Source organism: Mesorhizobium sp. P3_A9 (assembly GCF_056402975.1).
In genome coordinates this window covers 1-55,419 of sequence record NZ_JBFUGJ010000002.1, presented here as the reverse complement: position 1 = coordinate 55,419, position 55,419 = coordinate 1, and the positions used below count along the sequence as shown (strand labels likewise).

General features: G+C 63.3%; 54 protein-coding genes and 1 pseudogene. 29 read left to right on the top strand and 26 right to left on the bottom strand.

The features are described 5' to 3' along the window. Nucleotides 1-85: 85 nt before the first annotated feature. Nucleotides 86-1,003, bottom strand: coding sequence for an AraC family transcriptional regulator (locus AC1DX0_RS01090; RefSeq protein ID WP_477218789.1), 918 nt, complete (start codon nucleotides 1,001-1,003; stop codon nucleotides 86-88). Between the two features lie 308 nt (nucleotides 1,004-1,311). Between AC1DX0_RS01090 and AC1DX0_RS01085 the strand changes: the two genes are divergently transcribed. The 3 genes from AC1DX0_RS01085 to AC1DX0_RS01075 all read left to right on the top strand — a co-directional run bounded on the left by AC1DX0_RS01085 (nucleotide 1,312) and on the right by AC1DX0_RS01075 (nucleotide 7,370). Continuing rightward, a complete protein-coding gene (locus AC1DX0_RS01085; RefSeq protein WP_477218790.1) occupies nucleotides 1,312-2,715 on the top strand; it encodes an MATE family efflux transporter in 1,404 nt (467 codons plus the stop codon). Nucleotides 2,716-3,260: 545 nt separating this feature from the next. Then, nucleotides 3,261-6,635, top strand: a complete 3,375-nt coding sequence (locus AC1DX0_RS01080; RefSeq protein WP_477218791.1) for an HsdM family class I SAM-dependent methyltransferase — start codon at nucleotides 3,261-3,263, stop codon at nucleotides 6,633-6,635. Between the two features lie 6 nt (nucleotides 6,636-6,641). After that, entirely contained in the window at nucleotides 6,642-7,370 is a 729-nt protein-coding gene (locus AC1DX0_RS01075) for a hypothetical protein (protein WP_477218792.1), read from the top strand. Between the two features lie 181 nt (nucleotides 7,371-7,551). Here AC1DX0_RS01075 and AC1DX0_RS01070 read toward each other — a convergent pair. From AC1DX0_RS01070 to speB, 8 genes and pseudogenes are all read right to left on the bottom strand, one after another. Beyond that, nucleotides 7,552-7,794 (bottom strand): annotated as a pseudogene (locus AC1DX0_RS01070) (amino acid ABC transporter permease); the annotation flags it as partial. Nucleotides 7,795-7,842: 48 nt separating this feature from the next. After that, complete coding sequence (locus AC1DX0_RS01065) at nucleotides 7,843-8,706, bottom strand: dienelactone hydrolase family protein (protein ID WP_477218793.1); 864 nt, start codon at nucleotides 8,704-8,706, stop codon at nucleotides 7,843-7,845. Nucleotides 8,707-8,868: 162 nt separating this feature from the next. Continuing rightward, nucleotides 8,869-9,471, bottom strand: coding sequence for a sulfotransferase family protein (locus AC1DX0_RS01060; RefSeq protein WP_477218794.1), 603 nt, complete (start codon nucleotides 9,469-9,471; stop codon nucleotides 8,869-8,871). Between the two features lie 34 nt (nucleotides 9,472-9,505). Further along, the gene (locus AC1DX0_RS01055) at nucleotides 9,506-10,408 is read right to left on the bottom strand and encodes a VOC family protein (protein ID WP_477218795.1); all 903 of its coding nucleotides are present in this window, start codon (nucleotides 10,406-10,408) and stop codon (nucleotides 9,506-9,508) included. A gap of 188 nt (nucleotides 10,409-10,596) precedes the next feature. Beyond that, nucleotides 10,597-11,244 carry an amino acid ABC transporter permease gene (locus AC1DX0_RS01050; RefSeq protein ID WP_477218796.1) on the bottom strand — a complete coding sequence of 216 codons (648 nt, stop codon included), beginning with the start codon at nucleotides 11,242-11,244 and terminating at the stop codon, nucleotides 10,597-10,599. After that, nucleotides 11,241-11,897 carry an amino acid ABC transporter permease gene (locus tag AC1DX0_RS01045; protein ID WP_477218797.1) on the bottom strand — a complete coding sequence of 219 codons (657 nt, stop codon included), beginning with the start codon at nucleotides 11,895-11,897 and terminating at the stop codon, nucleotides 11,241-11,243. Before AC1DX0_RS01045 ends, AC1DX0_RS01050 begins: the two co-directional genes overlap by 4 nt. Nucleotides 11,898-11,903: 6 nt before the next feature. Then, nucleotides 11,904-12,713, bottom strand: a complete 810-nt coding sequence (locus AC1DX0_RS01040) for a transporter substrate-binding domain-containing protein (protein ID WP_477218798.1) — start codon at nucleotides 12,711-12,713, stop codon at nucleotides 11,904-11,906. An 80-nt stretch (nucleotides 12,714-12,793) separates the two neighbouring features. Then, entirely contained in the window at nucleotides 12,794-13,855 is a 1,062-nt protein-coding gene (gene speB, locus AC1DX0_RS01035; protein ID WP_477218799.1) for an agmatinase, read from the bottom strand. A gap of 208 nt (nucleotides 13,856-14,063) precedes the next feature. Between speB and gcvA the strand changes: the two genes are divergently transcribed. The 8 genes from gcvA to AC1DX0_RS00995 all read left to right on the top strand — a co-directional run bounded on the left by gcvA (nucleotide 14,064) and on the right by AC1DX0_RS00995 (nucleotide 23,058). Then, nucleotides 14,064-15,038: a transcriptional regulator GcvA gene (gene gcvA, locus AC1DX0_RS01030; RefSeq protein WP_477218800.1), complete on the top strand. Its 975-nt coding sequence runs from the start codon at nucleotides 14,064-14,066 to the stop codon at nucleotides 15,036-15,038. Nucleotides 15,039-15,174: 136 nt separating this feature from the next. After that, entirely contained in the window at nucleotides 15,175-16,479 is a 1,305-nt protein-coding gene (gene pncB / locus AC1DX0_RS01025; protein WP_477218801.1) for a nicotinate phosphoribosyltransferase, read from the top strand. A gap of 199 nt (nucleotides 16,480-16,678) precedes the next feature. Continuing rightward, nucleotides 16,679-18,118 carry a hypothetical protein gene (locus AC1DX0_RS01020; RefSeq protein WP_477218802.1) on the top strand — a complete coding sequence of 480 codons (1,440 nt, stop codon included), beginning with the start codon at nucleotides 16,679-16,681 and terminating at the stop codon, nucleotides 18,116-18,118. Nucleotides 18,119-18,272: 154 nt separating this feature from the next. Continuing rightward, complete coding sequence (locus tag AC1DX0_RS01015) at nucleotides 18,273-19,595, top strand: ABC transporter substrate-binding protein (protein WP_477218803.1); 1,323 nt, start codon at nucleotides 18,273-18,275, stop codon at nucleotides 19,593-19,595. A gap of 181 nt (nucleotides 19,596-19,776) precedes the next feature. Continuing rightward, entirely contained in the window at nucleotides 19,777-20,658 is an 882-nt protein-coding gene (locus AC1DX0_RS01010; RefSeq protein WP_477218804.1) for a branched-chain amino acid ABC transporter permease, read from the top strand. Beyond that, nucleotides 20,655-21,617, top strand: coding sequence for a branched-chain amino acid ABC transporter permease (locus tag AC1DX0_RS01005; RefSeq protein ID WP_477218805.1), 963 nt, complete (start codon nucleotides 20,655-20,657; stop codon nucleotides 21,615-21,617). The genes AC1DX0_RS01010 and AC1DX0_RS01005 overlap by 4 nt, the downstream gene beginning before the upstream one ends. Then, the gene (locus AC1DX0_RS01000; RefSeq protein ID WP_477218806.1) at nucleotides 21,614-22,339 is read left to right on the top strand and encodes an ABC transporter ATP-binding protein; all 726 of its coding nucleotides are present in this window, start codon (nucleotides 21,614-21,616) and stop codon (nucleotides 22,337-22,339) included. The genes AC1DX0_RS01005 and AC1DX0_RS01000 overlap by 4 nt, the downstream gene beginning before the upstream one ends. Continuing rightward, complete coding sequence (locus AC1DX0_RS00995) at nucleotides 22,336-23,058, top strand: ABC transporter ATP-binding protein (protein WP_477218807.1); 723 nt, start codon at nucleotides 22,336-22,338, stop codon at nucleotides 23,056-23,058. The genes AC1DX0_RS01000 and AC1DX0_RS00995 overlap by 4 nt, the downstream gene beginning before the upstream one ends. Here AC1DX0_RS00995 and AC1DX0_RS00990 read toward each other — a convergent pair whose 3' ends face one another. Then, nucleotides 23,059-24,501, bottom strand: coding sequence for a sodium:proton antiporter (locus AC1DX0_RS00990; RefSeq protein ID WP_477218808.1), 1,443 nt, complete (start codon nucleotides 24,499-24,501; stop codon nucleotides 23,059-23,061). A gap of 157 nt (nucleotides 24,502-24,658) precedes the next feature. Next, nucleotides 24,659-25,273: a bifunctional nicotinamidase/pyrazinamidase gene (gene pncA, locus AC1DX0_RS00985; RefSeq protein ID WP_477218809.1), complete on the bottom strand. Its 615-nt coding sequence runs from the start codon at nucleotides 25,271-25,273 to the stop codon at nucleotides 24,659-24,661. Between the two features lie 178 nt (nucleotides 25,274-25,451). On the opposite strand from pncA, the gene AC1DX0_RS00980 reads away from it, so the two are divergent. Genes AC1DX0_RS00980 through AC1DX0_RS00955 form a run of 6 tightly spaced genes read left to right on the top strand, consistent with a single transcriptional unit; the run spans nucleotide 25,452 to nucleotide 32,696 of the window. Beyond that, on the top strand, nucleotides 25,452-26,408 hold the full coding sequence (locus tag AC1DX0_RS00980) for an FAD binding domain-containing protein (RefSeq protein ID WP_477218810.1): 957 nt from the start codon (nucleotides 25,452-25,454) through the stop codon (nucleotides 26,406-26,408). Then, nucleotides 26,405-29,239 (top strand): molybdopterin-dependent oxidoreductase, encoded by a 2,835-nt coding sequence (locus tag AC1DX0_RS00975; protein ID WP_477218811.1) that lies wholly within the window; start codon nucleotides 26,405-26,407, stop codon nucleotides 29,237-29,239. The genes AC1DX0_RS00980 and AC1DX0_RS00975 overlap by 4 nt, the downstream gene beginning before the upstream one ends. Next, nucleotides 29,236-30,777 (top strand): 6-hydroxynicotinate reductase, encoded by a 1,542-nt coding sequence (locus AC1DX0_RS00970; RefSeq protein ID WP_477218812.1) that lies wholly within the window; start codon nucleotides 29,236-29,238, stop codon nucleotides 30,775-30,777. Before AC1DX0_RS00975 ends, AC1DX0_RS00970 begins: the two co-directional genes overlap by 4 nt. Further along, complete coding sequence (locus AC1DX0_RS00965) at nucleotides 30,777-31,661, top strand: UPF0280 family protein (RefSeq protein ID WP_477218813.1); 885 nt, start codon at nucleotides 30,777-30,779, stop codon at nucleotides 31,659-31,661. Before AC1DX0_RS00970 ends, AC1DX0_RS00965 begins: the two co-directional genes overlap by 1 nt. Beyond that, entirely contained in the window at nucleotides 31,654-32,238 is a 585-nt protein-coding gene (locus AC1DX0_RS00960; protein ID WP_477218814.1) for an amino acid synthesis family protein, read from the top strand. Before AC1DX0_RS00965 ends, AC1DX0_RS00960 begins: the two co-directional genes overlap by 8 nt. Continuing rightward, entirely contained in the window at nucleotides 32,235-32,696 is a 462-nt protein-coding gene (locus tag AC1DX0_RS00955; RefSeq protein WP_477218815.1) for a MarR family winged helix-turn-helix transcriptional regulator, read from the top strand. The genes AC1DX0_RS00960 and AC1DX0_RS00955 overlap by 4 nt, the downstream gene beginning before the upstream one ends. A gap of 32 nt (nucleotides 32,697-32,728) precedes the next feature. Here AC1DX0_RS00955 and AC1DX0_RS00950 read toward each other — a convergent pair whose 3' ends face one another. The 5 genes from AC1DX0_RS00950 to AC1DX0_RS00930 form a co-directional block, all read right to left on the bottom strand. Then, nucleotides 32,729-33,523: an inositol monophosphatase family protein gene (locus tag AC1DX0_RS00950; RefSeq protein ID WP_477218816.1), complete on the bottom strand. Its 795-nt coding sequence runs from the start codon at nucleotides 33,521-33,523 to the stop codon at nucleotides 32,729-32,731. An 83-nt stretch (nucleotides 33,524-33,606) separates the two neighbouring features. Continuing rightward, nucleotides 33,607-34,608, bottom strand: coding sequence for an LLM class flavin-dependent oxidoreductase (locus tag AC1DX0_RS00945; RefSeq protein WP_477218817.1), 1,002 nt, complete (start codon nucleotides 34,606-34,608; stop codon nucleotides 33,607-33,609). Then, nucleotides 34,605-35,438 carry an arylamine N-acetyltransferase family protein gene (locus AC1DX0_RS00940; protein ID WP_477218818.1) on the bottom strand — a complete coding sequence of 278 codons (834 nt, stop codon included), beginning with the start codon at nucleotides 35,436-35,438 and terminating at the stop codon, nucleotides 34,605-34,607. Before AC1DX0_RS00940 ends, AC1DX0_RS00945 begins: the two co-directional genes overlap by 4 nt. 73 nt (nucleotides 35,439-35,511) lie before the next feature. Continuing rightward, entirely contained in the window at nucleotides 35,512-36,681 is a 1,170-nt protein-coding gene (locus tag AC1DX0_RS00935; RefSeq protein ID WP_477218819.1) for an AI-2E family transporter, read from the bottom strand. A gap of 121 nt (nucleotides 36,682-36,802) precedes the next feature. Continuing rightward, nucleotides 36,803-37,864, bottom strand: a complete 1,062-nt coding sequence (locus AC1DX0_RS00930) for an LLM class flavin-dependent oxidoreductase (protein WP_477218820.1) — start codon at nucleotides 37,862-37,864, stop codon at nucleotides 36,803-36,805. Between the two features lie 219 nt (nucleotides 37,865-38,083). Between AC1DX0_RS00930 and AC1DX0_RS00925 the strand changes: the two genes are divergently transcribed. Then, the gene (locus AC1DX0_RS00925) at nucleotides 38,084-38,512 is read left to right on the top strand and encodes a DUF6481 family protein (protein WP_477218821.1); all 429 of its coding nucleotides are present in this window, start codon (nucleotides 38,084-38,086) and stop codon (nucleotides 38,510-38,512) included. Between the two features lie 158 nt (nucleotides 38,513-38,670). Here AC1DX0_RS00925 and sugE read toward each other — a convergent pair whose 3' ends face one another. Further along, nucleotides 38,671-38,985, bottom strand: a complete 315-nt coding sequence (sugE, locus tag AC1DX0_RS00920; protein WP_064990686.1) for a quaternary ammonium compound efflux SMR transporter SugE — start codon at nucleotides 38,983-38,985, stop codon at nucleotides 38,671-38,673. Nucleotides 38,986-39,188: 203 nt separating this feature from the next. Then, nucleotides 39,189-39,314, bottom strand: a complete 126-nt coding sequence (locus AC1DX0_RS00915; protein WP_023772267.1) for a hypothetical protein — start codon at nucleotides 39,312-39,314, stop codon at nucleotides 39,189-39,191. Between the two features lie 214 nt (nucleotides 39,315-39,528). Here AC1DX0_RS00915 and AC1DX0_RS00910 point away from each other — a divergent pair, with 214 nt between their 5' ends. The 4 genes from AC1DX0_RS00910 (at nucleotide 39,529) to AC1DX0_RS00895 (ending at nucleotide 42,790) form a co-directional block, all read left to right on the top strand. Beyond that, nucleotides 39,529-40,338: a transglutaminase-like domain-containing protein gene (locus AC1DX0_RS00910; protein ID WP_477218822.1), complete on the top strand. Its 810-nt coding sequence runs from the start codon at nucleotides 39,529-39,531 to the stop codon at nucleotides 40,336-40,338. A 122-nt stretch (nucleotides 40,339-40,460) separates the two neighbouring features. Further along, nucleotides 40,461-41,414, top strand: coding sequence for a cation diffusion facilitator family transporter (locus tag AC1DX0_RS00905; protein WP_477218823.1), 954 nt, complete (start codon nucleotides 40,461-40,463; stop codon nucleotides 41,412-41,414). A gap of 78 nt (nucleotides 41,415-41,492) precedes the next feature. Next, a complete protein-coding gene (locus AC1DX0_RS00900; RefSeq protein ID WP_477218824.1) occupies nucleotides 41,493-41,897 on the top strand; it encodes a GFA family protein in 405 nt (134 codons plus the stop codon). 80 nt (nucleotides 41,898-41,977) lie between these two features. Further along, nucleotides 41,978-42,790, top strand: coding sequence for a class I SAM-dependent methyltransferase (locus AC1DX0_RS00895; RefSeq protein WP_477219106.1), 813 nt, complete (start codon nucleotides 41,978-41,980; stop codon nucleotides 42,788-42,790). A 22-nt stretch (nucleotides 42,791-42,812) separates the two neighbouring features. Here the strand turns inward: AC1DX0_RS00895 and AC1DX0_RS00890 are convergent, their stop codons facing one another. Then, entirely contained in the window at nucleotides 42,813-44,081 is a 1,269-nt protein-coding gene (locus AC1DX0_RS00890; protein ID WP_477218825.1) for a DNA recombination protein RmuC, read from the bottom strand. 103 nt (nucleotides 44,082-44,184) lie between these two features. On the opposite strand from AC1DX0_RS00890, the gene def reads away from it, so the two are divergent. The 4 genes from def to truA are packed head-to-tail and all read left to right on the top strand — an operon-like array spanning nucleotide 44,185 to nucleotide 46,948. Beyond that, nucleotides 44,185-44,715: a peptide deformylase gene (gene def / locus AC1DX0_RS00885; protein ID WP_477218826.1), complete on the top strand. Its 531-nt coding sequence runs from the start codon at nucleotides 44,185-44,187 to the stop codon at nucleotides 44,713-44,715. 6 nt (nucleotides 44,716-44,721) lie between these two features. Further along, nucleotides 44,722-45,675, top strand: a complete 954-nt coding sequence (fmt, locus tag AC1DX0_RS00880; RefSeq protein ID WP_477218827.1) for a methionyl-tRNA formyltransferase — start codon at nucleotides 44,722-44,724, stop codon at nucleotides 45,673-45,675. Continuing rightward, the gene (locus tag AC1DX0_RS00875; RefSeq protein WP_477218828.1) at nucleotides 45,672-46,178 is read left to right on the top strand and encodes a GNAT family N-acetyltransferase; all 507 of its coding nucleotides are present in this window, start codon (nucleotides 45,672-45,674) and stop codon (nucleotides 46,176-46,178) included. Before fmt ends, AC1DX0_RS00875 begins: the two co-directional genes overlap by 4 nt. Before the next feature lie 23 nt (nucleotides 46,179-46,201). Next, on the top strand, nucleotides 46,202-46,948 hold the full coding sequence (gene truA / locus AC1DX0_RS00870; protein ID WP_477218829.1) for a tRNA pseudouridine(38-40) synthase TruA: 747 nt from the start codon (nucleotides 46,202-46,204) through the stop codon (nucleotides 46,946-46,948). A 67-nt stretch (nucleotides 46,949-47,015) separates the two neighbouring features. On the opposite strand, the gene AC1DX0_RS00865 is transcribed toward truA, so the two are convergent. Together AC1DX0_RS00865 and dapE are read right to left on the bottom strand one after the other, a co-directional pair. Continuing rightward, nucleotides 47,016-47,648: a transporter gene (locus AC1DX0_RS00865; protein WP_477218830.1), complete on the bottom strand. Its 633-nt coding sequence runs from the start codon at nucleotides 47,646-47,648 to the stop codon at nucleotides 47,016-47,018. Between the two features lie 5 nt (nucleotides 47,649-47,653). After that, nucleotides 47,654-48,847, bottom strand: a complete 1,194-nt coding sequence (gene dapE, locus AC1DX0_RS00860; protein WP_477218831.1) for a succinyl-diaminopimelate desuccinylase — start codon at nucleotides 48,845-48,847, stop codon at nucleotides 47,654-47,656. Between the two features lie 127 nt (nucleotides 48,848-48,974). Here dapE and AC1DX0_RS00855 point away from each other — a divergent pair, with 127 nt between their 5' ends. Further along, nucleotides 48,975-50,033 carry a 2-dehydropantoate 2-reductase gene (locus AC1DX0_RS00855; protein ID WP_477218832.1) on the top strand — a complete coding sequence of 353 codons (1,059 nt, stop codon included), beginning with the start codon at nucleotides 48,975-48,977 and terminating at the stop codon, nucleotides 50,031-50,033. Here AC1DX0_RS00855 and AC1DX0_RS00850 read toward each other — a convergent pair. From AC1DX0_RS00850 to dapD, 4 genes are all read right to left on the bottom strand, one after another. After that, a complete protein-coding gene (locus AC1DX0_RS00850) occupies nucleotides 49,936-50,709 on the bottom strand; it encodes a hypothetical protein (protein WP_477218833.1) in 774 nt (257 codons plus the stop codon). The two genes, AC1DX0_RS00855 and AC1DX0_RS00850, sit on opposite strands and share 98 nt — an antisense overlap. A 13-nt stretch (nucleotides 50,710-50,722) precedes the next feature. Then, entirely contained in the window at nucleotides 50,723-51,100 is a 378-nt protein-coding gene (locus AC1DX0_RS00845; protein WP_477218834.1) for a DUF805 domain-containing protein, read from the bottom strand. Continuing rightward, the gene (locus AC1DX0_RS00840; RefSeq protein WP_477218835.1) at nucleotides 51,093-51,446 is read right to left on the bottom strand and encodes a DUF805 domain-containing protein; all 354 of its coding nucleotides are present in this window, start codon (nucleotides 51,444-51,446) and stop codon (nucleotides 51,093-51,095) included. The genes AC1DX0_RS00845 and AC1DX0_RS00840 overlap by 8 nt, the downstream gene beginning before the upstream one ends. A gap of 71 nt (nucleotides 51,447-51,517) precedes the next feature. Further along, nucleotides 51,518-52,372, bottom strand: coding sequence for a 2,3,4,5-tetrahydropyridine-2,6-dicarboxylate N-succinyltransferase (gene dapD / locus AC1DX0_RS00835; protein ID WP_027040861.1), 855 nt, complete (start codon nucleotides 52,370-52,372; stop codon nucleotides 51,518-51,520). Between the two features lie 223 nt (nucleotides 52,373-52,595). Between dapD and AC1DX0_RS00830 the strand changes: the two genes are divergently transcribed. Next, complete coding sequence (locus AC1DX0_RS00830; protein WP_476096023.1) at nucleotides 52,596-53,441, top strand: LOG family protein; 846 nt, start codon at nucleotides 52,596-52,598, stop codon at nucleotides 53,439-53,441. 72 nt (nucleotides 53,442-53,513) lie between these two features. Here AC1DX0_RS00830 and AC1DX0_RS00825 read toward each other — a convergent pair whose 3' ends face one another. Continuing rightward, nucleotides 53,514-54,227 (bottom strand): pyrimidine 5'-nucleotidase, encoded by a 714-nt coding sequence (locus AC1DX0_RS00825; protein WP_477218836.1) that lies wholly within the window; start codon nucleotides 54,225-54,227, stop codon nucleotides 53,514-53,516. A 162-nt stretch (nucleotides 54,228-54,389) separates the two neighbouring features. On the opposite strand from AC1DX0_RS00825, the gene AC1DX0_RS00820 reads away from it, so the two are divergent. Continuing rightward, nucleotides 54,390-55,151, top strand: coding sequence for a GGDEF domain-containing protein (locus AC1DX0_RS00820; protein ID WP_477218837.1), 762 nt, complete (start codon nucleotides 54,390-54,392; stop codon nucleotides 55,149-55,151). Nucleotides 55,152-55,419 lie beyond the last annotated feature (268 nt).

Sequence of the window (55,419 nt, the reverse complement as noted above, 5' to 3'; positions counted from 1 at the left end):
TTGTGCAGCGCAAAATGCGGCGCCTCGCGGCGAAGTCCTTCACACGAGTATCGATCCCGCCTAAGCCGTTGATTTTAGGGCGCGCTTATGCGCGTAGCGTCAGCCGCTGGCGCGACAGTTTGCGATAGGAGGACGGCGTCATCTTGTGCTTGCGCAAAAAGGCGCGGTTGAAGTTCGAGATGTTCATGTAGCCGACCTGGAAACAGATGTCGGTGATCGCAACATCGGTGTCGGCAAGCAGCTTGCAGGCCTGCCAGAGCCGGAGCTTGGCGAGGTGGTCGCTGAAGGCGTTGCCGGTGTTCTTCTGGAAGAAGCGCGAGAATGTGCTCTCGGTCATTCCGGCCAATTCGGCCACATCGGGCAGCTTCAGATCCTCGGCGAAATGCTGGAACAGATAGGTCAGCGTGCGCTGGATGATGTCGAGCGAAGCGGCGTCGAGAACCGGCGAGAAATCCGGCGAGGACAAGAGCTCATATTCGTCGGTCCTCGCCAGGAGGTCGACCAGTTCGAGGAACAGGCAGAGGCGGGCGAGCCCATGCACCGTTCCCATGCGCTCCATCAGTTCGGCGCCTTCCAGAGCGGTGCGGCCGTGAAAGACGATGCCGCGCAGTGACCGTTCGAGGAACGGCTCGAGTTCGCGCAGTTCCGGCAACAGGCCTGCCGAGCCGCGCAGCCGCTGCGCATCGAATTGCAGGACGATGTCGCGGCCTTCGATCAGCTCGCCCGGCTGCACCGCCGTCACCCAGTCATGCGGCAGGCCGCCACCGACAATAGAGAGATAGCCCGGGCCGAACTCACCGATGTGATCGCCGACCAGGACCACGCCGGACGATTTTTTTAGCAAATGGATTTCGAATTCCGGATGGAAGTTCCAGACATTGCGTTCCCAGGGATAGTCGTCGAGCCGCCACAGAAAACTGTCGCTCGCCTCGGTGACGATATGTTCGAAGGCCGGCGCCGTGCGCAGCGTGGCAACCGGGTTCCTCCTGCGCTTGAACTGCATGCTGCCTCCTGGAAAATCCGGGATCCGTGACGATACCCTCGCTCCTCCACTCAATCCGTAGCAGCCCATGGCGCGCATGTGAAATGGACGTTGGTTCCCGGCAATGGCGAGCCATTCGGCGCTGGATGCGGCAGTCGCCGGCTCTGCTGGCGTCAGGCTGGCTCAATCGGTGCCCGCTCCTCCTCCCTTGCCTTCATGTCGCGTTTCGTCCAAAAGCTGACGCAAACGCTGCGGAACCGAAGGTTTTGCCGTTTGACATGCGGCTTCCGGCGCTTTGCCGACGTGCCGTATCTGGAAAGAGCGGAACAATGTCTGCGATCGAAGCCGGCGCTCGCGCGCCGGAAAACCTTTGGCGTCAGGAAATCAGGGCGACGCTGGCGCTGGCCTGGCCGATGGTGCTGACCAATCTCGGCCAGACCGCGATGACGGCCACAGACGTCATGATGATGGGACGTCTCGGAGCGGATACGCTGGCCAGCGGCGCGCTGGGTGCCAACCTCTATTTCATGCCGCTGATCTTCGGGCTTGGCCTGATGCTGGCAACCTCGCCGATGATCGCGACCGAGCTCGGCCGTCGTCGCTATTCGGTGCGCGACCTGCGCCGCACCGTGCGCCAGGGCTTGTGGCTGGCGATCCTGATCTCGATCCCGATCTGGCTCGTGCTTTGGCATGGCGAGGCCATTCTGCTGGCGATGGGCCAGGAGCCGGCACTGGCGCATCAGGCCGGCATCTATCTGCGCTGGCTCGAATGGGCGGTGCTGCCTTTCTACGGCTATATCGTGCTGCGCTCGTTCATTTCGGCTCTGGAACGGCCAGGCTGGGCGCTGGTCATCGTCTTCGTCGCCGTCGCTTGCAACGTCTTCTTCAACTGGGTGTTCATGTTCGGCAATCTCGGCTTTCCGGCCATGGGCATCTCCGGCTCCGGCCTTGCCACGTCGCTGTCCAGCACACTGATGTTCGTCGGCATGGCAGCGGTGGTGATGCTGGAGAAGAGGTTCCGGCGCTACCATCTCTTCGGCCGCTTCTGGCGCTCCGACTGGCCGCGCTTCAAGGGGCTGCTGCGGCTTGGCCTGCCGATCGCCGGCATCCTGGCTTTCGAGGTGACGATCTTCAATGCGGCCGCGCTGCTGATGGGCCTGATCGACGCTGATTCGCTGGCCGCACATGCGATCGCCATCCAGATCGCTTCGATCTCCTTCATGGTGCCGCTCGGCCTCAACCAGGCGGTGACGGTGCGCGTCGGGCTTGCGCATGGCGCCGGCAATCCGGAGGGCGTGTCGCGTGCCGGCTGGACCGCTTTCGTCATCGGCGTGTCGTTCATGGCGCTGATGGGGCTGGTGATGATCCTGTGGCCGCATCCGCTGATCAGTGCCTTCATCGATCTGAGCAACCCGGCCAATGCCAGGGTGATCGCGCTTGCCGTGTCGTTCCTGGCCTTTGCAGCGCTTTTCCAGGTCTTCGACGGCGCACAGGCGGTCGCCGCCGGCATGCTGCGTGGCCTGCACGACACCAAGGTGCCGATGATCTACGCCGCGATCGGCTATTGGGGCGTCGGCCTGCCGCTCGGCGTGCTGCTCGCCTTCCATTTCGGCTTCCATGGCGTCGGCATCTGGATGGGCCTGTCGACGGGGCTGGCGGTGGTAGCGGCGCTGCTGCTGGGGCGCTGGCTGCGGCGCGACCGCATCGCGCCGCCGTTGGCGTTCGGGCATTGAACGAAACGGCTGCCGCGTAGCCGTCATCTCCTGACAATGCGGCTCATCATACGGCGCCTTCTGATCGGCCTGCGAAAGCCATCCGGCAAGCGCCCGACGCGGCCATCCTAACCTCGCCTTTTGGGCCGTCTCCGCTTCCTTTGCTGTGGCTGAGCAACTCGACCCGAACAATCCGCGTCGCTCGGTCTTGCGCTGTTTACCAGCCGCAAAGTTTCCGAACAGCATAGGCGCGGCTCAGGAAACGGGATTCCCTTCGTCACCATAGTGGTGCATAGTGCAGCATATCGGGTTGATCAGCATATCTTCCAAAGTGAGGTTTCCGTCAGCTTAGATGCGAAGACCACGGCCATTGGGATCTCGCACGGTGCCCGAGGCTCTCGTGGAGTAAGCCCTCGTTCGCCTCTTGGATGCGATGAAACGAAACAACTCCCGCTGGTCCTGCGGACCGGACATGATGCAGATCGCTGAGCACACCGCCCATCTTTCTGGATGGCGGCCCCATCTGAGGGAACAGCGAGCCATGCAGTTCGCGACGGGAGCACACCGTGAATAACCAAGGCCGTACGCTCCTTGATCAGATATACAGCAGCTTTTCGGATCGGTCGGACGACCTCCTTGATGCGGTGTCAGAACCCAATGCGCTTCGCGAACACGACAGTTCCGTTGAGCGCTGGACTGACCTCGGCGATTGGCTGAGCCTCGCTGAAAGACTCGGTGCCGAAAAGGTGCTCTTTGTTCGCGGCGATCCTGTTGCGGTGTTCACTGATGCCCGCAGGGCGCCGGATGAAGCAGCACTGGGTGAGCTTTATCGACGTGCTTGGTGCATGTCAGAGCCGCGTTGCCTGTTCGTGGCACTTCCCAACGAGCTTCGCATCTACGATCTCAATTTGCCGCCTAGGCGCGGAAGCCCCCCAAAAGATCCGTGGCGGGTGCTGTCCTCAGCTGCTGACGTGCTTAGCCTTACGCGAGAAATCGACGAATATGGTCCCGATCTGCAGGGGCTCATGGAAGTGGGCGGTTCCGCACCTGCGCGTGCTGACCGCCGGCTGATCGAGGACCTGAGGCATGTGCGCGCGCAGCTAGAGTCGACAGGCCTGTCTATGGCTGAGGCCCATGCGCTTATCGGTCGATCCATCCTCGTGCGGTACTTGGAGGATCGCGGAGTACTGACGCGGGCTTATTTCGAGCGGGTGGCTGGCAAACACGTAGCCTGGCAGCGTGTGCTTAACGATGAGGGCGCCATACCTGTGCTTGGACCACCGGGAAAGCAGCGTCTATATGACAGGGTGCTTCGTGACGCAGGCTTCACGCACGCGTTGTTCGAGAGCTTGGCTCACGATTTCAACGGTGACCTATTTGCGCTTGGAGAGGCGCGGGAGAAACGGTTTGACGATGCCGCGTTGCAGCTGTTACGGGCATTTCTTCTTGGAGAAATACAAGCCGGGCAGCAGCCTCTCTTTTTCTGGGCCTATGATTTTGAAGTAGTTCCTCTCGCACTTATCAGCAGCATCTACGAGCAATTCTATCACGACTCCCTCAGTCAAAAGCCGGGCGACGAGGCCGCTCCGGGGGAAGGTGAGAGTAGCCGAGACGTTCAGTCCGAGTCGAAGATATCCTTCGTCGAGCATATTGAGGAGGTGCTTGAAGAGGATGCGCCCGAGGAAGATGAGCTTAAGCACGGCGCCGGTACCCACTATACGCCCGCAAACCTTGTTCACGATGCGTTGCGCCGCACCCTGACGCCGGCGTGTCTGGCACTCAAACCGACGATCCTTGATCCGGCCTGCGGATCAGGCATATTTCTCGTGGAGGCCTTTCGGCGGATTGTTCGCTACGAAGCACAGGGGCGAAAACGCAATCTTTCGCCCGACGAGTTACGCCATATTCTGCAGAATCGCATCTTCGGGGTGGAGATCAATGCGGAGGCCGCACGCGTAGCCGCCTTCAGCCTGTATCTGGCGTTGCTGGACCAACAGGAGCCACCCGACATCGCCTCGGGCGGTCCCCTGCCCCATCTCCTGCACAGCGGCGTGCGCGACGAGAGCCACTATGGCATTCTTCTGGTCTCGGACGCCTTTGCCCTTACTGTTGGCGAGCAACAGCTCCTTACCGAGCGTGTAAAGGCCAACAAGGCCTATAAAGGTCGTGCGGACGACAGCCGCCTGCTCGCCAGCGGCGGAACACTCGATCTCTCTCTCGGCAGCTTCGACGTGGTGGTTGGGAACCCACCTTGGCAAGAGGCGCCATCCGAGAAATCGATTCCCCGCCTTTGGGCAGCCGCATTCAAGTTCCCCGCAGGCGAAGGGTCGTATTCCCAGCTATTCATTCATCGCTCCCTCACGATGCTACGGCAAGGCGGGACCCTTGGCCTGCTCATCGGCATGAAGATATTTTGGAACGACCGGGATACGAGCAGGGGGTTTCGCCAAAATCTCCTTGAGCGCGCGGCGCTCAGGCAGGTGGTGAACATGGCACATGTGCGGCGCGTATTTTTCGCGAAGGCCGTCGCGCCCTTCGCCTTTCTTCTGGCCGAGAACCGTTCCCCCTCCCCCGATGAGAGGGTAGTGCTCTGGAACGCGAGGCGGGCGGGGCCTGTCGCGCGATTGCGGTCCATGGCTGCCGTCCCGCTCGACCGGCGGGTCGTGGCGCAACGCGACCTGGCAGACGGGGATCATCTCTGGAAAGTCTTCTGGTGGGGCGGGCATCATGATGCGGCGCTGGTGTCCAGACTTATGCTCGAGCGGTCACTTGGGGAGGTCGTCAAGGGTACGGAGCCGAAGCCAAGCTACGGTTGGCAGCGTGGCAGCACCGCGCCGACGGGGAAGCTCGCGGTCTTGCTTGAGCTTAATAACAGAAAGGTTGAGCGTTTTGGCCCTTTAGATGACAGCTGGTTTCTCCCGCCGCCGACTGGGATCAAACGGGATCCCGATCAGCGAATCTATGACGGGCAGCGTCTAGTAATCACCCACGGAGTCAGAGAACCGATCGGCCCTGTAGCCAGGCTCGAAAGCCAGGAATTCTCATTCCGCCACAGCTTTTATTGCATTCCACTGCCGCATCTCTCCGAAACTGAGGCGAAGCTGGCGCTGGGTGTGTTGTGGTCCTCGCTCGGACGGTATCTTCTGTTCATGACTGCAGGAAGCTGGGGCGGATGGCACGACAAGGTGACGGCACGCGACCTGCTGCGCGTTCCTGTTCGGCTCAGGCCCTCCTGGGGCATGTCCAGATCGGAACATAACGATGCGGCAAAACGCGTCGTGCGGGCGGTAGATCAGTTGCGCGAACTTCCACCGCAATCCCGTTCGACATCTGGCCTATTCGTCATTCTTCCGCAAAAAGTACCTGAAGAGCCGTGGCTCTGCCAGCTTGATAACGCCATTTTTGACCTGTTTGAGCTTTCCCAGGCAGAGCGGGACTTAGTTGAAGACTTCTGGGCCGAGAGTCACGACCTGTATTGGAAAGGGGCAGAAGCGAAATCGACAAACCGTCTGTCATTCCCCAAGGTCGCACATGGAACCGGCGCCGATCTTCCGAAGGCCCCTTTACGCGGCGGACTGCAGCCTTATCTCCGAGCGTTTTTGGATGCGTGGAACGCCCAATTGCCAAAGGGTTCCGAACTGCATTGGCAGGCGATTGCCTCGCCAAGTCGCGACGCAATCGCGGTCGTATTTTCCCTGGCCGCTCCCCGGCACGAAAAGGAGCAGGACGCCGACTTTTGGCGATCTGTCGTCACTCGTTGCGCAGACGCTCTCGACCAACCGCTTTCGCCGGCTTTCTACACGAAGCGTGCCATTAGGACGGTGTCGGCAGACAGTTTCATTATCGTCAGACAAAATGCACGACGACTATGGACCGCCAGCACTGCGCGTGAGGACGCAGAAGCGTTATTCTTTCAGCTGGCTTCGCGTACCAATGGGTGACCGCGAATGACCGGGTTGGCCGCTATTGCGATCAATTTATGGCCGTCGTTCGTCGAGAAAGTCGAGGACGTCGTTCGTGCGGGGCTTGAGAGTCTCGCCGCGGCGGCGGACGACAGCGGCTTCGGTAACTCATGCGAAAACGATCTCAACCGCGATCTATTTTTCCGAATGCATCGCATTGCCGCTGAACGGCAGAAGGCGCTCTTCAATATCCTTCCGCGCCCGACGCTGAGCCGCGAACATACATGGACACTCGCGCCAGCGGCTGAGGCCAATAATCAGCCGAGCCCAGACGACCCGGAAAGAACGCCGCGTGAAAATAAACGCCCAGACTTTCAGTGGAGCTTTCAGGACGATCAGGCAGAGGATCTTGCTCGTGCGACACGCGCATATGTCGTCGAGTGCAAACGCCTAGGTCAAGCGATCGGAACATGGGCATTGAACGCGAACTATGTCGCCCACGGCGTCAACCGATTTGTCGATCAATCTCACCTCTATGGGAAGGACGACATCGGAGGCGCCATGATCGGTTATGTTCAGTCGATGGATGTCGAGCCGATCTGGAGTGAAGTCACGCAGGAACTCGCTCAGGCAGGCCTCACGGCGCTCCCTAAACCGGGTCTATTTTCCGAATCCTCGGTATTGCATTTTGCCTCGCATGATCTGACCCGGCTAGACGCGATGTCACCCTTTGAACTCCATCATTTTTGGGTCGATCTCCGGTCATCATCTTGAGGTGCACCTGCTGCCGGATTTGTCACCGCGCGAGGCGCAAAGCCGCTGTTGGGTGAGCTTCAGAAAGTTCGCCTACAGGGTCAGGGCCTGCCATTCGCCAATTCCGGCTCTGACCCCAAAGGGCCCATTCGAGCGCTGCCGCAGAGACAGCTTCATCGTTTGTAATTGCCGTCGACGCCCGTCAAGAAATCATACTCGCGGCCCAGCGCACCGGCGCCCGCTTCTCGATCGAACGCGCGTATCGCATCAGCGGGAAGCACATGACGAAGAAGGTCAGCGCCGCCAGTCTGTAGACCTTGAACGGTTCGAAGGTCGCGTTGTTGACGGCGTTGGAGGTCCGCAGCAGTTCCTCGAAGCCGATGATTGAGGTCAGCGCCATCGATTTGATCAGCTGCACCAGCAAGCCGACGGTCGGCGCGCGTGATCGAAAGCGGCATCTGCCCGGCGACAGTCAGGTTAATCTGATGTCCCCCTACTGTTTCAGCACGGCGAGGAAATCGGGCACGTCCTTGAGCGCCGCCGCATGGGCTGCCGGGTTCAGTCCGGCATGCGCAACGCCGTTGCCATTGGCCGTGTAGGCCAACCCATGCAGTTCGTGCAGTTTCTGCGCCTCATTGTCGAAATCATGATAGGCGCCGGGATAGAGGATGAGCTTCACGCTGTCGGCGTTGGCGTCCGCCAGCTTCTTGCACGGCGCGGCCGGAGTCCAGTCGTCCGCCTCGCCCATTACAATGAGAAGCGGCACACGGGTCGCCCAATCGCCTTTTTCGACCGAAGCCGTGCAGCCGGGGTAAAAAGCGACCGCAGCGCGGAAGTCAAGCGAGCCAGCCTTTGGCCGGTCCTTCGGCCGGACCGTGTAAAGGACGGTCGAGCCGCCATTCGACCAGCCGAGCAAGGCGATGGCGGCTGACTTCACATAGGACAGCGTCTGCAGATAGCGGCGGGCGGCGTTGGCATCCTCCACCCGCTCGCGATACGGCTCCACCTCGCGGTCGCCGTTCTTGCATTGCGGGCCCAGTCCCCGGGAACCATAGCTGTCCGGAAAGATCACGACATAGCCGAGAGCGGCCAGGCGCTGGCCCCAATCGGCATGGCGCGGACTGAGCTCCGCGTCGTTCTTGCTGCTCCACAGGCCGCTGCAGCCATGCATGGCGACGATTGCCGGAAACGGCCCTTGCCCTTGCGGCTTGAACAGCATTGCGTCCAGTGTCGCCGGCTCGTTCTTGCCGTCGGCCGGAATGCTGACGCGATCGGGTTCCTGGCTGGCGGCCGTAGCCGGCTGTGCCATCCAAAAGGCAAACAGGCCCGCGAGAGCGACAAGATGTTTCGCCTGCATCGCTGAAGCGCCCTCCCCGCCGAAAGCCGTTATGCTCACAGTGAGGCGGACTTCGACTGACCGCAAATCACGGTTGCGTGGCAAAGGAAGGACGAGACCAACCAGGCCAACATCGACGTCCGCAGTTGCGAGGTGGTCATCAGCCCTTGCAGACGCGAGGAACTAATTCAGTGCGAGAGTCGACTGAAAGTCCTTGGTGTTGTTGCGATTGGGATATGGCTGGTCCGGCACCGACACACCGAGATGCAGGCAAAGCGACTCCCATCCATCTCCCAGATTGTGAACCAGCAGCCGAGCCGGCGGCACTGTCGCAATGACCGCGCCTATATTGGCTTCGTAGACGGCTATGGCATGGGCGCGATCGTGCGGCCGGCCGCCGAAGACCTGCCTGGAGATCAAGGCAAGACCCAGCGATTCCTGATCCGTGCTCTGGCTGATGCCTGCCACGATCGTTTTCTCGAAGCTTTCCCACCAGCTTTCCGGCGAACGGTATGTCAGGATGACCCGGGCGTCCGGATAGAACTCAATCAGATCACGCCAATAGTGCGCCGAGGGCCAATCGATGCAGGAGGCGTAGCCGGCAAACAGTTGATTCCAGTCTGGTGCCGCGCCCTTCGCCAGAGCCCGCCAAAGCCGCTTCTGGTCTTCATTGGCCATGACTTCGAACATATGGTGACAGGGGCCGAAACCAAGGATCGTCAGCGCCTCGCGCATCGAGTCCGTTCCTGTCCGGCCAAAGCCCGTTCCGATTACCCTTATCACCATTGTCCCCCTCCCGGGGTTCAGGCCCGCAGCCAGATCAGCCCCTTGCGAACACCATCCGCAGGCGGTTTCCCTCGGGATCGGCGAGGTCCAGCGCACCTTCCGTTTCCAGCCAGGGCACCTGCGCATCGCGGAGACGACGCGTGACGGCGGCGAGGTCTCCCCGGCTCGGAAGCACAACGGTAAAATGCTCCAGACCTGCCGCGCCAAGGGGTGGCTCCTTCAGCTCGCCGCGCGCCCAGATGTTGAACGCCACCATGTGTGGGCGTTCCTCGGTACCACAGTCGAACAGGCCAAACGTTGCGGACTGGATATGTGGCCTGAAGCCAAGCACGCCGAGGTAGAACGCCATCAGCGTTTCGGGCGACCGCGCGCGCATATGAACGTGACCGATGAAGCTGTCCACCGCCAGCGGAACCTTGGCACGGTCCGCCGTGCCGAGCTCCTGCAGCAATCGATCGACATCCAGGGGCTCGAGACCGGAATGCCTTGTACCGTCCTTGGCGACAAGCGAAACACCGCCGCCAGCCGTCTCTTCCCTGGAGGCGAGGCGCCCGGGCGTGTCGAAGCAGATCTCGATCCCGTTGCCCGAAGGGTCGGAAACGTAGAGCGATTCCGAGATCAGATGATCCTGGGCGCCGTGCCTCAGGCCGGAGGCACGCAGCCGGGCGGCGACCCGGGCCAGTTCCTTGCGTCTCGTGACATGAATGGCGACATGAAACAGATCGCGGGACTTTGGCGGCAGGACGGTTGTTGCTCCGGCGTGCAACACAATAAGGGTCTTGCCGTCGACGCCGAGTTCGACGATCCCGCCATCCCTGGTCAGCGTCGAGAGCCCGATGACGTCACGCCAGACCGGCAAAGCGGCTGGAATGTCGACGACGCGCAAATGAACCGGGCCGAGACGGGTGGTGGTGGCCAGAGTTTCTTGGCTCTTCATCGGCCGTTGTCTCCCTGCAGCGGGATAACATTAGCCGTGAATGATATACCTGTCTTGCGCATAGTTGGGGACGACCGCCACCGGGCGCGTATTCACCTGGGGCAGGCGGGTCGTTGTCGGCCCTGCTGTCACTTCCGATATCCGGCGTTAGTCGCCGTCGATGTTGCAGAACACAACATGCCTTCTGCTCAGCGCGCCGCCGCCTGCTTCTCCAGCGAACGGGCGTATTGCGTCAGCGGGAAGCACATGAGGAAGAAGATCAGCGCCACCAACCCATAGACCTTGAAGGGTTCGAAGGTGGCGTTGTTGATGGCGTTGGAGGTCCTGACCAGCTCCTCGAAGCCGATGATCGAGGTTAGCGCCGTCGATTTGATCAGCTGCACCAGGAAGCCGACCGTCGGCGCGCGGGTGATCGAGAAGGCTTGCGGCAGGATGATCAGCCTGAGTTCCTGGAGATAGTGCAGGCCTAAGCTGGCGCCGGCATCCCACTGGCCGCGCGGCAGCGCGTCGACGCCGGAACGCCAGATCTCGGCGAGGTAGGCGCTGGCGAAGAAGGTCAGGCCGAGCACCGCCGCGGTCCACGGTTCGATGCGCAGGCCGAGCATGGGAAGCCCAAAGAACATCAGGAAAAGCTGCATCAGCAGCGGCGTTCCCTGGAACAGGGCGATGTAGCCGGAGGCAAAGCGCCGGCTCCATTTATTCTTGGATATCCTCAGGAACAGCACCGCCATTCCGACGGCAGCGCCGCCGACAAAGGCGGCCAGCGACAGCAGCACCGTCCAGCGGGCGGCGAGCAGAAGGTTGCGCACGATGTCCCAGAAGGTGAATTCGATCATGACACACCAGCTCCGAGAACACGGCGCCCACCGGTGACCAGCAGCCGTCGCAAGGCCATCGACAGAGCGAGGTAGACCAGCGTCACGACGAAATAGGTCTCGAAGGAACGGAAGGTGCGCGCCTGCAGCATGTCGGCCTCATAGGTCAGCTCGCGCACCGCGATCTGCGAGACCACGGCCGATTCCAGCATCATGATGACGATCTGGCTGGTCAGCGCCGGATAGATGATCTTGAGCGCCTGAGGCAGCACGATCTTGATGAAGACCTGGCGGGGCCTCAAACCCAGCGCCAGGGCGGCTTCCGTCTGCCCGCCCGGCACGGCATCAAGCCCGGCGCCGACGATCTCGATCGTATAGGCTGCCATGTTGAGCGTCATCGCCAGCATGGCGGCCAGGATCGGGTCGAGCCTGATGCCGAGGCTGGGCAGGCCGAAGAAGATGAAGAACAACTGCACCAGGAACGGTGTGTTGCGCATCACCTCGACATACCAGGCGATGGCCCGCTTGAGCAGCACGGGGCCGTTGCGCCGTCCGGCGGCGCCGAGGATGCTGAGCAGCGTCCCCGCCAGCGTGGTGACGGCGATCAGCAGGATCGTCGTCACCGCGCCATGCGCGATGTCGCCCACAGCACCCGGGAGCCAGGCAAAGGCCACGGAAACTCAATCCTTGAGATTGTCGGGGTTGAGCGGCGTCTTCAGCCAGGCCTTCGAGCTTTCGTCCAGCTTGCCGTCGGCCAGCATCTTGGCGATGGCGTCGTTGACCGCCTTCTTCAAGCCGTCCTCGTTCTTGTTGAGGCCGATATGCGAGGGCGAGGTCAGCAGCTGGAATTTTTGCTCCGGCTTCAGCGCATCCTGCTTGGCCAGCACCTGGGCGCCGACATCGTTGCCGACGACCATCAGCTGGGTCTGGCCGGAGATGAAGGCCTGGATGACCGAATTGTAGTTGTCGAAGCGCTTGATGTCGGCCGAGGCCGGTGCTGCCTCGGTGAGCGAGGTGTCCTCGAGCGTGCCACGGTTGACGGCGATCGACTTGTCGGCAAGGTCTTCCTTGCCTTTGACCGTCATCGCCGCCGGCCCGATCACCGCGATGTAATAGGGTGCGTAGGCAGCGGCGAAGTCGATGACCTGCTCACGCTCCTTCGAGTAGCCGACGCTCATCAGTATGTCGACGCGATGGTCGTTCAGATAGGGGATGCGGTTCTGGCCGGTGACGGCGACCGGGTTGAGCTTCACCTTGAGCGTGTCGGCGATGTACTGCGCGACATCCATGTCATAGCCCTTGAGGCTCATATCGGCGCTGGCCGAGGAGAAGGGCGGGAAATCGGCGAAGACGCCGACATTGATGGTGCCGGCCTTGGTGATATCCGCCAGCGCGTCGGCATTGGCGGCCTGCGTGGCGAAGCCGAAACCGGCGGCGCCCAGCACCAGGATGGCGGCGATGGATGATTTGAGTGTTTTTTGGATTGTCATTGGTATTCCCCTTCTGGAAGCTTTTTGATTGTCTGGGTCGACCGCCGGCTCCAGCGCGGCGGCCGCCTTGGTTTTGGTCGTCAGGCTCCCTTGCCCGTAATGGCCGGGCTGAACACCATCAGGCTCAGGATTTCGAACAGCACCTGGGCGCCGGCGTGCGCGGTGTTGGTGGTGGCGTCATATTGCGGCGCCACCTCGACGACGTCACCGCCGACGATGTTGATGCCTTTGAGGCCGCGCAGCAGTTCGAGCACCTCGCGCGTCGTCAGGCCGCCGACTTCCGGCGTGCCGGTGCCCGGCGCGAAGGCCGGGTCGACGCTGTCGATATCGAAGGAGACATAGGTCGGGCCGTCGCCGACGATCTTGCGCGCCTTCTCGATGATGGCGGGTATGCCGAGACCGGTCACCTCCTCGGCGTGGACCACGGTCATGCCGGACTCGTAGGTGAACTCCCACAGATATTCGGCCGAGCCGCGAATGCCGATCTGGATGGTGCGGGTCGGATCGAGCACGCCATCGAGCACCGCGTTGCGGAACGGTCCGCCGTGGTGGAACTTGGTCATGTCGAACAGGCCGCTGGTGTCGCAATGGGCGTCGATGTGGATGAGGCCGACCGGGGCCTTCTTGCCGACGGCCTTCAGGATCGGATGGCTGATCGAATGATCGCCGCCGACCGACAGTGGAATGACGCCGGCATCGACGATCTGGTTGGTGCGGCGCTCGATATCCTCATGGCTGATCTCCAGCCGGTAACGGCTGCGGAACGGCGTGTCGCCGATGTCGGCCACCCGAAGCTCATGCGTCGGGGCGCATTCCAGCACGTGATTGTAGGGGCCGATACGTTCGATGGCGCGCAGCGCCCGCGGCCCAAAGCGGGAGCCCGGCCGGTTGGTGACGCCGAGGTCCATCGGCACGCCGATGATGGCCACCTGCAGGTCGCCGAAATCCGGATTCTCCGCAGCGATTTCACGGTAGGGCGCGGCGAGGAAGGTCGGAATGCCGGAATAGGGCGCCAGCCTGGTGCCGCTCTTGGAGAAGATCTTGTCGGCGACCTTGCGGAACTTCGGGTCGAACATTTCGCCGCCATGGCTCTCGCCATACTTGCGACGCAACGCGTCGAGCTTGCCGCGATCGTAACCCATATCCGTTCCTCCTGGCTGATGCTGTATGACCGTCGGCGACCCCAGGCGAACTGACCGTCATCCGGCCGGGTCGCTGTCCCGCTGGCTGCCTGCAGATTTCACGTCTTGATGCTGTTCCGGGCTGAAGTGTCCGGCAGCCGCATTGAAAAATCAATTGATATTGTTAGGGTGTTTTCTGTGAGAAAATCTCACAAAGAAGTGGAGCATCATGGCCAAGCGCCTGCCACCCCTGAACCCACTGCGCGCCTTCGAGGCCACGGCGCGCCATGGCTCGCTGACCAAGGCGGCGGGTGAGCTGAATGTCACGCATGGCGCCATCAGCCACCAGATCAAGGCGCTGGAACAGTCGCTCGGTGTCAAGCTGTTCGAGCGTGTCGGCCAACGGGTCAAACTGACGCCGCATGGCGCCGAGCTCTTGCCGGCGGTGTCGACAGCCTTCGACGGCATCGCCGCCGCCACCCAGCGGCTGACACGGCCGGCCAGCAGCGGCGCGCTGTCGGTGTCCTGCGTGCCGGCATTGCTGCTTTTGTGGATGACGCCGAGGCTGGGCAGCTTCACCGCGCAATATCCCGACATCCAGCTGACGCTCATCCCCTCCAACGATCCCAGGGATATCCGCGCGCCGCATATCGATGTCTGCGTACACTATGGCAATGGCAGCTGGGCCGATTGCTGGATGCGCAAATGGTCCGGTCTCGAACTGTTTCCCGTGGTCAGCCCGACCTTGATCAACAACCGGCCGATCCGCAGCGTTCGCGATCTCGCCGATCATGTCTTCCTGCATGGCGATGACGGACGCGAATGGCACACCTGGCTGGCAACCGCCGATGCATTGGATCTCGAGCGCGGCCGCCGCCATTATCTGGGTGACGCACGCATGGCGACCGAGGCCGCGGTGCACGGCCATGGCGTGGCGCTGGGCGATTCCGTAACGGCAAGCGCGCTGCTGGCCAGGGGCATGCTGGTCGCGCCATTCAGCCTGTCGGTGCCGGCGGTCGACGAATTCTACATCGTCTGCCGCAACGAAATGCGGACGACGCCGATCGTGCAGGTGTTCATCGACTGGCTGTTCGCCGAAAAGGCCGGGGATGACGGCCGCGCCGACGCTCCGGTCGCCGGCCGCATCATCAGCCGCCGCAAGCGTCCGCAACTCAAGGTCATCGGCGCAAAGACCGGGAGCTGAGATTGGCCTGTCCACAGCCATATGCAGGCCGTTCTTTTTGTCGGGCCAGCTTGAAAGCGGGCAGCGTTCTGGCCAATTCGATGCTATGAGGCCTGTCGCGATTGTGGGTGGCAGGCAGCGAAGGCGGTAACCAGACATGGCAAAGACCGATATTGCGCGGCGCGTCTACAACCACACCTGGAAGCTCGACCCGATCGTGCGCAGCCTGCTCGACACGGACTTCTACAAGCTTTTGATGCTGCAGATGATCTGGGGCATGTACCCCAAGGTGGAGACCACCTTCTCGCTGATCAACCGCACAACCTCGGTGCACCTGGCCGACGAGATCGATGAAGGCGAGTTGCGCGAACAGCTCGACCATGCCCGCACGCTGCGCTTCTCCAAGAAGGAGATGATCTGGCTCGGCGGTAACAATTTCTATGGCCGCAAACAGATCTTCGAACCGGAATTCCTGGCCTGGCTGGAAGGCTTCCGGCTGCCGGACTACGAGCTGTCGAAGCGCGACGGCCAGTATGAGCTGACCTTCAGCGGGCCGTGGATGTACACCACGCTGTGGGAAATCCCGGCGCTCGCCATCATCAACGAACTCCGATCTCGCGCGGCCATGCGGGCCTTCGGGCCGTTCGCGCTCGATGTGCTCTATGCCCGCGCCAAGGCCAAGATGTGGGCCAAGACAGAGCGGCTGAAGGCTCTGCCCGGCATCCGCATATCGGATTTCGGCACGCGCCGGCGCCATTCCTTCCTGTGGCAGCGCTGGTGCGTCGAAGCGCTGAAGGAAGGCATCGGCGAGGCCTTCACCGGCACCTCCAACGTGCTGCTGGCCATGGACAACGACCTCGAAGCGCTCGGCACCAACGCGCATGAACTGCCGATGGTGTTTGCCGCCCTTGCCAAGTCCGAGAAAGAGCTGAAACAGTCGCCCTACAAGGTGCTGCAGGACTGGCAGCGCTACTATGGCGGCAACCTCTTGATCGTGCTGCCCGATGCTTTCGGCACCGCCTCCTTCCTGCGCGACGCGCCGGACTGGGTGGCCGACTGGACCGGCTTCCGTCCCGACAGCGCACCGCCGATCGAGGGCGGCGAAAAAATCCTGTCGTGGTGGCGCGAGAAGGGCAAGGACCCCAAGCAGAAGCTGCTGATCTTCTCCGACGGGCTTGAGGTGGAAACCATCGAGGAGACCTACCGTCATTTCAAGGGCAAGGTGCGCATGTCCTTCGGCTGGGGCACCAACCTGACCAATGATTTCGAAGGCTGCGCGCCGATCGAAACCAACAGCCTCGATGCGATATCGCTGGTCTGCAAGGTCACCGAGGCCAATGGCAGGCCGGCGGTGAAGCTATCCGACAACCCGGCCAAAGCGACGGGGGATAAGAAGGAGATAGAGCGCTATATCAGGATTTTTGGCCAGAAGGACCGCGTGGAGCAACTGGTCAAGGTGTGAGGGGCGACCGGTGCTTCCGGCATCGCCACACGAGACCGCAAAATTGGATAGGCTGAGTTCCTTGGCGCCCCCCTCTGTCCTGCCGGACATCTCCCCCACTTGGGGGGAGATTGGACTTCATCTCCGCCTTCGCCAATCTGCAACGTCGCTAGAGAGGCGCCGATCGCGCGAACTGCCAATCTCCCCCCTCGTGGGGGAGATGTCCGGCAGGACAGAGGGGGGCGCCGTAGAGCGCGGCCCTCTGTCGTTGGCCTTATTGCTTACCGCCGTATCGCTCATATCCCCCACCCCCGCCTTCGCCCACGCCTCCGATCGAGGCCACGTCCTGCTCCTGCCAACAGGCTACTATCTGATCGGCGGCGCCTTCGCCGTGGCCGTCAGCTTCCTCGTGCTGGCGCTGCTGCCGGCGGCTTCGCTCGACAAATTCTGGCGTCGGCGCCGGCCGCTTTTCGCCTTCGGTGACAACGCTCGCACCGCCATCAGCCTGGCATCCTTTGCCGGCTTTGCAATTCTCATTGCCGCCGGCTTTTTCGGCAGCCGCGACCCGCTCTCCAACCCGCTGCCTCTAGTGATCTGGACGCTGCTGTGGGCCGGCGGCACGCTGCTGCAAGGCGTCTTCGGCGACCTCTGGTTATGGCTCAATCCCTGGCATGGGCCATGGCGCCTCGCCTCTCGCCTGCTCGGCACAAACGATGAGGGACCATGGCGCCTCCCTCGATGGCTCGGCTGCTGGCCTGCCGTCATCCTGTTTTTCGCCTTTGCCTGGTTCGAACTCATCGATCCGGCGCCTGACGATCCGGCCCGCCTTGCATGGGCCGCCGGTCTCTACTGGCTGTTCTCTTTCCTGGCGATGCTGGTATTCGGCTATCCCCAGTGGAGCCGCAGCGGCGAGTTCCTGACCATCTTCTTCGCGATGGTGGCGCGCTTTGCGCCGGTTGAGCGCGACGAGGAAGGCCGGCTTGCACTGTGCTGGCCGGGCGCCAAGCTGCTCGCGGCGGAGCCACTTTCGTCCAGCGGCATCGCCTTCCTGCTGCTGGCCCTGTCCTCGGTCTCCTTCGACGGCCTGTCGAAAACCTTCTTCTGGCTCGGCCTGTTCGGCGTCAATCCGCTCGAATTCCCCGGCCGCACCGCCGTGATCGGCAGCGCCACTTTCGGGCTCGTTTTGACATTCGTTCTGCTGGTGGCGGTGTTCCTTCTCGCCGTCATCCTCGGCCAGCGTCTTGCGGGCAGTGATCAGCCACTCGGACAAGCGGCCGGCCTGCTGGTGTGGTCGATCGTGCCGATCGCACTCGCCTATCACGTCGCGCACTATCTGACGGCGCTTCTGGTCGACGGCCAGTATGCGCTAGCCTCCCTGTCCGACCCGTTCGCGTTGGGTTGGAACCTGTTCGGTACCGCCGACATCCAGGTCGAGGCCGGCATCGTCGCCGGCGCGGAGTCGGCGTGGTGGCTGTGGAACATCCAGGCCGGCGCCATCATCCTGGGCCATGTGCTCGCCGTCCTCATCGCCCACGGCTTTGCCTGGCGCCTGCATCCGCAGCCTGCCCGCGCCGCACTCAGCCAGTTTCCGCTCACCCTGCTGATGATCGCCTACACCGTCTTCGGCCTCTGGTTGCTTGCCACGCCGACCGCCGGATGAGAAAAGGGCGGCCCCGATGTCGTTGGGGAAAGCTCGCTTGCCACATCAAGGCTTTGGTGATTTAGTTTGTACACATGCAATTTTTTGCACCCTCTGAGCGAGGATGCCGAAGCCGCCTTATCGTTGGTCAAAACCGAAAAACAGGGGAACGAACATGGCTGACAAGAACGGATTTTTCGACCTCTCCAAGACCGCCTTCACCTCCAAGACTGGCCTCACCCGCCGCACGGCGCTGAAGGGCCTGGCCGCAGGCGCCGGCCTTGCCGTGGCGCCAGGTTTCGTTCGCTATTCCCAGGCGCAGAGCTCGGCGCCGATCAAGATCGGCTTCCAGTCGCACCGCACCGGCATCGGCGCTGCCTATGGCCGCTGGTACGAGAAGACCACCGCTGCCGCCGTCAAGGCGATCAACGCCGCCGGCGGCATCAATGGCCGTCAGGTCGAGGTCATCATCGAGGATGACGGCACCGATCCCGGACGCGGCGCCGAAGTGGTCGGCAAGTTCGCCACCCAGCACAAGACCGACATCGTCTTCGGCACGCTGTTCTCGCATGTCGTGATCGGCTCGGCGCCCGCCGCCGGCGAAAACAAGATGCCCTATTTCGTCGTCAGCGAAGGCCACCATGTCGCTTCGACCAAGCTCAACCGCTACGTCTTCCAGCCCGGCATCACCGACGTGAAGAGCCAGATCCAGTCGATGGCGCCGTGGATCGCGGCCAATGCCGGCAAGAAGGTGACGCAGATCTTCCCCGATTTCGCCTTCGGCTACGACCACCGCGACTACCTGCCGCCGGCGCTGAAGGCGCAGGGCGCTGAGGTCATCGCCCAGATTGCCATCCCGCCGACGGAATCGTCCTTCACCAAATATTTTCCGCAGATCCCGCCCGAGACCGAAGTGATCTACCATGTCATGGTCGGCCCGGCGGTGCTCACCTTCGTCAAGGAACTCGGCGAGTTCTACGGCTCCAACCGGCCGCAGCTGTTCGGCTTCATCGATTCGCTCGAGGCCACCGACATCAACAGCCCCGGCCTGGAATTTTTGGACGGCAGCCATTTCTGGGAAGGCTCTCCGCGCTACGCGCAGGCCGATGACAGCGAAGCGCAAAAGGCCTATCGCGCCGCTGTCGGCATCGACGACAATGGCGCCGCCGTCGGCGACCCAAAGGACGTTTCCACCGCCGCGCATATGTTCGGCTGCTGGGAAACGCTCTATGTCGTCAAGAAGGCGATGGAAGACGCCGGCTACAAGGGCCCGGAAGACCGCGCCAAGCTGGTTGAGGCCACCGAAGCCCTGACCGCCTTCGCCGAAGGCCCTGAGCATCCGCAAGGCGCGAAAACCTTCAACGGCAAGATCCACCAGTGCTTTGGCATCCAGAACATCTCCAAGGTCGAAGGCGGCAAGCTGAAGGTTGTGCACAAGACCAAGATCGAAGACGGGTTTTACGAGGCCGAGGGGGATTATACGACGCAGGCGCTGTGAGCTTAGCTCCAGCAGCGTGAGCGCCAAGGCACCCCCCTCTGTCCTGCCGGACCCGGCCCTTCGCTGTCGCTCCGGGCGTTCGTCGTTCGGAAAGCCAAGCAATTGGCTTTCCGTCCGCTACGCGGACCACTTCTCACCCCCCGCAAGGGGGGTGCCTCGCGCATCCCTCGGTGCCTAGCCGATGCACTTCGGACCTCACCTCCTCCTTGCCGCCCTCGAAGGCCTCGTCACCTCAGCCGTGCTGGCGCTGACGGCGCTGGGGCTGTCGCTGGTGTTCGGCGTCATGCGGGTTGTCAATGTCGCGCATGGCGAGTTCTTCATGCTGGGTGCCGTGCTCGCCTGGGCGATCACCACGGCGATCGGCGGCCATCCGGCGCTCGGCTTCCTGGCGGCACTGGTGATCGCGCCGCTGATCGTCGGCGCCATCGCGCTGGTCGCCGAGCGGTTGGTGCTGCGTCGGCTGAATTACAATCCGGAAGCCACCATCGTTGCCACCATCGGCATGCTCTACATCATCCAGCAATTGGCGCTGACCTTCTATGGTCCGGAAGCGCGGCCCGTCGAGCCGCCGTTCAACTACCGCATCCTTTTGCCGTGGTTCGGCTATTCCGGCTACAAGCTGTCGATCATTGCCGCTTCCGCGCTTCTCCTGATCGCGACATGGCTGGTGCTGACGCGCACGAAGATCGGCCTCGTCATGCGCGCCACGCAATATGACAGCGAGACGGCGCAGGCCTTCGGCATCCCGGTCGGCCGCGTCTATGGCGGCGTCTTCGCGCTTGGCGCCATGCTGGCGGCGATCGCCGCGGTGTTGATCGTGCCGATCAGCCAGGCGCATTATCTGATGGGACAGGATCCGCTGCTGCTGTCCTTCATCGTCGTCATCATTGGCGGTCTCGGCTCGCTGCGCGGCACGGTCGGTGCCGCCGTGCTGATCGGCATGTCGGACGGCATCATCTCGATGTTCTTCTCGCCGACCTTGGCCAAGATCATCGCCACGCTGCTGGTCGCCATGGTGCTGGTGTTCCGGCCGCAAGGCCTGTTCGGGACGGCGTCGCGATGAGCGAAGCTTCGCCGGCAAAGGCCTATGCGCTGCATCTCGGCGTCATCGCCCTGCTCTTCGTGCTGAGCTTCCTGCTGCCGGATTACTATCACGGCCTGCTCGCCCGCATCATGGTGCTGGCAGTGTTCGCCATGGGTTACAACATGCTGTTTGGCTATGTCGGCCTGCTCAGCCTCGGCCATGCCATGTTCTTCGGCGCCGGGCTCTACGGCGCCGGCCTTGCCATCATCCAGCTTGGTTGGGGTGTGCCACTGGCCTTCCTCAGCGGGATTGCCTGCGGCGCGGTGCTGGCGCTGGTGATCGGCCTGCTGGCGCTGCGCACCACGGGCGTCGCCTTCATGATCGTCACCATGATGTTCGCGCAGGTGTTTTATCTCCTGATCCTCTATTTCGCGGCCTGGACCGGCGGCGATCAGGGTCAGGTTGTGCCGCAGCCGGCGCGCGTTCTCACTTTCGGTGCGGCCTCGCTCGATCTCACCAATCCGACCGTGCGCTACATGAGCGCGCTGGCGCTGTTCTCGATCGTGCTGCTGATCACACTGGCGATCGTGCGCTCCCGCTATGGCCGCGTGCTGGTCGCCATTCGTGAGAACGAAGAGAGGACGAAGATGCTGGGCTACGACACCTTCTCCAACAAGCTCATAGCCGTGGTCGTCTCCGGTACGATCTGTGCGGCGTCGGGTGCCGCCTATGCGCTGCTGTTCGGCTATGTCGGATCGAGCTTCGCATCGGTGCAATATTCGATCCTGCCGCTGCTCTGGGTCTTGCTCGGGGGTGCTGCCACAACGCTCGGGCCGCTGATCGGCACGGTCTTCATGTACTATGTCATCGACGTCACCAGCGGCTACACATCGGCCTATCTGCTGATCGTCGGCGTTGCGCTGATCCTGCTGGTGCTGTTTTTCCCCAAAGGCATTCTTGGCACCATTCGCCAGCGCTGGCTCGGGTGGCTGCCATGACGCCGCTTTTGACCACAAAGGGCCTGTCACGCAATTTCGGCGGCCTGCGCGCCGTCGATGGCGTCGACTTCACCTTGATGCCCGGTGAGATCCGCGCTGTCATCGGTCCCAACGGGGCGGGGAAGACGACCTTCGTCAGCCTGGTCAGCGGCCGCATCCAGCCCTCTTCGGGTGCGATCGTCTTCGACGGCGCCGACATTACCGGCCTGCCGGCGTATATCCGGGTGCGCCAGGGCATCGCCTACACCTTCCAGATCACCAGTGTCTTCGCCAATCTCAGCGCCTACGAGAACGTCGCGCTGCCGGTGCAACGGACACTGAGCGATGGCCGCTCGAAAGGCGCGGTCAGGGCCGGCGTCATGACAGCGCTCGAACGCACGGGATTAGCCGATCGCGCCCATATGCCGGCGGGGCAATTGTCCTATGGCCACCAGCGTCTGCTGGAGGTGGCGATGGGCCTGGCGCTGAAGCCACGCCTTTTGATCCTCGACGAGCCGACGCAAGGCCTGGCCGACTCTGAGATCGACAATTTCATCACCTTGGTGCGCGAGATCGCGAAAAACGCCACCGTGCTCCTGATCGAGCACAACATGCCTGTCGTCATGCAGCTAGCCGACCGCATCACCGTCTTCAATGCCGGCAAGATCCTGGCTGAAGGCACGCCCGAGGCGATCCGCGAAAACGCGGCGGTGCAGGAAGCCTATCTGGGGACCGCCCCATGATTGAGACGAACAAGGCGGAAGCATTGCGGATCGCGGGACTGGAATGCTTCTATGGCGAGGTCCAAGTGCTGTACGGGCTCGACCTCGTGCTGAACAAGGGCGAGGTGCTGTGCCTGTTCGGCCGCAACGGCGCCGGCAAGACGACGACGCTGAAGGCGATCATGGGCCTGGTTCCCTCAAGTGCCGGCTCGATCAAACTCGCCGGCCAGGAACTGACCGGCCTGCCGGCGCATGAGGTGCCGAAGGCCGGCGTCGCCTATGTGCCGCAGGGCAGGCGGCTGTTCGCCGAGATGACTGTGGCCGAAAACATCGAGATCGGGCTGATGGCGCGCGGCAAGGGCAAGACGACACGGGAAACCGTGCTCGACCTCTTCCCATTGCTGCGCCAGCGGCTGCGGCAGCGCTCGGGCACATTGTCGGGCGGCGAGCAGCAGATGCTGGCCATGGCGCGCGCTCTCTGCCTCGAACCGCAAGTGCTGCTGCTCGACGAGCCGACCGAAGGTCTGATGCCGTCGATGATCGCAAAAATCCGCGAGACGGTGGCGAAGCTGCGCGACATGGGCGTCTCGACCATCCTGGTCGAACAGCGCGTCGACGCGGTGCTGTCGGTCGCCGACCGGGTCTCGTTCATTGAGAACGGCCGCAACCGCGAAACGGTGGATGTCGAGGAATTGCGCGCCGATCCATCGGCGGTCAGGCGCTATGTCGGCGTCGGCTGATCAGCCGAAAAACAGAAAGCCCGCGATCAAGAAGGTCGGGATCAGCACCAGTCCGGACCACAGCATATAGCCGAAGAAGCCGGGCATCTCGACGCCGCGCTGCCGGGCGATGGCATAGACCATGAAGTTGGGCGCATTGCCGATATAGGTGTTGGCGCCCATGAACACGGCGCCCGCCGAGATCGCGGCAAGCGTCGAGGCAAACTCCGTCATCAGGTGGTGTGGATCGCCGCCGGCCAGCTCGAAGAACACCAGATAGGTCGGCGCGTTGTCGAGGAAAGACGACAGCGCCCCGGTCAGCCAGAAATAGGCGAGGTCGTTGGGTGTGCCTTGCGCTGAGGTGACGAGCGCGACCAGCGGCGCCAGCGCGCCGTCATGACCGGCCCTCAGGATGGCGATGACCGGCACGATGCAGATGAAGATGCCGGCAAACAATTTTGCCACTTCCGCGATCGGTCCCCAGTTGAAGCCGTTCGCTTCGCGGTACTCCCGGCTGGAAATCGCCAGCGAAACGAAGGCCAGCGCCAGGATGACGGCATCGCGCACCAGGTTCTGCAATTCGAGGGTCACGCCTTGAATGGAGACGCTGACCTCCGGCTTCCATGTCGCCGACAGCAGGATGGCGCCGATGACGCCGGCCAGCAGCGGAACGTTGGGCAGGCCGCGGATGCGTATTTTCGAATCCGGCGTCGGATCCTTGATCTTCGGCGCGCCGTTTTCGCGCCGGTGCAGGATGATGTCGATCGCCAGGAACGCCGCAAGCACCAGGCCGCCAACGAACAGCGTCTCGTGCCAGAGGTTCGCGGTCGTCCAGAAGAAGTCGACGCCGCGCAGGAAGCCGACGAACAGCGGCGGGTCACCCAAAGGCGTCAGCGAGCCGCCGATGTTGGACACCAGGAAGATGAAGAAGATGACGACATGGGCGTTGAACGGCCTGTTGTCGTTGGCGCGGATGATCGGCCGGATCAGGATCATCGAGGCGCCGGTCGTGCCGATGACCGAGGCAAGCAGCGCGCCGACCAGCAGCAGCCCGGCATTGACCAGCGGAGTGCCGTGGATGTTGCCGGCGACCAGGATGCCGCCCGAAATGGTGAACAGCGCAAACAGCAGGATGATGAACGACATGTACTCGGTGAGCAGCGCATGCAGCACCGCCTCGGTCGCCGAGGGGACACCGAAGGCGAGCGCCAGCGGCACGATCACCAGCGCCGCCCAAAGGGCCGCGATCTTGCCGTAGTGATGCTCCCAGACGTGGGGAAACAGCAGCGGGCCGGTGGCGATTGACAGCAGCAGGCCGGCAAAGGGCAGCGCCCACCATAGAGACATCGAGGCTCCGGGCAGCGCGTGTTCCTCGGCCGCGAAGGCTGCTCCCGGGACCAGCATAGCGACGGCCACGACGCATGCCGCGCGCAGGGGGAGCGAATATGAAAAAGGCCCCCTCATCCGGCCGCTACACGGCCACCTTCTCCCCGAGGGGAGAAGAGACTGGCGTCAGCGCTCGCCATCTCCTCTCCCCTCGGGGAGAGGTCGGATTGCCCCGAATTGCTTTTCGCAATTCGGTTGGCAATCCGGGTGAGGGGGTTCTTTCCCAAAGGACGGATCAGTCCGACAGATGGTCTTCAAGCGTCACGCCGGCTTCGCGCATGCGCTGCAGCATGGCATCGAGCGAGCCGTTGAGGTCGATGCCACGGCAGGCATCGAGCCGGACGGTGGTTTTGAACCCCTGGCTGACGGCGTCCAGCGCCGAAAAACCGACGCAGAAATCGGTCGCCAGGCCGACCAGGGTGATGGTGTCGATGCCGCGCTCCCTGAGATAGCCACCGAGGCCGGTCGACGTCGAATGGTCGTTCTCGAAGAAGGCCGAATAGCTGTCGATGGCGGGGCGAAATCCCTTGCGGATGACCAGTTCGGCCTTGGTCCAGGCAAGGCCGGAATGAAAATCCGAGCCGAGGCTGCCCTGGATGCAATGATCCGGCCACAATGTCTGCTGGCCATAGGGCATTTCGATCATCGTGAAAGGCTGCGCACCCGGATGGCTGGAGGCAAAGCTGGAATGGCCGGCGGGGTGCCAGTCCTGCGTCAGCACGATATGGTCGGCGTGGCGGATCATATCGTTGACCAGCGGCACGATCTCGTCGCCGCCGGTCACGGCCAACGCGCCGCCCGGGCAAAAGTCGTTCTGCAGGTCGATGACAACAAGCGCTTCGTCGGCCATGGGCTTCCCTCTTCTATGTCATGCTCCAGTGGAAATGCCGCGAACGCGACCGGAGGCAGAAACTTGACCAGATGGCCGGCTGCGTCAACCTCTGGCGGTATAACAAATGCGTGGCGGTGTAGTTGCGGCAAACTCTGGCTTTGACAATTTCTGCCGGCTTGATATCATTTGCATACGAATGAATTTCCGGTTTCAAAACCGGCAAGACAATCCCGGGGTAAACGCCCTGGGTGGGCCAATTCAGGGGAAGGCCCCATCTCTGGGAAGGCAAAGCGTGATCCGTTACGCGAAACCCACCACGGTCGACGAGGCGCTCGCGCTGCTTGGCGAGGGCGCCTGGCGCATGCTTGCCGGCGGCACGGATTTCTATCCGGCGCAGGGCGCGAAGCCGTTCCGCGACAATGTCCTCGACATCAATGGCCTCGCGGCGCTGCGCGGCATCGCCGAGACGGATGACCATTTCGTCATCGGCGCGCGCACGACATGGACCGACATCATCCGCCACCCCTTGCCTCCCGCCTTCGACGCGCTGAAGCAGTCGGCGCGCGAGGTGGGTTCGCCGCAGATCCAGAATGTCGCTTCCGTCGCCGGCAATCTCTGCAACGCCTCGCCAGCCGCCGACGGTGTGCCGGGCCTGCTTATCCTTGATGCCGAGGTCGAACTGCGCTCGGCAACGACGACGCGCCATCTGCCCTTGCCGGATTTCATTCTCGGCAATCGCCGCACGGCCTTGCAGCCAGGTGAAATGGTCACGGCTATCCGTGTGCCAAAACCTGCCGCCAGCGGCACGTCCGCTTTCGTCAAGCTCGGCGCCCGGCGCTATCTCGTCATTTCCATCGCCATGGTGGCGGCCCGTCTGGTCGTGGAAAACGGCACTGTCATTGAAGCAGCGATTGCCGTGGGATCGTGTTCGGCTGTCGCCAAACGGCTTGCCGGTGTCGAGGCCGCGATACGCGGGTTGCCGGCAGATGGCGGGCTCGCGGCTGCGGTTCAGTCCGCGCCGATGACCGAGCTGTCGCCGATCGCCGATGTTCGCGGCAGCGCCGAATACCGGCTGGATGCGGTGCGCGAGATTGTTGCCCGGGCCGTATTGATGGCCGCCGGACCGATGAACGACCATATGGTGGCAGCATGAGCCAGGTTCTGCCTGAAGTCAGTGAAGCTCTGCTCTATCCGAGCGGTGTCCAACTTGGCCTCGGCCTTGAACGCGCCGATATCGCCTTCGCGGTCAATGGCGCAGCCGTCTCGGTCAATGTGCCACCGCTGCGCCGGCTGTCCCAGGTGCTGCGCGATGAATTGCAACTCACCGGCACCAAGGTCGGCTGCGACGCCGGTGATTGCGGCGCCTGCACGGTGCTGGTCGACGGCGACCCCGTCTGCGCCTGCCTGATGTCGGCGGCCTCGGCCGCCGGCGCATCGGTGACGACAGTCGAGGGGCTTGCCAATGACCGGCTTTCAGCGTTGCAGGCCTCCTTTCTCGCCCATGGCGCGGCGCAATGCGGCATCTGCACGCCGGCGCTGCTGGTCGCGGCAACAGCGCTGTTGGACACCAAACCGAGACCCACCGAGACCGAGGTGCAGGATGCGCTGGGCGGTATTTTGTGCCGCTGCACCGGCTACCGGAAGATCATCGCGGCGGTGATGGAGGCCTCCTTGCAGGCAGCCAGCCTCGATTTCTGCCTGCCCCAGTCCGGCCACGCCGTTGGCGCGTCACCCGTCAGGCTCGACGGCGTGCCGAAGGTCACCGGCGCTGAGAAATTCGGCGGCGATTCCTTCCCCGCCGATGCGCTTGCGGTGCTGGTGATCCGCTCGCCGCATTATCACGCCAGCTTCGCCTTTGGTGATCTCGACGGCTGGGCCAAGGCGCGTCCCGGTATCGTCGGTGTCTTCACGGCAGCCGATATTCCGGGAAAGAACTGTTTTGGCGTCATCGGCCCTTTCGCCGACCAGCCGGCGCTCGCCGAAGGCTTTGCGCGCCTGCGCGGCGAAGCGGTGGCGCTGGTCGCCGGCGAGCGCGAGGCGATGCTCGATCTCGATTTGTCGGATTTTCCGATCCGCTGGACCGAACTGCCGCATTTTCTCCAGCCTGCCGAAGCCCAGGCTGACGGCGCCGCGCTGATCCATGCAAATCGCCCTTCGAACCTGCTGACCTCCGGTTTTGTCGAACGCGGCGATCCCGAGGCGGCGCTTGCTGCCGCCGCCATCACGGTTTCCGGCGCCATCGACACCTCCTATGTCGAGCACGCCTATATCGAGCCGGAGGCCGGCCATGCCTATATGGACGGCGACACGCTGGTCGTCGTCGCCTGCACCCAGGCGCCCTACATGGACCGCGACGACACGGCGAAGGTGCTCGGCCTTGCCGTCGACAGGGTGCGTATCGTGCCGACCGCCACAGGCGGCGGCTTCGGCTCGAAACTCGATGTCTCGCTGCAACCGCTGATCGGCCTCGTGGCGCTGAAGACCGGACGGCCGGCGGCGCTCACCTACACCCGTAACGAATCGATGATGTCGACCACGAAGCGCCATCCCTCGGAAATGAAAGCGACCATCGGCGCCGATGCCGACGGCCATGTCACCGGCATGATCTTTGCCGGCGATTTCAACACCGGCGCCTATGCCAGTTGGGGACCGACCGTGGCCAACCGCGTGCCGGTACATGCATCCGGCCCCTATGCGACGCCGAACTACCGCGCCGAGGGCCGCGCCATCCACACGCATGGTCCGATCTCCGGCGCCTTCCGTGGCTTCGGCGTGCCACAGGCGACCATCATGCAGGAGACGCTCTATGATGAGCTGGCCGACAAGCTCGGCATCGACCGGCTCGACTTCCGCTTGAGAAACTGCCTTCGGAACGGTTCCGAAACGGTCACCGGACAGAGGCTGGAGTCCGGTGTCGGCATTGCCGAATGCCTTGAGGCGCTGCAGCCGCATTGGGCGCGCGCGACGGCTGACACAGACGTTTTCAACAGTGCTCATGTGGACAAAAAGCGCGGCGTTGGCATCGCTTCGTGCTGGTATGGCTGCGGCAACACTTCGCTGCCCAACCCGTCGACCATCCGCGTCGGCATTGTGGCTTCGGGTGACGTCATCCTGCACCAGGGCGCCGTCGATATCGGCCAGGGTTCGAACACCGTCATCACCCAGATCTGCGCCGATGCACTTGGCCTGCCGCTGGAAAGATTCCGGCTGAAGAGCGCCGATACGGCGATCAGCCCGGACGCCGGCAAGACCTCGGCCTCGCGCCAGACTTTTGTCACCGGCAAGGCGGCCGAAAAAGCCGGCCGCGCCTTGCGTGAAAAGATCCTGCGCTTCGCCAATGTCTCCGACAAGGCATCCCTGCAACTGGACGGTGCGGCGATCGTCATTCGCGAGGGTGACGCCACCCGCCGCATCGATCTCGCCTCACTCGACGCCGATGCCGACGGCTTCGTCTTCCGCGCCGAGGAGACTTACGACCCGCCGACGCTGCCGCTCGATGCCAAGGGCCAGGGCAAGCCCTACGCCCTCTATGGCTACGGCGCGCAGATCGCCGAACTCGAGGTCGATCTCAAGCTCGGCACGGTGAAGCTGCTGAAAATCACCGCGGCGCACGATGTCGGCAAGGCGATCAACCCGCTATTGGTCGAAGGCCAGATCGAAGGCGGCATCGCCCAAGGCATCGGCATGGCGCTGATGGAAGAATACATTCCCGGCCGCACCGAGAACCTGCACGATTATCTCATCCCGACCATCGGCGACGTGCCGCCGATCGAGACCATTCTGGTCGAGGTTCCCGATCCCGAAGGGCCGTTCGGCGCCAAGGGGCTGGGCGAGCATGTACTGATCCCGACGGCGCCGGCGATCCTCAACGCCATCCGCCACGCCACCGGCGTCCTGGTCACCAAGGTTCCGGCGACGCCGACGCGTATCCGCGCTGGCATTCGTGAAAAAGATGGCATCCGCGAAAAGGAGGCACGCCAATGAGCGAGCTTGCCGAACGTTTCGAAACCCATGATCCCGGCGAGAAGCTGGTGGCGGAGAAGATCCGCTGCGATGCCTGCCCGGTGATGTGCTACATCGCCGATGGCCGCACCGGCGCCTGCGACCGCTACGGCAATACCGGCGGCCGGATCGTGCGCATGGACCCGCTGACCATCCTCGACCATGCGGCCGAGACTGGCGCGGCTATGGTGCCCTTCATTGCCGAGGGCGAGGCATGGGATGGCGAACTGGTCAACACCGGCCGTCGCTTCGTCACGGCAATCGGCGCCGGCACCACCTATCCCGACTACAAGCCGGCGCCGTTCATCGTCAGCCAGGAGGTCGAGGGCGTCGATCTCGTCACCGTCGTCACCGAAGGCATTTTCTCGTATTGCGGCGTCAAGGTGAAGATCGACACCGACCGTCACCTTGGCCCGGAAACGGCTGTCGTGCGTTCGCAAGGCGAGGCGATCGGGCATGTCACAACAGGCGAGTATGGCTCGCAGATGCTGTCGCTCGGCGGTGTGCATCATTTGACCGGCGGCTCCAAGTCGGAAGGCCGCGCGACTTGCGACGCGCTGCTCAATCTGTGCAACCGCAAGCCGGTGGAACTCATCATCGATGGCGGCGCCACGATCATCGTCGAAGCCGGCAAACCACCCGTCATCGATGGCAAGCAGGAACACCGCATGCGCGTCGGCTGCGGCTCGGCCACCATCGGCATGTTCGCCACGCAATGGCGCGGGCTGGTCGACGAGGTGGTGGTGGTTGACGACCACATCACCGGCGTGGTTTCCGAGCACCAGGCTGGCAAGGTCTTGGGCTGGCAGGATACGGGCATAAAAATCGTCGGCCGGCGTTCGACGCCCGGCCGCTATTTCAAGGTTTCCGAGCCCGGCCTCGGCTGGGGCGGCACCTCGATTTCCGACCCGTTGTCGATCCTTGGCGACTGGAACGCCAAGAAGGGAGCGCGGCCGGGGCTGTCGCTGCTGATGGTTTCGACGACAGGCGAGCAGTTCGCCTATTACGAGCTCGACGACGAGCTGAAGCCGGTCGAGAAACCGTTCCCGGAGCGGCTGCAGAAGTCAGTCAATCTGATCGAGGACAATTGCGAGCCGGCTTTGTGCACCGTGCTGTTCATCGGCGGCGCCGGTGGCTCGCTGCGCGCCGGCGTCACCGAAAACCCGGTCAACCTCACCCGCTCAGTACAAGGCTTGAAGACTTATGTGACGGTCGGCGGCGCGCCGGTCTATGTCTGGCCCGGCGGCGGCATCACGCTGATGGTCGATGTCACGCGCGTGCCTGAAGGTGCCTTCGGCTATGTGCCGACGCCGGCGCTGGTGGCGCCGATTGAATTCACCTTGCGCCGTGACGACTATATCAGGCTCGGCGGCTACGAAGCCGAAATCCGCAGCGTCGAGGACATCGTCGCCAAGGGCGGCGAATACCTCAATGCACGCAGCGGCACCGGTGCCGCGGCCAGCAATCCATGGCCGCCGCTGGCGCAGTTGCGGCGCGATGCTTCAAACGGGACCGGATGATGGACGGCCCGCAAGCGCATTGGCTGCAGGACGGCAAGCGGCTGCATCTCAACCACGGGCCGATCGACCTGATCGTCGAGGCCTTTGGCGAGGCGCACGAATGCCAGCTGGCCTATGAGCAGGCGATTGCACGCTTCCAGACGATCCTGATCGAGTTGGTCGAGGAGCTTCCCGAATTGCGGCTCCCGGCATTTTTCCTGGCGCCACGCACCTTTGCCGGCCCGACGGCGCGCCGCATGGAAGCAGCCGTCATGCCCCTGGCGGAATGCTTCATAACACCGATGGCCGCCGTTGCCGGATCGGTAGCCGACGAAATGCTCGCCGCATTGCTTACCGGTCGCAAGCTCGAGCGCGCCTATGTCAACAATGGCGGCGACAGCGCTCTCCATATCGGCACGGGCCAGTCGATGGGTCTGGCGGTGGCCGGCACCGGCAATGGCATGGCCGACCGGATCACGATCCGCGCGGAAGATGGCGTTGGCGGCGTCGCCACCAGCGGTTGGCGCGGCCGCTCCTTCTCGCTTGGCATTGCCGACGCCGTCACCGTGCTGGCGCGGACCGGTGCCGAGGCCGATGCTGCGGCGACGCTCATTGCCAACGCGGTAGACCTGCCCGGCAATCCCGCAATCAGGCGCATTGCCGCACATGAACTGTCGCCCGACAGCGATCTCGGCGAGCGGCTGGTGACACAAGGCGTCGGCACGCTTGCACTTGGCGAAGTGGCGCGGGCGCTGGACAACGGCCTTGCTGTCGCCGAAGATTTTCGCCGGCGCGGCCTGATTGCCGCATCGGCGCTGTTTCTTGGCGGTGAGGCCCGCATCAGTGGCTCGGTTGCGCTTGCCGCGCCCAACAAAAATCCGAGGGAGGAAGTTGCCCATGCCTGAGTTTCCGATCCGCAAGATCGCGGTGCTGAGCGAAGAGATCTTTCACGAGGGCGGTCCGGTCGCGGACGTGCCGCGCCGGCGTGCTGCGGCCATGGCCGTGGTCAGGAACCCGTTCGCCGGGCGCTATGTCGAGGATTTGCAGAGCGCCATGGACGATCTGAAGCCGCTCGGCCTGCTGCTTTCCGACCGCCTGATCGCAGCGCTCGGCGGCGACGTCAAACAGATCGACGGGTACGGCAAGGGCGCCATCGTCGGCATTGCGGGCGAACTGGAGCACGGCGCGCTGTGGCATGTGCCGGGCGGCTACGCCATGCGTGAGCGGCTCGGCGACGCCAAGGCGATCGTTCCCTCGGCCAAGAAGGTCGGCGCCTTCGGCTCGAAGCTCGACGTGCCGCTCGGCCACATCAACGCCGCCTATGTGCGCAGCCATTTCGACGCCATGGAAGTCGGCATCAGCGATGGTCCGCGCCCCGATGAGATTCTTTTTTGTCTGGCCATGACCTGCGGGCCGCGCATCCACAACCGCATGGGCGGCCTTGCGGCCGACGGCATCAAGGCCTGGGACGGGCTGCGGTGAGCGGCGAGGATAATCTGCTCAAGCTGGTCGAGGTCGAGGCGCCGGACGATCAGGATTATCTCCTGCAGGAGCAGGTCGGCTTCATCCTGCGCAAGGCGCATCAGCGCCATGTCTCGATCTTCGCCGCGCATATCGGCGACCTGACGCCACCGCAATTCGCGGCACTGGCCAAGCTGCGCGATGTCGGCGAGACCTCGCAGAACCAGCTTGGCACGCTGATCGCCATGGATGCGGCAACAGTGAAGGGCGTCATCGACCGCCTAAAGGCGCGCGGCCTGGTCGAGCTTTCCAAGCACGAGGTCGACAAAAGGCGGCTGCTGGTCAATTTGACCCCCGAAGGCCGCGACGCCATCGAACGCCTGATACCCCTGGCGCGCGATATCACCAGAGAAACGCTGGCGCCGCTCTCGGCCAAGGAGATCACCACCTTCACGAAGCTGCTGGCGAAGCTTGCGTGAGGTCTATCAGATATCTGCCGTATCGATCCTGATCAGGGCCTGAACACCCCGGAACAAAGCGCCTGCAGTTTCGAAAAGACGCCCTTGCCGCCCGTGATGACTTGCGTCCCGCTCTGCAGCACCGTCTTCGGATCGGCCTTCAGAACAGTGCCGCCGGCCTCCTCGATCAACAGCATCCCGGCCAGGCAGTCCCAGGCGTTCATATGCTCTTCGACATAACCAAGCAGCCGGCCCGAGGCCACATAGGCCAACATCAGCGCGCCGGATGCGTTGCGGAAGAAGACGCCACCTTCGGCGAGGATCCTGCTGATCAGCACGGCGATGTTCTCGGCCTCAGCCCGGTTTGAAAATCCGGTTCCCACCGAGCCTTCCTCCAGGCTGGTCGCGGCACTTGTCTTGATCGGCCTGCCATTGACGAAGGCGCCGCCGCCGAGCCTGCCGTGGAAGGTTTCACCGGTCGATGGCTCGTGGATGACGCCGACGACCGTCTCCCCGTCCTTTGCGCAAGCGATCACCACGCACCAGGCCGGAATACCGCGTACGAAATTGGCGGTGCCGTCGATGGGGTCGATGACCCAGACATAGCCGGTCGAACCAGTGACCGAGGCATGCTCCTCGCCGACGATGCCGTCCTGCGGGTAATCGGCGGCGATGGCCGCGCGGATGAACAGCTCGACTTCGCGGTCGGCTTGCGAGACCAGGTCCTGATGGCCCTTGCTCTCGATGGTCAGGCTTTCCAGATCGCGGAAATATTTGAGGCCGAGTTCGCCTGCCCGCCGCGCCAGATCGATGGCAAACTGCGTGCGGGCGTCAAGATCATGGGTCACGGGAAAGCTCGCTCTTGCCTCTGGATGCTCCGCACTTAGCAGAGCATCGCTACCGGCAAAAGGACCCGGCGAGAGACAAAATGTCAGGCCGCCTGCGACAGCGATTTGTGCGCGTCGGCCAGGATCTCGAACGACCGCACCCGCGCCGCGTGGTCGAAGATTTGCGCGGTGACCATCACTTCATCGGCGCCGGTGCGGCGCACGAAGGCGTCGATGCCCTGGCGGACCGTTTCGGGAGAACCGACAACGGCGCAGGACAGCGCCTGGCCCAGCATGGTTTTCGCCATCGGATCGAGATCGCGGTCATAATTCTCGACCGGCGGCGGCAAGCGTCCGGGCCGGCCGGTGCGCAGATTGACGAAAGCCTGCTGCAGCGAGGTGAACAGCAGACGCGCCTCGGCATCGGTGGGTGCTGCAAAGACATTGAGGCCGAGCATGACATGCGGCCTGTCGAGCTGTTCCGACGGCTGGAAGCGCGAGCGGTAGATGTCCAGCGCATGATCGAGCTCGGCCGGCGCGAAATGCGAGGCGAAGGCATAGGGCAGGCCGAGCATGGCGGCGAGCTGCGCGCCATAAAGGCTGGAACCGAGGATCCAGATCGGTACGGACTGGCCCTCGCCCGGCACGGCCCTGAGGCGCTGGCCTTCCTCTGCGGGGAGGAAATAGCCCATCAGCTCGACGACATCCTGCGGAAAATTGTCGACGCCGGCCTCAAGGTTGCGGCGCAAGGCGCGCGCGGTGTTCATGTCGGTGCCGGGGGCCCGGCCGAGGCCGAGATCGATACGGCCGGGAAACAAGGCGGCCAGCGTGCCGAACTGCTCGGCAATGACCAGCGGCGCATGGTTGGGCAGCATGATGCCGCCCGCACCAACGCGAATGGTTTTGGTGCCGCCGGCGACATGGGCGATGACCACGGCCGTTGCTGCACTGGCGATGCCCGGCATGTTGTGGTGCTCGGCCAGCCAGTAGCGCTTGTAACCCAGCTGTTCGGCATGGCGGGCGAGATCGAGCGAGTTGGCCAGCGACTGCGAGGCATTGCTGCCTTCGACGATCGGCGACAGGTCGAGAACGGACAGTTCGGTCATACGTTGGTCTCCACGATCTTCTTCTCACGCACCTTGGCCTCGAAAGCCGTGCGGTCGGGAATGATGATGCCGAGCTGGTCTTCCAGCGTGTCGGCGAGTTGGGCGGCGGTGGTTATCTCTGTCTGCTCGGTGCGGCCGCCAAGGTGATGGATCGACAGCTTGACGCCGCGCAACGCGTAGCGCCGGTCCGGTGTGGCGCGTGCCGCAATGACGGTGGACAGGAAATGCGATGTCGGGCTGGTCGACAGGAAGTAGTTGGTGACGGAATAGTCGACCTCGTGTTGCGGCTGCAGGTCGAAGCGGTAGAGCGAGCGCCAGTCGCCACCGATTGAAGCCTGCAGGCGGAAATGATCGTCGGCCTCGACGATGCGGAATGTCTCGTGCGGGGTCTTTTGCTCCAGGCCTGGCTCGAGCAGCAGCGGCGCGGTCAGGGTCAGGCCGCCGAAGCCGACATCGGCGATATAGGTCCGGCCATCAAGCTCGATGCGCAAAAGCATGTGGCTGCGCGCGGTGATGGCATCTTCCGGCTGGCCCCAAAGCACGCGTGCGGCCAGGCCGATGACCTGAAAGCCAAGCGCCTTCAGCGCGTGCATGAGGAGGAGGTTGTGCTCGAAGCAATAGCCGCCACGCCCGCCAAGGATGATCTTGTCCTGCATAGCGGCAAGGTCGAGCCGGACCGGGCGGCCAAGAAACGGATCGATGTTCTCGAAGGGGATCGCCTGCGGATGCAGGAGATGCAGCGCCTTCAGCGTGTCCAGCGATGCGTCACGCGGACCGGCGTAGCCGATGCGAGCGAGATAGGCGTCGAGGTCGAAGGAAGCGTCGTTCATCGGGAAGGAGCACCGGCCATTGTCCGGCCGGATATAGGCATTCGCTCCGGGCGCCGCAAACACGGCTAGCCGGTTAGGCGGCGGCCTTGCCATTCTCCTCGGCGGGCTCGTCCTCCACCACGACGGTTTGCTGCGCGGCGAGGAAATTGCCGACAGGGCCGAGCCCCTCGAAATGGTCGCAGAACACTTTTATGACGACCAGCAGCGGCACCGCCATCAGGGCGCCGACGAAACCCCACAGCCATGACCAGAAGGCGATGGCGATGAAGATCGCCACGGCGTTGATCTCCAGGCGCCTGCCGACCACCATCGGTGTCACGAACTGGCCTTCGACAATATCGCACAACAGCACGAAGGCCGGCGCCAGCAGCGCGTAGGAAATGGTGTCGAAGCTGATCAGCGCCATCACCGCGACCAAAACGATGGTCAGCAGCGCGCCGACATAGGGCAGGAAGTTGAACAGCGCGGCGGCGACGCCCCAGACCAGCGGGTTGGGCATGCCGAGCGCCCACAGGCCAAGGCCGATGACGGCACCGAGGCCGACATTGATGATGGTGACGGTGAGCAGATAGTGCGAGATTTCGCGCTCGACGTCATAGACGACGCGCAACGCCCGCTTCTTCTCGCTGAGGCTGGCGAAGGACTGGATGATCTTCTCGTAGAACATCGTGCCCGAGGCGAGCAGGAACAGCGACAGCACGAAGATGATGGTGAGGCTTGTGCCCGCCGAGAGGATGTTGCTGGCGGCCGCCGACAGAATACCGGACTGGGCGACCGCCACCTTCTGGATGCCCGGCTCCTGCGAGGTCTCGGTCATTTGCTCGATCTGATGCGAGACCTGCATGATCTTTTCCAGCGGCCGCCGCAACTGCGCCAGCCGCTCGGTGAGCTGCTGGCCGATCGACGAGGTGTTGTTGAGGAGATCGATGACCGGGCCTGAGAGCAAATAGCCGGCGCTGGCGAAGACGCAGATGGACAGCAGCACCAGCAAGGTCGCCGACACCGCTTCGGGAATGCCGCGTTTGCGCAGCAGCCGCACGATCGGCGTCAATGTCAGCGCCAGCAGGAAGGCCAGCATGACCGGCATGAAGAAGGCGCGGGCGAAATAGAGCGTATAAACGGTCATGAAGATGAAAATGCCGACCAGCAGCGTGCGCATCAGATGCGTATCGGCACGCGCCACCTCGCGCGATTCTTCGGCCTCGGCAACGCCTGTGCCCAGAACGGCGGGTTCGGCTTTCATCACGGTCCCTCAGCGGCGCACCGCAATTGGTGCAAACCGTTGACCGAAAACGCTAGCGTGGCCTCAAGGTTCCGTTAGCCGGCAGGCCCGCGTCCGCAGCCCTAGCCGTTGCTCACGTAACTCAAGCGACGGGCGCTGCCACGGCCGGCGCGGTTTTCGCCGTTTCCTTGCGCACGATCGGCGCCACCTTGGTCCCGTAAAGTTCGATCGCCTTCATGGTCTTGGCATGCGGCATGGTGCCGATCGCCATCTGCAGCAGGAAGCGGTCATTGTTGAAGATTCTGTGCTGGGCGACGATCTTTTCGGCCACCTGCTCCGGACTGCCGACGAACAGCGCGCCATTGGGACCACGCGACTGGTCGAAATGCGCTCGCGATGTCGGGCCCCAGCCACGCTCACGGCCTATGCGGTTCATCACTTCGGCCTGCGGACCGTAGAAATCGTCGGCAGCCTGCTCGGTCGTCTCGGCAATGAAGCCGTGCACGTTGATGCTGGTGGCAAGCCCTGCCGGGTCACTGCCGGCGCGCTTGGCAGCTTCGCGGTAAAGATCGAACAGCGGCGCGAAGCGCGCCGGTTCGCCGCCGATGATGGCGAGCGCCAGCGGCAAGCCGAGCGCGCCGGCGCGGGCAGCGGACTGTGGCGTCCCGCCAATGGCGATCCAGACCGGCAACCTGTCCTGAAACGGCCGGGGATAGACGCCACGATCGTTGATCGGTGCACGCAGATTGCCGGACCAGGTGACCTTCACCTGATCGCGGATGGCAAGCAGCAGATCGAGCTTTTCGGCGAAGAGTTCGTCATAGTCTTCAAGATTGTAGCCGAACAGCGGGAAGGATTCGATGAACGAACCGCGCCCGGCCATGATCTCGGCACGGCCGCCCGACAGAAGATCGAGCGTGGCGAACTGCTGGAACACGCGCACCGGATCGTCCGAGGAGAGCACGGTGACCGCGCTGGTCAGCTTGATGCGTTTCGAGCGTTCGGCAGCCGCCGCCAGGGCCACGACCGGCGCAGAGGCGGCATAGTCAGGCCGGTGATGCTCGCCCAGACCGAAGACGTCGAGACCGACCTGGTCGGCCAGTTCGACCTCCTCGATCAGGTTGCGCAGCCGCTCATGCGGCCCGATGGCGCCGGGGCCCGGCTGCGGGCTGACGTCGGCAAAGGTGTAGAGACCGAGTTCCATGTGATGTCATCCTGGTGTTGGGTTTTGCCGCTAGAAGTAGCCACCGCCCCGCCTCGCCGCCAGAGGGGCTGGCGGTGAACAGTGCATGTTGATTTGGTGAAAAAGGCGTCTCCCGCGCGCAACATCGCGGAATTTCATGGCTGGCATACCGTTTTGGCGCTTGAACTCTCGGCATTCGCGCGTATGTAAGCGTCGCGAATTGACTTCAGGGAAGTGGACTTGGCTATCTACAGGGAAAAAGACATTTTCGAGCGGCGCAATGCCGCGAACGAGGCAAAGAAGGCGCTTCTGGAGCGCTTCAAGTCGAAGCCGGCGGCAGATGACCCTGCAGTCGTGGCGCGACAGGCCGAACGCAAGGCAATCCTCGAGGCCCGCGAGATTCGCGAAGCTGAAAAGGCAAGGCTGAAGCAGGAGAAGCTGGCACGCGAGGCGGTCGAGAAGGCCGAGCGCGAGGCAGCGGCCGAAGCGGCACGCATTGCGGCCGAAGAAGCGTCACAGGCTGAAGCGAAGATCAAGGAAGCCGAAGAGAACGAGCGCATCGCCCGTTTGCTGGCCGACGAAGCCGAACGCAAAGCAAAACGCGACGCACGCTATGCGGCGCGCAAGCAGCGCACCGGCAGAACGCCTCCAGGCTTCTCAGCCCGCTAACGCCTTAGCGGCCAAGCTTCGAAATTTGGAACCAGGGTCGCCTTGCAGCGGCCCTGAAGGCGTTTGCGTGAAAGCAAGGCTTTGAGCGTCTCCGAGGCAGGTCATGTCGGCGGCCGCGCCCCCTCGGGCCAAGCCCGAGGACGAACGCCCGGACGCAATCAGGCCGCGAACTTCAGTCCCATGATGCCGCAGACGATCAGCGCGATGCAGGCGAGCCTGATCGCGGTGGCCGGCTCGCCGAGCAGCCAGATGCCGAGCAGCGCCGTGCCGACGGTGCCGATGCCGGTCCACACCGCATAGGCGGTGCCGACGGGAAGCGCCTTCAGCGCCAGGCCAAGCAAAGTAAGGCTGACGATCATCGAAGCGACGGTGAGGACCGTCGGCACCAGTTTCGAGAAGCCATCGGTGTATTTGAGCCCGATCGCCCAGCCGATTTCGAACAGGCCGGCGAAAAACAGAAGAATCCATGACATCGGGAACGCTCCATCCAGCATCAGGCCGGAGACAAATCCGCTCCTGAGATGCTGATCATAATGGCGGGTCGTCCCGACCGAATTTTCGGGGAGGCGCGGGGTCGTCCCCGCGCCATAGATATAGGATTGCCCAAACGCCCGATCAACCCGGCGGCATTGTCTGACGCCGCCGGCGGGATTTTGCCGCGCCTGACTTGCCGAGCCTACTTTTCCTTGATGCGCATCGCCTTGACCGGCGGCGCCTTCAGGGCGGGAGCGGCTACCGGCTTCTTGGCATCCTTCTTCGGCTTGCGGGCTTCCTTGCCTGCCTTCATCGCACCTTTAGCCATGATTCGTTCCTCCAGTTGCGGGATGCAGAGTGAAACAAGAGAAACGCTTTGCTGCAAGGGGGCAGCGCGCCCGTCGCGGCGGCCGGCAGGCTGCTTTCAACCGGTTTCTAATTTGCTCGTAAACCATGGCGGTCCGTGCCATTCTCATCTTCGCACTGCAGCATCGACCCGCGCTTTCGCCGGGTGATCGCTGGGCAGGCCGGTCAGGACGACAATGCGGATCCACATTGGCTGCGAGATGAGTTTCGACTTCCCGCAGGAAACGCCGCTGATCGCGATGCTCAATGTCCACTATTCCCGCGCCTCCGATCTCGAGCGCCCGGATTTTCTGACATCGAATCCGCCGGTGCCGATCGAGAGCTACCGCGACAGTTTCGGCAATTGGTGCAACCGCTTCGTTGCTCCACCCGGCCGGTTCACATTCGGCACCGATGCGGTCATCCGCGCGCCCGGCACATTCGAGATGAGCGAACTGATGGCCTGGCAGCACGAGGTGCGCGACCTGCCGGCGGAAACGCTGCTGTTCCTGCTGCCCAGCCGGTTTTGCGAGAGCGACCTTTTGGCCAGCGAAGCGTGGCGGCTGTTCGGCCATACGCCGCTCGGCATCCCGCGCGTGCAGGCGGTGTGCGATTTCGTCCACAACCACATCATCTTCAATTACGGCAACGCGCGGCCGACGCGCACCGCGGCGGAAGCCTATCGCGAGCAGAGCGGCGTGTGTCGCGACTACGCGCATCTCGCCGTCACCTTCTGCCGGGCACTCAACATCCCGACGCGTTACTGCACCGGTTACATCAGCGATATTGGCATGCCGAAGCCGTGGTCGAGCATGGATTTCTGCGCCTGGATGGAGGTCTATCTCGGCGGCCGCTGGCACGCTTTCGACCCGCGCAACAACGCACCGCGCATCGGTCGCATCCTGATCGCCTCCGGGCGCGATGCGGCAGATGTGCCGCTAACCCATATTTTCGGACCAGGGACACTTGCCGGCTTCAAGGTGTGGACCGACGAGATCGTCGAATAGAAGGCGTTCCTGCTCGCAAGTCTTCAACCGTCTGAACGGCTGGACGGTTCGCGCGTTGTGCTGCCTGTGGAGCTTCGGCGGCAGGGCCGTTACAATGGGCATGCTGAAGGGGACAAGACTGCATGGCCGGGCATGGTGGCTCGAAAACGGTTATCTACGCGGCGCTCGCCGGTAATCTGGCGATCGCGCTGACCAAATTCGCCGCCGCCTTCTTCACCGGCAGCTCGGCGATGCTGTCGGAAGGCGTGCACTCGCTGGTCGATACCGGCAATGGCGGCCTGCTGCTCTACGGCATGCACCGGGCCGCGCGACCGGCCGACCGCACGCATCCGCTCGGCCACGGCCGCGAACTTTACTTCTGGAGCTTCATCGTTGCCCTGCTGGTGTTCGCGCTGGGCGCCGGCGTGTCGTTCTACGAGGGCATCATCCACATCATGGCGCCGGAACCTGTCGCCAACGCCAAGGTCAATTATATCGTTCTCGGCCTGTCCTTCCTGTTCGAAGGCAGCTCCTGGATGGTGGCGCTGAAGGAATTTCGCCGAGAGAAGGGCAAGCAGGGCTGGCTGCAGGCCGTACAATCGAGCAAGGATCCGAGCGTCTATACGGTGCTGTTCGAGGACAGTGCGGCGCTTCTCGGCCTGATCGTCGCCTTTGTCGGCATATTGGCGGCGGAGTTGCTGGAGATGCCGGAGCTCGACGGCGCCGCCTCGATCGGCATCGCACTCATCCTCGGTGCAACAGCGATCTTCCTGGCCCGCGAAAGCAAGGGGCTGCTCATCGGCGAGCCGGCTTCCCCCGAGGTGCAGAAAAAGGTGCTGGCGATCGTCCAGCAGGATCCGGCGGTGCAGCGGGCCAACGGCGTGCTGACCGTCCACATGGGACCGCAAGAGATCGTTGCCGGCTTGAGCATCGAGTTCGAGGACCATCTGACGGCGCCCGAGATCGAAGCCTGTGTCGAGCGCCTCGAGGCACTGCTGAAGAAGGAGATGCCGGAGATCACGCGGCTGTTCGTCAAGCCGCAGACGACAGGCACCTGGGAGCAGCGGCGCAAGCTGATCGAAGCCGCGTCCAACTAGTCCTGGACCACAGGTGCATCGTTTGCTCCGGCGCCTTGCTCCGCTAAGATCAGTGGGTGGATTTTTGGAGGAACAACCATGAAGATCGATGGCGGGTGCCATTGCGGCGCCATCACCTACGAAGCGGAAGTCGACCCGGCAAAGACCTCGATCTGCCATTGCACTGACTGCCAGCAACTGACCGGCACGGCCTTTCGCGTCACCGTTCCCGCGCCTGAGGAACATTATCGGATCACCCGGGGGACGCCGAAAGTCTATATCAAAACCGTAGCGAGTGGCGCCAAGCGCGTTCAGGCCTTCTGCGCCGACTGCGGTTCACATCTTTACGCAACGTCGGTCGGCGATGGCCCGAAAATCTATGGGATCAGGGTCGGCACCGCGCGGCAACGCCAGGATTTGACCCCAAGACAACAGAAGTGGCACAGATCGGCTCTGCACTGGCTTCCGGAATTCGAAGGCATGGCAACCGTGGAGGAGCAGTAGCCCCGTTTCTCGGGTCGAAAGCCGCCCAGACACGCAATTATGTGCTAGCGTCACTCGCCATCAAACGGGCGGGGATAGCGATGTTGGAAACGGACAAGTTGTTTGCCGGCTCGATCCCGGAAAACTACGACCGCTATATGGTGCCGCTGATTTTCGAGCCGTTTGCCGCGGACCTTGCCCGGCGAGCCGCGTCCCTCTCGCCCAGCGCCGTGCTGGAAGTCGCCGCGGGCACCGGCGTCGTCACCCGAGCCCTGGCGCCAAAACTATCCCCTGACGCAAGCTATGTCGTGACCGACCTCAACCAGCCGATGCTCGACTACGCTGCGTCGCGTCAAGCGCCCGACAGTCGCATCCGATGGCGCCAGGCTGACGCCATGGCGCTGCCATTTGAAGATGCGGCCTTCGATCTCGTTTGCTGCCAGTTCGGTGCGATGTTCTTTCCCAGCCGCCCCGCCGCCTACCGCGAGGCAAGGCGGGTGCTGAAGCCCGGCGGCCATTTTCTGTTCAACGTATGGGATCGCATCGAAGAGAATGTGTTTGCCGATGATGTGACGAATGCCTTGGCCAGGATGTTTCCGAACGATCCACCCCGCTTTCTGGCCCGCACGCCGCACGGCTACCACGATACGGCATTGATCCGCAGCGACCTTGAGGAGGCAGGTTTTTCCAGCGTGGCGATCGAGACGAGGGCTGAACAAAGCCGTGCGCCCTCGCCGCGCATTCCGGCCGTTGCCTATTGTCAGGGAACCGTGCTTCGCACCGAGATCGTGGCCCGTGATCCGGGGAAACTCGACGCCGCCACGGACTATGCCGCAGCCGCGATTGCGGCCAGGCATGGCAGCGGCGAGGTTGCCGCCAAAATTCAGGCACATGTCATCGTGGCTGTGGCCTAAAGCGCATCGCGTCGAAACGGGTTCAGTCGTCGCCCTCGACGACCCGCAGCCTGAGCTGTCCGGTCTTTGAATCGGCAACGCGCGGGCCGGGGTCAAGTTTGGCAGGTGCCCTTGACGGTGTCTCCGGGGCCGCATCGCCATCGGGCTGCACGCCGAACTCCAGCGCCTCGATCTTCTGGCCGCGCTTGGTCACCTTCGATGTCGAGACAAGGATGTCATCGATGTCCTTGGCCGACTGGCCGAAATGGACCTGCAGCTTGCGCACGCGTTCGTCGACACGCGCGACATCCTCCATCAGCCGGATCACCTCGCCCTGGATCAGATGCGCCTGTTCGCGCATGCGGGCATCCTTGAGTATCGCCTGGATGACCTGGATCGACAGCATCAGCAGCGATGGCGAGACGATGACAATTCGGGCGCGGTGCGCCTTGTGGATGATCGCCTCGAAGTTTTCGTGGATCTCGGCGAACACCGATTCCGACGGCACGAACATGAAGGCGGTGTCCTGCGTCTCGCCCTGGATCAGGTATTTCTCCGAGATATCGCGGACATGGATCTCGATGTCGCGGCGGAAAGCCTGCGAAGCAACCTTCTGCAGATCGGCGCCGTCGGCGGCGCGGATGGCATTCCAGGCTTCCAGTGGAAATTTTGCGTCGATGGCCAGCGACGGCGCGCCGTTGGGCATCTTCACCAGGCAATCCGGCCGGCTGCCGTTCGACAGCGTCGCCTGGAATTCGTAGGCGCCCATCGGCAGGCCGTCGGCGACGATCGCCTCCATGCGTGACTGACCGAAGGCGCCACGCGTCTGCTTGTTGGAGAGGATCGCCTGCAACTGCACGACCTGGCCGGCAAGCGACTGGATGTTGCCTTGCGCGACGTCGATGATCGCCAGCCGCTCCTGCAGTTTGGCCAGGCTCTCATGCGTGGATTTGGTCTGCTCGGTCATGGTCTGGCCGAGCCGGCCGGTCATGGCGTCGAGCCGCTGGCCGATCGACTGCGTCAGCTCGGCCTGGCGCGCGCCGAACACTTCGGCGATGGCGCCCATGCGGCCCTGCATCTCGGCCTGGCTTTGCAATATGCCGGCCATCCGCGCCTCGGCGTCGCGGGCATGGTCGGCGGCTTCCGCGGCAGCGACCGCGCGCGCCTTGGCCGACCGCCACAGCGCGATGACCAGCGCCACGAACAGGCCGAGAAACAGCAAGGCGCCGAAGGCCAGGGCGTGGCCGAGCGTGATTGTCGAGGCGCCAAGCCGGGCGACAGGCTGCGAAAGGATGCTACTCAGATCATTCATGTGGACAGCATAGCCGATTCGGCCTGATCGCACAGATCAAAACAAGAACACGGCTTGGATGCCCCGGTTGACGCTTTTCGCTGGACGTCTTACGTGGGACGCCATGCCGATCAAGCCGCTCATCATCCTTCCCGATCCCATCCTGCGCCAGCTTTCCAAGCCGGTGGAGCGCGTCGACGCTCCTTTGCGCAAACTCGCCGACGACATGCTGGCGACCATGTATGACGCGCCCGGCATCGGGCTGGCGGCAATCCAGATCGGCGAGCCCGTGCGCATGCTGGTGATCGACCTCGCCAAGGAAGACGAAACGCCGGCGCCGCATGTCTTCATCAACCCGGAGGTGCTGAGCAGCGCCGACGCGCGTTCGGTCTACGAGGAAGGCTGCCTGTCGATCCCCGACTATTACGCCGAGGTCGAACGCCCGGCTTCCGTTCGCGTGAAATATCTCGATCGCGACGGCAAGCTGCAGGAGATGGAGGCCGAAGGCCTGATGGCCACCTGCCTGCAGCATGAGATTGACCATCTCAACGGCGTTCTGTTCATCGACCACATCTCGAAGCTGAAGCGCGACATGGTGGTGAAGAAGTTCAAGAAGCTCGCCAAGGACAAGGCGCCGGGCAAGCTGGTGGGATAGGGGAAAATGCCCCTTCGCGTCATCTTCATGGGCACGCCGGAGTTTTCGGTGCCGACGCTGCGCGCGATCGCCGAGGCCGGACATGAGATTTCAGCCGTCTACACGCAGCCGCCGCGCGCCGCCGGCCGGCGCGGGCTGGAGCTGACGACGTCGCCGGTGCAGCGCGAGGCCGAACGGCTGGGCATCGAGGTACGTACGCCGACATCCCTCAAGAGCGAGGCCGAGCAGGCGGCCTTCAGCGCCCTCGGCGCCGATATCGCCGTGGTCGTCGCCTATGGTTTGCTGTTGCCGAAGGCTGTTCTCGACGCACCCCGGCTTGGCTGCATCAACGGCCATGCGTCGCTTTTGCCGCGCTGGCGCGGTGCCGCCCCCATCCAGCGCGCCATCATGGCTGGAGACCTGGAAAGCGGCATGATGGTGATGCGCATGGAAGAGGGGCTGGACACCGGACCGGTGGGATTGCTTGAAAAATGCGCCATCGAACCCGATATGACTGCCGGCGATCTGCATGATCGGTTGATGAGTGTCGGTGCTGCCCTGATGGTGGAAGCGCTGGCGCGGCTGGAAAGGAATACCCTGACATTTACCGCGCAAGCGGCGGAAGGGGTGACTTACGCCAGAAAAATCGATAAATCCGAGACGCACGTGGACTGGACGCGGCCTGCGGCCGAGGTTCATAACCACATTCGTGGCCTGTCGCCCTTTCCCGGCGCCTGGTCCGAAATTGAAATTGGCGGCCGCATGGAACGGCTGAAACTGCTTCGCTCAACACTGTCCGATGGCTTGTCGCTTTCGGAAGATTTGGGCGAGTCGGGAGGAATTCTCGATGACCGGCTGACGGTCGCCTGCGGAACAGGCGCGGTCAGGCTGGTCGAAGTTCAACGTGCGGGCGGAAAGCCCGCCGCCGCGTCGGAATTCCTGCGCGGAGCCAAGATCGTAAAAGGAATGAAGTTCTCATGAGCATGATGTCGATACGCGCGGCAACGCCGCGGGATCGCGAGGCCATTCGCCTCGTCGAAGAACACGCTTTCGGCCAACAGGCGGAGGCCGGGCTGGTCGACGCGTTGGTGACTGGCGGCGACGCCGTCGTCGAGCTGGTGGCGGAAGAAGACGGCCAGGTGGTCGGCCATATCCTGTTTTCGCGGCTGTTCGTCAGCAATGGCGGCAAGAGCTTTGCGGCCGTGGCGCTGGCGCCGCTGGCGGTGGAGCCGTCGTTCCATGGCAGCGGCATTGGCGGCGCGCTGATCCGCGAGGCGCATATCCGTCTCAGGGATGCCGGCGAGACGCTGGCCGTGGTGCTAGGCGACCCGGCCTATTACGGCCGTTTCGGCTACAGCCATGCGCGTGCCGAAAAGTTCGAGAGCGAATACCAGGGCGAAGCGCTGCAGGCGTTGACCTGGGGCGACGCTCCGGAGGCCGGCCGGCTGGTCTACGCTTCCGCCTTCACCGCACTCGCCGCGTAGGCGAGTGCGTATAGCGCTCCGGCATGCCGCGTTTTCGCCTCGACATCGAATATGACGGCCGCCTGTTTGCCGGCTGGCAGCACCAGGCCGATCAGCCTTCGGTGCAGCAGGCGATCGAGCAGGCCATCGAAAAATTCAGTGGCGAGGCGGTGCGGATGCGCGCCGCCGGCCGCACCGATGCCGGCGTGCATGCGACCGCCCAGGTCGCACATGTCGACCTCGCCAAGGCATGGCCTGAAGACAAGGTGCGCGATGCCATCAACGCCCATCTGCAGGCAGCTGGCGCGCATGTCGCCATCCTGAAGGCGACAATCGTCCCCGACGATTTCGATGCGCGCTTCTCGGCCACTGGCCGGCATTACCTCTACCGCATCCTCAACCGGCGCGCGCCCGCGGCGCTGGACAAGGGCAAGGTGTGGTGGGTGCCGAAGCGGCTCGATGCCGAGGCCATGCATGAGGCAGCGAAAACCCTGCTTGGCCGGCATGACTTCACCACCTTCCGCTCGACCCAGTGCCAGGCCAACAGCCCGATCAGGACGCTGGAGCGGCTCGATGTGAGCCGGCACGGTGACCTGATCGAAGTGAGGGCTTCGGCGCGCTCCTTCCTGCACAACCAGGTGCGCTCGATGGTCGGCTCGCTCAAGCGCGTCGGCGATGGCGGCTGGACCGCGGCCGACCTCAAGGCTGCGCTCGAAGCACGCGACCGCGCTGCCTGCGGCCAGGTGGCGCCGCCCGACGGGCTTTTTCTCGTTGGTGTCGATTATCCCTGAATAGAGTCCGAAGGCTCTATTCAGAATAGAGTCCGGGGGCTCTATTCGGAATAGAGCCAGGAGCCCCCTACCCCGGGGACAGTCCGGAAAGGCTTTGAGCCCCGATATCATCGGGGACGGTGATGCCAAGCAGCATCTGCAACCCGAACAGCACCAACAACGAAGCGATGAACATGCCGGTGAAAACGGCGGTGCCGACTGCCGCGCCCTTGCCGATCGTGGCGTTGGTCATACGCCAGGTCAGCACCATCGACAGGGCAAACAGCAGCAGCGACACAATGCTCGAGATCTGGCTCGCCGAGGACAGGAAAAGCCGGATCAGCGCCGAAGGCAGCATCAGCCAGGCGGTGATGGCCGAGGCCCAGTTGCTGGCGACGACATAGTGGACAAAGCGCCCGCCGATGCCGGCGCGCGGCGCGACCAGAGCGAGCGCGATCAGCGGCAGCACCCAGGAGCCAATATCGACCGTCGCCAGGCGTATCAGCATCCCGAAACGGCCGACGAAGGCGTCGGGATCGCCGATCTCGTTGGCGATGCCGACCCAGCCGACGATCAACGCCGGTGCCGCAACGACGATGGCGAAGAAGGAATTCCAGAAGCCGTCGGCCGACAGGTCGAGCAGGCGCAGGCCGTCGGCCTTGCCGAGCATCAGCCGCCAGGCGCCGATCAGCGAAGCTTGGGTTTCGTCCGCCGTAAGCATGCTGCTCAGCCCCGCCCGAACCAGTCTTCGATGAAGCGCTGGTAGATCCGCGTCAGCGTTTCGAGATCGGCGATGGCGACGCGCTCGTCGACCATGTGCATGGTCTTGCCGACCAGGCCGAACTCGACCACCGGGCAGTAATCCTTGATGAAGCGCGCATCCGATGTGCCGCCGGAGGTCGACAGCGTCGGCTCCTTGCCGACCGCCGCCTTGATCGAGCCGGCAAGCGTGTCGACGAGCTTGTCGTCACGGGTCAGAAAGACATGGCTTGGCCTGTCGCGCCAGACAAGGTCGTAATCAACCGGCGTCTTCTTGCCCGGCCGGTACTTCTTGCGCTTGGCTGCCTGGTCGAGGCGGTTGTGGATTTCGGCCTGCACGGTCTCGGCCGTCCAGGTATCGTTGAAGCGAATGTTGAAGGTCGCGGTGGCCTTGGCCGGAATGACATTGGTGGCCGGGTTGCCGACATCGATGGAGGTGACCTCCAGGTTGGTCGGCTGGAAATCCTTCGTGCCCTTGTCAAAGACGGGATGCAGCAAGGCGTCGACCAGGCTCATCAGCCCGCGCACCGGATTGTCGGCAAGTTGCGGATAGGCGGCATGGCCCTGGCGGCCATTGACAGTGATCGAACCGGACATCGAGCCGCGGCGGCCGATCTTGATCATGTCGCCGAGCGCATCGGGGTTGGTCGGTTCGCCGACGATCGAGGCATCCCATTTCTCGCCTTTGGAAGCCGCCCATTCGAGCAGCTTGACAGTGCCGTTGATGGCGGGGCCTTCCTCGTCGCCGGTGATCAGCAGCGAGACCGAGCCCTTGGGGCCGCCATGCGTCTCGACATGGCGCGCCACGGCAGCAATGAAACAGGCAATGCCGCCCTTCATGTCGACCGCACCACGGCCATACATTTCGCCATTGGCGATCTCGGCGGCGAAGGGCGGATGCGTCCAGGCGGCTTCGTCGCCAACCGGCACGACATCGGTATGGCCGGCGAACATCAGATGCGGGCCGTTGCCGGACCGCCTTGCATAGAGGTTCTCGATGTCGGGCGTGCCGTCTTCCGAAAACACCGGCCGGTCGACCAGGAAGCCGAGCGGCTTCAGCATCGTTTCCAGCGCGCTCAGCGCACCGCCTTCGGCTGGTGTCACCGAGGCACAACGGATGAGGGCGGCAAGGTTTTCGGCGGGGTCTGTCGGCAGCGTCATGGCAAAAGCGATAGTCGAAAGCGGAAGGCCTGTCACGGCCAGACATAGAGGCCAGCCCCATGGCAGACGATGCCGCCGACATTATGGTTTTCATGTCGTATAGTTGCGGACAGGTGCGGAGCAAGAGATGGCAGACGGGGAAAAGCGGATCGTCATCGCCGGCGCCGGCAGCATTGGCTGCTATGTCGGCGGCTGCCTGGCGCTTGCCGGGCGGCAGGTGATTCTGCTGGCCCGGCAGCGCATCGAGGCCGCGCTGCGGCAGGGTGGATTGCGCATCAGCGACCTTGAAGGCCGCGATCGCCTGGTCAAGCCGGACGGGCTCGGGATCACCGCCGATCCGTCCGCCGCCTTGCCGAAGGCGGGCGTGATCCTGGTGACCGTCAAGAGTGGTGCGACGCAGGAGATGGCAGCGCTGATCAAGGCACATGCCCGCCCCGATGCCGTGGTGATCAGCCTGCAGAACGGCGTCGACAATGCCGACAGGCTGCGATCCGGGCTTGGCCAGCGAACCGTGCTGGCCGGCATGGTGCCGTTCAATGTGGTGCAATCGCCGGACGGCGACCTACCGCTGCGCGTCCACCGCGCCAGCGACGGCAAGGTGATGATCGAGGACGGCGGCGCCGGCCTTGCCGGCCTTCTCGATGTCGCCAGTCTTCTTGATGTCGAAGGACTGGCGGTCGAGACGCATGGCGACATGAAGGCTGTGCTGTGGGGCAAGCTTCTGATGAATCTCAACAACGCGCTGGTGGCGCTGTCGGGCCTGCCGCTGGCGAGCGAACTCGCCGATCGCCGCTGGCGGTTGATCCTGGCCGGCCAGATCGACGAGGCCCTGCTGGCGATGAAAGCCTCCGATATCGAGCCGGCGCGCGTCGCCGGGCTGCGGCCGGCGCTGCTGCCGAAGGTGCTCCGGCTGCCGGACTGGCTGTTCAAACTGCTGGCGCGGCGCATGCTGGCGATCGACCCCGAGGCCCGCTCGTCGATGTGGGACGATCTGCAGCGCGGCCGGCCGACGGAGATCGGCGAGTTGCAGGGGGCGGTGATCGGCCTCGCCGAAAAAACGGGTACGCCGGCGCCGCTCCTGAAAAGCGTTACCGCTTTGGTGCGCGCGGCTGAGGCGGCGCGGCTGGGCTCGCCGGGCCTGACGCCGGAACAGGTTGCGCCGCCGGGTGGCGCTCGATCAGCGTGATCTTCTGCCAGATCTTTCGCGACAGGTTGGACGCCAGGTTCTCGATGTCGTTGACGCCGTCGATGACGACGTCATCATTGACCGACTGGGCGAAGAGCGCGGCGATCTTGCCGGTGATCGACAGCATTTCGGAGCAATAGTCGAGGTAGCGCGCCAGGTCGGCGGCATTGGTGATGCGGGCGGGCGAATGCGCCGTCGGCCTGAAACTGGCCGAAAGTGCTGCCGGATCTTTGGTCAGCTGGTGCATGTCGATGACATGGATCAGCGAGCGCAGGCCGTGCAATTGGCGGAACACCCGCTTGCGCTTGATACGCTCCTCGGTGCGGATCAGCGCCAGCAGGCCGAGCACGGCAAGGATGATCATGTTGATCGTGGCTTCGATGCCTTGCACTGATTGCACCGCATCGTCGGCCTGGGAGATGTGAATGAGCGGCAGGATGGTGCCGACGAACAGGAAGATCAGCGCGCCGGCGACGACGGCGGCGATGATCAGCCCGCGCAGCCACCAGATCGGCGCCTCGAGCGCCTGAGCCGCCTTGGCCAGATCGCGCGACAGCGACACCAGTTCGGCGGCGACGCCACGCAGTCCGGCCTGGGGAAACCGTTCTGCAACGCGCTCCTCAAGCCGCTCGGCGGTGTCGATGATCAGTTTCGGATCAAGCGTGCGGTAGCGCATGTCCGATCGATCCTCAGGGTTGCGCCGGCTCGTTGGTGTGCCGGCCATAGCGGTTGGGCCCAGGCTGCCCTGGAAACAGGCACAACACAAGAAAGGCGACGATCGAGACGACCGGCACGAACAGGATCAGTGCGGCAATACCCGGCTTGTCGAGGTCATGCAGGCGTTTCACCGCCAGTGCGATGTTCGACCACAGCGAGGCGATGAAGGCGATGAAGAAGATGAACGACCACATGTTGCTCTCGGCCGAGCCTTCCGGCACCAGCGTGAAGCGGTAGAGCGGGAATGCCTGGATGATGGCGACCAGCAGCCCGCCAAGAAAATAGGCCGCGCGGCTGACGCGGCCCGATGTTTTGAAGAAAAGCCAGGTGAGATCCGATCTGTCAGGCAAGCGGGTCCGGTCCGTATTGATTGGCACCCTTGGTGCCTTCGAGAATTCCTAGCTCAACCAGCAGCCAGATGGCGCCGATGAAGGGCACGAGGGCGATCAGCGTCCACCAACCGGACTTGCCACGGTCATGCCAGCGTTTGGCGTAGATGCCGAAGATCGAATAGAGCATGGCGAGCGTGTATAGCACATAGATAAAGCCGTAAGGCATGCTGTTGAATGTCGTGCCGAGGATATTGTCGAGAATCATCGCGACAATCGCACCGACGAAAATCACACCCACGCAAGCCCAGAATTTACCGCGGTTGATGCGGCCCTCGTAGCTGGTCAGCAGATATTTCCAGTCCATGTCACCCCTCCATGTGAATCAGCGCGACCGATTGTCGCGCCGGCGGAAGGTGCGCCCGCTTTGCGAAAATATCAATCGCGCAGCAACTCGTTGATCGAGGTCTTGGAGCGGGTCTTGGCATCGACCCGCTTGACGATGACGGCGCAGTAGAGGCTGGGGCCAGGCTCGTTGTTTGGAAACGGCTTGCCGGGCATCGAGCCGGCGACGACGACGGAATTTGGCGGCACTTCGCCATAGAAGATTTCGCCGGTGGCGCGGTCGACGATCTTGGTCGACTGGCCGATGAAGACGCCCATGCCGAGCACCGAGCCTTCGCGCACGATGCAACCCTCGACGACTTCCGAACGCGCGCCGATGAAGCAATTGTCCTCGATGATGGTGGGGCCGGCCTGCATCGGCTCCAGCACGCCGCCGATGCCGACGCCGCCTGACAGGTGCACGTTCTTGCCGATCTGGGCGCAGGAGCCGACCGAAGCCCAGGTGTCGACCATGGTGCCCGTATCGACATAGGCACCGACATTGACGAATGACGGCATCAGCACGGCGCCCGGGGCGACATAGGCCGAGCGGCGCACGATCGACGACGGCACCGCGCGAAAACCCGCCTTCTCGAAATCGACGGCGCTCCAGCCATCGAACTTCGACGGCACCTTGTCCCACCACACGGCTTCGCCCGGACCGCCCTTGATGATCTCCATCGGGTTGAGCCGGAAGGACAGCAGCACCGCCTTCTTCAGCCATTGGTTGACATGCCACTTGCCGTCCGCCTGGCGCTCGGCGACGCGCACCGTGCCGTGATCGAGCAGGTCGAGCGCCGACTGGATAGCATCGCGCGTTTCGCCGCGGGTCGCGGTCGAAATCGTGTCGCGTTCCTCGAAGGCCTTCTCGATGGTCTTTTCGAGGCTCGCCAGATCGGGCTTCGACATGAATTCGCTCCATTACCAAGCTGTTAAGGGGCTACGCCTTAACCTGTTTTGAAAGTCGCGCGGACCCCTGGCAGGCTTTGCCTGCCTGGGTCTTTGCATGTAGCAGGTTCTTGTCGCAAAACCGCCGCACACTTTTGCGGAACCTGCTTATGTTAAGGCTCAATGGGGGTCAATCGCGTGTGCGTCACGGGACGGCGCAGTTAAGGGAATTGGACGGGTAGTTATGACTCCTATGGAAAAGGCGGGGTGGACGCCGCTGCCGCATTCGGACGAGGATCTGGAGCGGTCGAAAAGCGTGCCGGACACGCCGCAGACGCGGGCCGAGACCTATCGGCTTGCCTGGAACGATCCCGACTTCATGACGCGGCGCGAATTGCGCGCGGTGCGTCTGCAGCTCGAACTTTTGAAGCCGGAAATGATCCTGGCCGAGCGCGGTATCCGTTCGACCGTGATCCTGTTTGGCGGCGCGCGCCTGCCGGAACCCGGAGGCGAAGCCTGGGCGGCCAAGAACGAGACGCAAAGGAAGAACCTCGAGGAAAACAGCAAATATTACGAGGAGGCGCGCAAATTCGCTCGCCTGTGCTCGCAGCAGTCGGCCGCCTCATACTACCGCGAATATGTCGTGGTGACCGGCGGTGGTCCCGGCGTGATGGAAGCGGGAAATCGCGGTGCCGACGATGTCGGCGCGCCGTCGATCGGGCTCAACATCGTGCTGCCGCACGAGCAGGCGCCGAACATCTATGTGACGCCGGAGCTCTGTTTCAACTTCCACTATTTCGCCATCCGCAAGATGCATTTCGTCATGCGCGCCAAGGCGGTTGCGGTGTTTCCCGGCGGCTTCGGCACGATGGACGAGTTCTTCGAGACGCTGACCTTGATCCAGACCGGACGCATGGAGCGCGTGCCGGTGATCCTGTTCGGCAAGTCGTTCTGGAAGCGCGCGATCGATCTCGACTTCCTCGCCGAGCAAGGCACGATCAGCCCCGGCGACCAGGACATCATCGATTTCGTCGACACCGCGGATGAGGCCTGGGGGATTATCAGCCGGTTCTACAAATTAGGGGAGTAAGGGAGTAGGGAAGTAAGGCAGTAGGGGAAATAGATCCGGGAATCAGGGGCTGAGAGCGCCTGCCCTACTGCCCTACTGCCCTACTGCCCCGGCGACTATCCCCGTCAGAAACCCCGCCAGATCGTCGGTGACGTAATCGACGTCATCCTCCTGCGCAGGGTCGCGCTCCCAGATCTCGGCAAAGGTCGGCTCGAAATTGCGCGGCACCACCAGCACCGTGGTCATGCCCAGCGACTTCGGCACCTCCAGGTTGCGGGCGAGATCCTCGAACATCACCGCATTGTGGCCGGTGACGGCGTGCAGTGCGGCGAACTTCTCGTAGGTCTGGCGCGCGGGCTTGGGGTTGAGGCCGGCGGCGACGATATCGAAGATGTCATCAAAATGGTCGAGGATGCCGAGCTGGCGCGCGGTGCGCTCGGCGTGCCTGCGGTCGCCATTGGTGAAGATGAACTTGCGGCCGGGAAGCTGGCGGATGGCGGTGCCGAGAACAGGGTCGGGCACGAGCCATGAATAGTCGATGTCATGCACCTTCTCGAGAAAATCGTCGGGGTCGATGCCGTGGCGCGTCATCAGCCCATTCAGCGTCGTGCCATATTCGCGATAGAGCTCCTTCTGCAGCTTGCGCGCCTCCTCGCGCGGCAGCGCCAGCAGTTCCCCGACATAGGCGGTCATCTTGACGTCGATCTGCGAGAACAGATTCGAATGATGCGGATAGAGCGTGTTGTCGAGGTCGAACACCCAGTCAGTGACATGGGCGAAGCGAGCGGGATCAGGCAGCGTGGTCATGCGCTCCTTATGGCATGAAACGGAAATTCTGAAAGAGACTTTATCCACAACTTCCACGCGCTTTCAGTGGCAGAAATGGCCGCACGATTCAAATTTTAAGCAACCGGGAAAGGTGGCCTTCAGGGCTTGCTGGCACAGAGACAGTCTTGTGGGGAGCCAGCGATGAACACCATAATTCTGAAATCCGCCGCTATCGCTTTCGCCTCCGTCGCCGCTTCGCTTCTTCTGACGCTGATCATCGTTCCGGCCCTTGGATTCCCGATCAACCGAACCATTTGGCTGACCTCCACACTCTGCCCGCTGGTGCTTGCATGGGTGGCCTGCGTCAGCACCTTCTGGCAGAGCGACAGGCTGAAAAACGCGCACCGCGAACTTGCCCGAGCCCACGCCCAGCTTGCCGCGGCGCACCGCCGCCTGGCGGAGAAGGCCAGCCGCGACGACATGACCGGCATGCTCAACCGGGAAAGTTTCTTTGCCGCGCTCGACGGCTCCCGGCGCAAGTCCGACCGTGGTGCGCTGCTGATCATCGACGCCGATCATTTCAAGAAGATCAATGACAGCTTCGGCCACCTGACCGGCGACGACGCGCTGCTGCTGATCGCCAGCGCCATCGAGCGCGGCGTGCGCAGCGGCGACGTGCTTGGCCGCATCGGCGGCGAGGAGTTCGGCGCGTTTCTGGTCGGCGCCACCGAAAAGGAGGCCAAACGCGTTGCCGAGCGCATTCGCCGCGAGGTCGAGCTGATCCGCTTCCGGCCGGTTGACGAACGGACCATTCCGCTGACCGTCAGCATCGGCGGCACCGTCTGCGGCGAGGACATCAACGTCTCGGAACTGATGCGCGCCGCGGACCGGCGCCTCTACCAGGCCAAGCATCGCGGCCGCAACCTGACGATCCTCGATACGGACATTTCCGCGGCCGCGTGAGCCGGGCGGTCCAGCACACCTTGCCCGTTAAGAAAATTCTAACTTTGTTTGCATTCGGTTGTGCCGCTTGCCCGCATTTTCACTGCCTTGAGACCAGGCTTGGCACGATACTGGCCTCTGTGACGATGCGTGTGCCGTTCGGGGAATGTCATGCGCGCATCGAAGCCCCTGTACGAGAGACCTGTCATGAGTTTCTTCAAAAAAATGTCACGCCGCACGCTGGTGCGGGCGCTGATAGCACTGCCTGCCCTGTCCCTGTTCCGCAAGC

Bases quoted from the DNA above. Each gene is read 5' to 3' on its own strand.
- AC1DX0_RS01090 (WP_477218789.1), bottom strand. From the start codon at position 1,003: ATGCAGTTCAAGCGCAGGAGGAACCCGGTTGCCACGCTGCGCACGGCG.
- AC1DX0_RS01085 (WP_477218790.1), top strand. From the start codon at position 1,312: ATGTCTGCGATCGAAGCCGGCGCTCGCGCGCCGGAAAACCTTTGGCGT.
- AC1DX0_RS01075 (WP_477218792.1), top strand. From the start codon at position 6,642: ATGACCGGGTTGGCCGCTATTGCGATCAATTTATGGCCGTCGTTCGTC.
- AC1DX0_RS01065 (WP_477218793.1), bottom strand. From the start codon at position 8,706: ATGCAGGCGAAACATCTTGTCGCTCTCGCGGGCCTGTTTGCCTTTTGG.
- AC1DX0_RS01060 (WP_477218794.1), bottom strand. From the start codon at position 9,471: ATGGTGATAAGGGTAATCGGAACGGGCTTTGGCCGGACAGGAACGGAC.
- AC1DX0_RS01055 (WP_477218795.1), bottom strand. From the start codon at position 10,408: ATGAAGAGCCAAGAAACTCTGGCCACCACCACCCGTCTCGGCCCGGTT.
- AC1DX0_RS01050 (WP_477218796.1), bottom strand. From the start codon at position 11,244: ATGATCGAATTCACCTTCTGGGACATCGTGCGCAACCTTCTGCTCGCC.
- AC1DX0_RS01040 (WP_477218798.1), bottom strand. From the start codon at position 12,713: ATGACAATCCAAAAAACACTCAAATCATCCATCGCCGCCATCCTGGTG.
- speB (WP_477218799.1), bottom strand. From the start codon at position 13,855: ATGGGTTACGATCGCGGCAAGCTCGACGCGTTGCGTCGCAAGTATGGC.
- gcvA (WP_477218800.1), top strand. From the start codon at position 14,064: ATGGCCAAGCGCCTGCCACCCCTGAACCCACTGCGCGCCTTCGAGGCC.
- pncB (WP_477218801.1), top strand. From the start codon at position 15,175: ATGGCAAAGACCGATATTGCGCGGCGCGTCTACAACCACACCTGGAAG.
- AC1DX0_RS01020 (WP_477218802.1), top strand. From the start codon at position 16,679: ATGTCCGGCAGGACAGAGGGGGGCGCCGTAGAGCGCGGCCCTCTGTCG.
- AC1DX0_RS01015 (WP_477218803.1), top strand. From the start codon at position 18,273: ATGGCTGACAAGAACGGATTTTTCGACCTCTCCAAGACCGCCTTCACC.
- AC1DX0_RS01010 (WP_477218804.1), top strand. From the start codon at position 19,777: ATGCACTTCGGACCTCACCTCCTCCTTGCCGCCCTCGAAGGCCTCGTC.
- AC1DX0_RS01005 (WP_477218805.1), top strand. From the start codon at position 20,655: ATGAGCGAAGCTTCGCCGGCAAAGGCCTATGCGCTGCATCTCGGCGTC.
- AC1DX0_RS01000 (WP_477218806.1), top strand. From the start codon at position 21,614: ATGACGCCGCTTTTGACCACAAAGGGCCTGTCACGCAATTTCGGCGGC.
- AC1DX0_RS00995 (WP_477218807.1), top strand. From the start codon at position 22,336: ATGATTGAGACGAACAAGGCGGAAGCATTGCGGATCGCGGGACTGGAA.
- AC1DX0_RS00990 (WP_477218808.1), bottom strand. From the start codon at position 24,501: ATGAGGGGGCCTTTTTCATATTCGCTCCCCCTGCGCGCGGCATGCGTC.
- pncA (WP_477218809.1), bottom strand. From the start codon at position 25,273: ATGGCCGACGAAGCGCTTGTTGTCATCGACCTGCAGAACGACTTTTGC.
- AC1DX0_RS00980 (WP_477218810.1), top strand. From the start codon at position 25,452: ATGAATTTCCGGTTTCAAAACCGGCAAGACAATCCCGGGGTAAACGCC.
- AC1DX0_RS00975 (WP_477218811.1), top strand. From the start codon at position 26,405: ATGAGCCAGGTTCTGCCTGAAGTCAGTGAAGCTCTGCTCTATCCGAGC.
- AC1DX0_RS00970 (WP_477218812.1), top strand. From the start codon at position 29,236: ATGAGCGAGCTTGCCGAACGTTTCGAAACCCATGATCCCGGCGAGAAG.
- AC1DX0_RS00965 (WP_477218813.1), top strand. From the start codon at position 30,777: ATGGACGGCCCGCAAGCGCATTGGCTGCAGGACGGCAAGCGGCTGCAT.
- AC1DX0_RS00960 (WP_477218814.1), top strand. From the start codon at position 31,654: ATGCCTGAGTTTCCGATCCGCAAGATCGCGGTGCTGAGCGAAGAGATC.
- AC1DX0_RS00945 (WP_477218817.1), bottom strand. From the start codon at position 34,608: ATGACCGAACTGTCCGTTCTCGACCTGTCGCCGATCGTCGAAGGCAGC.
- AC1DX0_RS00940 (WP_477218818.1), bottom strand. From the start codon at position 35,438: ATGAACGACGCTTCCTTCGACCTCGACGCCTATCTCGCTCGCATCGGC.
- AC1DX0_RS00935 (WP_477218819.1), bottom strand. From the start codon at position 36,681: ATGAAAGCCGAACCCGCCGTTCTGGGCACAGGCGTTGCCGAGGCCGAA.
- AC1DX0_RS00930 (WP_477218820.1), bottom strand. From the start codon at position 37,864: ATGGAACTCGGTCTCTACACCTTTGCCGACGTCAGCCCGCAGCCGGGC.
- sugE (WP_064990686.1), bottom strand. From the start codon at position 38,985: ATGTCATGGATTCTTCTGTTTTTCGCCGGCCTGTTCGAAATCGGCTGG.
- AC1DX0_RS00915 (WP_023772267.1), bottom strand. From the start codon at position 39,314: ATGGCTAAAGGTGCGATGAAGGCAGGCAAGGAAGCCCGCAAGCCGAAG.
- AC1DX0_RS00910 (WP_477218822.1), top strand. From the start codon at position 39,529: ATGCGGATCCACATTGGCTGCGAGATGAGTTTCGACTTCCCGCAGGAA.
- AC1DX0_RS00905 (WP_477218823.1), top strand. From the start codon at position 40,461: ATGGCCGGGCATGGTGGCTCGAAAACGGTTATCTACGCGGCGCTCGCC.
- AC1DX0_RS00900 (WP_477218824.1), top strand. From the start codon at position 41,493: ATGAAGATCGATGGCGGGTGCCATTGCGGCGCCATCACCTACGAAGCG.
- AC1DX0_RS00895 (WP_477219106.1), top strand. From the start codon at position 41,978: ATGTTGGAAACGGACAAGTTGTTTGCCGGCTCGATCCCGGAAAACTAC.
- AC1DX0_RS00890 (WP_477218825.1), bottom strand. From the start codon at position 44,081: ATGAATGATCTGAGTAGCATCCTTTCGCAGCCTGTCGCCCGGCTTGGC.
- def (WP_477218826.1), top strand. From the start codon at position 44,185: ATGCCGATCAAGCCGCTCATCATCCTTCCCGATCCCATCCTGCGCCAG.
- fmt (WP_477218827.1), top strand. From the start codon at position 44,722: ATGCCCCTTCGCGTCATCTTCATGGGCACGCCGGAGTTTTCGGTGCCG.
- AC1DX0_RS00875 (WP_477218828.1), top strand. From the start codon at position 45,672: ATGAGCATGATGTCGATACGCGCGGCAACGCCGCGGGATCGCGAGGCC.
- truA (WP_477218829.1), top strand. From the start codon at position 46,202: ATGCCGCGTTTTCGCCTCGACATCGAATATGACGGCCGCCTGTTTGCC.
- AC1DX0_RS00865 (WP_477218830.1), bottom strand. From the start codon at position 47,648: ATGCTTACGGCGGACGAAACCCAAGCTTCGCTGATCGGCGCCTGGCGG.
- dapE (WP_477218831.1), bottom strand. From the start codon at position 48,847: ATGACGCTGCCGACAGACCCCGCCGAAAACCTTGCCGCCCTCATCCGT.
- AC1DX0_RS00855 (WP_477218832.1), top strand. From the start codon at position 48,975: ATGGCAGACGGGGAAAAGCGGATCGTCATCGCCGGCGCCGGCAGCATT.
- AC1DX0_RS00850 (WP_477218833.1), bottom strand. From the start codon at position 50,709: ATGCGCTACCGCACGCTTGATCCGAAACTGATCATCGACACCGCCGAG.
- AC1DX0_RS00840 (WP_477218835.1), bottom strand. From the start codon at position 51,446: ATGGACTGGAAATATCTGCTGACCAGCTACGAGGGCCGCATCAACCGC.
- dapD (WP_027040861.1), bottom strand. From the start codon at position 52,372: ATGTCGAAGCCCGATCTGGCGAGCCTCGAAAAGACCATCGAGAAGGCC.
- AC1DX0_RS00830 (WP_476096023.1), top strand. From the start codon at position 52,596: ATGACTCCTATGGAAAAGGCGGGGTGGACGCCGCTGCCGCATTCGGAC.
- AC1DX0_RS00825 (WP_477218836.1), bottom strand. From the start codon at position 54,227: ATGACCACGCTGCCTGATCCCGCTCGCTTCGCCCATGTCACTGACTGG.
- AC1DX0_RS00820 (WP_477218837.1), top strand. From the start codon at position 54,390: ATGAACACCATAATTCTGAAATCCGCCGCTATCGCTTTCGCCTCCGTC.